Source organism: Trueperella sp. HMSC08H06, assembly GCF_001808465.1.
In the GTDB taxonomy this organism is placed as follows: domain Bacteria; phylum Actinomycetota; class Actinomycetes; order Actinomycetales; family Actinomycetaceae; genus Trueperella; species Trueperella bernardiae.
Window position 1 is genome coordinate 1 of sequence record NZ_KV793367.1, and the last position, 56264, is coordinate 56264.

Genomic DNA, 56264 nt, shown 5'->3' on the forward strand with positions numbered 1-56264 from the left:
AAACCGTCAACAACAAGCGGGCAAGCCCAATCTCGGTCTGCCCGAAGGAGTTGTCGCGCGTGGTGAGCGCGACCGCCTCGTTCCACCAGTCCTTATCAGTGTCGCGCTTGTGCTCCTCCCACCGGTTGAGGATGCCCAATCCGTTCTTCCGCGCGGCCGCCTGGCCGATGTAGACCACGGGCTCGTCCGTGGTCGGGTCCGCACCGAAGAGCAGGTACACGCCAGTTTGCTTCAGTGCATCGATGTTGCGCGCCTCGTCCAGCATCGTGCGGGGAATCTTGTATGCCACGCCAGTCCAATTGGCCAGCGTGCATTTGATCCGGCCGTTCGGATCGCCGTCCATCAGGAACAGATTGATTGACTTGCCAGCCACCCTTGCACCTCTTCTCGCTTGTCTCTGCAATCCTACCTACCCGCGCGCCGGCAACAAGCTCGTCTTCGTTCACTTCACGTTGTCAAGGTATTCGATCGCCTCCGCAGCGTTGTCGAACGTCGCCCCGTCATCGGCTATCTCCCCTGCGAGGATGCGCTCCGTGTGAGCAATAGCTTCGGCGGTCACGCGGTTCGGGACATTCAACGTGGGACGAATCGGCAGGCCCTGCTCACGCACCGCCTGCGTGAGGAACATGTTTAACGCGGTCGACAGATCGAGGCCCAACGAGCGGAACAGCTTCTCCGCTTCATGCTTCGTTCGAGCATCTATACGAGAGTTATCCGCGTCATCTGATACTCACTCTTCCTTGCCATCATCGCCCCCCCTGAGTCGTCCGTACATCCAGTGTGCGCACACCATACACCAATGGCTAGGAGCAAATCTCACAGTCCCTACAGCAGCCGCATGTACGCCCGCGTCTTCTTCGCCGCCCACTCGTACTGGGAGCTGGTCGCTGACACGAAGTAGAACCCCAAACTCGTCGACACCGTCTAGTCAAAGCACTTCTTCGTGAACAGCTCCTCGTCACTAAAGCCAGCGATCATGTCCAACACCCGCAGGTGGGAGGGCGCTAGGAGCTCGCAGGCGTGCTCGTACGTCGTGCCCGAATGCGCGGCCGCGAAGCGCTCGTTGAGCTCGCCGTAGGTGCGCCACGTATACGGCTCGGGGAAGAAGGACGCCGGCGCCCACCCGCGTGGGCGCTGGTGCTACCTGGCGTTGTTCGCGGTTGCCGAGTTCGCCGTCTTCGCCGGCCCCTCCGCCGGCCCGGAGCCGACCGTGCCATGCTCCCCCGGCGCCCGGCCCAGCGCTACTCATCTGGTTAGTCAAGCGCGGGCACGAAAAACCCGGAAACCTCGATTTCTCGCGGTTTCCGGGCCACCTGTGGAGCTAAGGGGATTCGAACCCCTGACCTCTTCCATGCCATGGAAGCGCGCTACCAACTGCGCCATAGCCCCTCAAGACTTGACTTATACTACTCAGTTCTCCCCGTCCGCGCCAATCCAGGACCTCCCCCAGTGGGTGAAACGGCTCACTACCTGGCGGTTAACATGGGCCACCGCTCGGGGCGGGACTCAAGGGCGCCACCGCCGGGCCTCAGCCCTCCACGCCCACATTGTAGGATCGCAACCGCCACACCGGATTCGCCGCCGGCCTCGGCTCGAGCACTGCCCAGTGGCAGTTGTCCATCCCCTGCAGGCCCACCCACTCGGACGGGTTCTGCCCCAGCATGCTCATCACGCCGTTCGCAATCGACCCGCCGTGGGCCACGAACACGATCGTCACGACGTCGTCCCCGCCGGCCACGCCAACAACCCCGCCACCCGCGCCATTGCCCTCGCCAGCTACGCGCGCCTCACCAAGCTCCCGAATCACGTCGGCCAGTGCTCGCTCGATGGCCTCGTGCACGCGCTGCCCGCAGGCCTCCCGGGTCTCGACCCCGACTCCTTCGGGTTCCCGCCCCTCGCGCCAGGCGTGCCATTGTTGAGGGTCGCGGGCACGGATCTCGTCGGAGCTGAGCCCCTCCCATGGGCCGTAGGCCCGCTCACGCAGGCCGGCATCGGGCAGCACCTCCAGCCCAGTCACATCCGCAAGATACTGCGCCGTTTGCAACGCGCGCCCCAAATCCGAGGAGTAAATCCGCGCGGGCTTCATTCGCGCCAGCGCACCGGCAGCAGCGGCCGCCTGCGCGTGCCCGACCTCATTGAGCGGATAGTCCTGCGACCCCTGGATCCGCAGCGAGGCATTCTGAACCGTCTGGCCGTGCCGCCAAAAAACCAGCCTCAGCTTCACGCCTCATCAGCGGCCGCCGGCGCGCCCCCGTCTTCAGCATCGCTGTCGTCTTCGTCGTCGCCCGCATCGTCAGCCGAGCGGGCGGCACGAGCCGCAAGATCGTCGTCGGCCGGCGCGAAGTAGTCCGCCAGCGACGAACGCGGCCCCTCCTCCACCGTCACGTCCTCGGGTAGCTCAATGACCGGGCAGTCGCCCCACAACCGCTCGAGCGCGTAGAACTCGCGGTCCTCGTCCTGCTGGACGTGCACCATGAGATTACCAAAGTCGAGCAGGACCCAGTGAGCCTCCCCCTCCAGCCCCTCGCGGCACAGCCGCTTCACGCCGATTTTGTACATCCCCTCTTCGATCTCATCAACCAGCGCGCGCACCTGCCGCTCCGACGAGCCGGAGACAACCAGGAACACGTCCGTGATCACAAGCCGCTGGGACACGTCGATCGCGGTGATCGACGTCGCCTTCCCAGCTGAGGCGGCGCGCGCCGCCGCGATGGTCTGTTCGATCGTTTCCGGTGTAGCTGTCACGGTGTCCTTTCAGTTACAACAGCAGGGCAGAAAAATCGTTCACGACGCCGGGCATCGGCTCCGACAGGAAGGTCATGTTGATCCACGACCCGCCGAGGTAGCCGACGATTGCGGCTATGAGGACGAGGATGATGAAGTTGAGCCAGGTGCGGCGCGGGGCCTCGACCTCGGTGTCGGGGGCGGGATCGTCGGCGACGTCGACCTCAACCGCGGGCTTCGGTGCGGGCGTCTTCTCGGCCACGGGGGCCGGCACGGGGGCGGTGGCGTGCGCGGGCTCGGCGGCGTCGCCGGCCTCCTCACCGCGGCTGGTCATCGCCAGGAAGCGGTCACGGAGGGAGTCTTCGGGCTCGTCGTCATCCAGGTCCACCTCCGGCTCAGCCTGCTCGGCCTCGGCCGCCGCCTGCACGGGCACGGCCGGCTTAGCCACTTCGGCCGCGGGCTCCTCCTCGGGCTCGGCGGCCTCGAAGCGATCAAACACTGACTTGCGCTCATGCTGGACCGGCTCCGGCGCCTTGACGGCCTCCATCGCCTGAGTAGGCTCCCCAACATCCTCGGAATTTGCCGACTCCCCAGTCTCCACATTCTTCGGCACTTGCTCGCCAGCCTCGCGCTGTGCCAGCTCACGCAGTTCCTTGCGCGACGGGCGGCGAAGGCGCAGCTCCGTGGTGTCGTAAACCGGCGGGGTGTCGGTGGGCGCGTCGAGCAGGCCCTGCTCGCGCATCTGACGCCGACTCAGCCGTGGAGTTTCCTCACTCATTCTTCCTCCTTGCCCTCGGCGGTGGCGTGGATCGACACCGGGTCGAGGGAGGTCGTTGTGGCCTCGTTCGTTATATATAAATGATACTTGTTTATGTACTGCACTACGCCATCGGGCACCAAATACCACACGGGCACGCCCTCGCTGGCGCGATTGCGGATAGAAGTAGATGAGATGGCCATGGCTGGGATGTCCACGAGCGACACCGAGTCCTCCGGCAACCCCGACACGTCCAGCACGTGCCCCGGCCGGTTCACGCCCACGAAGTGCGCCATGGCCCACAGGTCCGCGTTGTCTTTCCAGTCGAGGATCTGGGGCAGGACGTCGGCTCCGGTGATGAAGTAGAGGTCGGCATCGGGGTGGAGAGCCTGCAGGTCGCGCAGGGTATCCACCGTGTAGGTGACACCGCCGCGCTCGATATCCACACGCGAGACGGAAAAGCGCGGGTTGGACGCCGTCGCGATCACGGTCATGAGGTAGCGGTGTTCGGCGAGCGTAACCTTGCGGTCCTTCTTGAAGGGCTGTTCGCCGGTGGGCACGAAGATGACCTCGTCGAGATCATAGAAGTGCTGGACCTCCGAGGCCGCCACGAGGTGCCCGTGGTGGATCGGGTCAAACGTGCCGCCCATGATCCCGATTCGCCGCCGACGCCCCGGCTCCCCCGCCGGCGTCGGAATATCTGGCAGCTCCTCCACGACACGCAGCCTCTGCGATTCGGTCATACCGTCTCCTTCCGTTAGGTCAATTGAACCAGCTCAGCCCGCGGGCGTCGAGGTGGTGCGGACTTTCGCCTTGTTCACGACGGCGTCCGGGCGGGTTCACGACAGCGTCGGGTCGCGTTGGCGCCGACGGCCGGGCGCGGTCACGACTGCGGGGCCGGCGCGCCCTCACTCAGAGCGGAAAACGAGCCCGGGCGCGGGCGGGGTGCCGTATCCTTGGAATAAATTTGCGGCGAACGCGTTGGAGCCGCTGATAGCCGACCCGGTGTGCTCATCGCGCACCCGACGAAAGGAAACCGATGGCAACTGTCGAAGTGACCGCAGAGAACTTTAACGATACCGTCCGCGAGGGCACCGTCCTCCTCGACTTCTGGGCTGAGTGGTGTGGTCCGTGCAAGCAGTTCGGCCCCACATTCGAGGCCGCATCCGAGCAGCACCCCGACATCACCTTCGGCAAGATCGACACCGAGGCCGAGGGCGAGCTGGCGCAGAGCTTCCAGATCATGTCGATCCCCACTCTCATGATTTTCCGCGACGGCATCCGCATCTACGAAAGTGCGGGCGCCCTTCCGCCGGCGGCCCTCGAAGATCTCATCACGCAGGCCAAGGCCCTCGACATGGATGAGGTGCGTCGGAAGATCGCTGAGCAGGAGGCGCAGAACTAAGTATGTGGGGCCAATGATGCACCACGGAACCTGGTGGGGGAGGCGAAGCAGGAGCTTCGCCTCCCCCACCAGGTTCCGTGGCTTTCATATTAACGACGCCGGTCTGACAGGCGCGTGAGCAATGTGCTGGCACCTGGCAGAACGGCGTCGAACGTGAAGCGGGGAATATCTGACTACTGCTGCTCAAGCTTGGCGCGCGCATCAATCAGCGGCAGCACGCCCTTGAGCACCGAGGCCAGGTCAGTGGGCAGGGAGGCAGGAACCAGGATGACGCCATCGGCGGCGCCCAGGCCCACATAGGATTCGATCGCGTCGGCCACGTTGTAGACCGTACCGAGCACCGACGCGATGCCCGGGAACAGGTCGCAGTCGTTCATGTCCTCAATCAGCAGCGCCCGCTCCTCCGCCGCCGCCACCGAGCGTGAAATCACCACGCCAAGCTCCATGAACACCAAGATATCCTTGCCGATCTCCTTGCCCGCGGCCTGGATCGCGAAACGGGCGTTACGCGCAGCGTACGGATCGCGGACACGCAACCGGACGACGTCGGCGATCCCCGCCACGATAGCTGCACGCTCGGCGGACACAGCCGGGTCCGTGATGATGACCGTGACCTTCACGCCAGCGCGGCGCGTCTTGCGGGCCGCCTTCTCAATCCCCGCGAAATCGGAGTCCGTGTGCAGGGGCATCGTGATGCCCGCCCAGCCCTCGCGCTGAGCGGCGAGCGCAGCAGTGGCCACCTCGATATCAGCAGGTGTCGGCTCGATCCCCGCGAAAATCCCAGCGGTCGACACGTCGGCGAGCTTAGCAGCCGCGTGGACGGCGTCGTGAGAACAATCGCGCGAATCGACGTCGGTGCTGGTCAGGAAACGCGAATCGAGAGTAACGAAGTCGATGCCGCCGGTCTGCGCGGCGCGGACGGACGCAGCGAGGCGGGGGAAGTTCAGGTAATCGATGCAGTCGTCGAAGCCGACCGGGACACTCGCGCCGAGCAGCGACAGATCCACGCCAATCCACGTGGTGGCGAGGGCGCCGGGGCCAGTGGCATCGATGTCGACGGGTGCGGGATTTGAGACTTGGCTAGGGACAGAGATTTCGACAGTCATTCTTATGTTCCTTAAATAGACCGCTCCTGCGGTCAACTACAGATTTTTCGTGGATTCTTGTGTATCAGTGCATTCGCCAGGCGAACTTGAACATAAGGTGGTGCGCAATAATTACGTGGGAATGGATGGCAGTAATGTCTCGAGCGATCATCGTCATTCCTTTCATGTACGGGCGCACATAGAGCCGAAGCTAATCTGACAACCATGAATGATTATTCATCCGCTTGTGTTGAATGAGTATTCAAGTGGTTACTTTGAAACTACCCCGTAGGTTAGGCGTGGTCAATTGAGCAGCAAGCAAACAGCGCCAATACCGCCGGCTGAGCTCCCACAGCTCACTATCTGGACAGAAGAAAACCGCGAGATTTCAGCGAAAAACGCTGGTACGCGGCTCGTTTGTGACATTGGGCACCACGCGCCTGTCTCGCGCGAGCACTGAGGGCGCCCTGCCGGGACCTCTTTCCCAAGAAACGCGTCAAAAAATACGCGCACTCCTCGCGTGAGGCTTCACTATTTCTACGCGTTGCGCGATTGGCCGCCGCATAATAATGCAGCCGGCCGGCTAAGCCGCTCCTCCGACAGAAGTCGTGAAAATACCGGTTGACGATTGCTATAGGCACCCGGTCGACCTCACGTTCACGAGTTGTGCCGGCGGACCCCAGGGTACTGGCAGCCGCCGGAGCCCGGCTGGCCCTACTCCTGGCCCGGGTCCGTCCACATCCCGCTCTCGCGGTCCATCCACAGCTCCTGGCGGGCCGCCTCCTTGGCGTCCATCCGCTCGTGGAAGGCCGCCTTGCGCTCGCGCCGCGTGGCGCGCGTGTTCTGCTCGAGCCGGGCGTCCGTACCGCGCGGCGAGAGCAACTCGGCACCCGTGGAAATCGTGGGCTCCCAGTCGAAGATGACTCCGCCGTCCACCGGCCCAATCACCACCGTGTCGCCTTCCTTGGCGCCCATCTTCATGAGCTCCTTCTCCACCCCGAGCAGGTTGAGGCGGTCGGCGAGGTATCCCACGGCCTCGTCGTTGGAGAAGTCGGTCTGGTTGACCCACCGCTCCGGCTTGCGGCCCCGGATCTGGTAGAACGGCCGCCCGCCCTTGGTGTGTGCGGTGATGGTGAACCCGCCCTCGTCCTGCGCCACAGGGCGGATGATCGGCCTGGCCTGCGGCACGATGTCGGCCGCGCGGATCTCCTCCACGATCGAGGCCAGCGCGAAGCCCAGCTCTCGTAGCCCACGCCGCGCCAGCGCCGACACTTCGAAGACGCGCAGCCCGCGCCCCTCCAGGTCGGCCCGCACGAAGTCGGCCATGTCGGCCGCATCGGGCATATCTACCTTGTTCAGCACCACTACGCGCGGGCGCTCCATAAGCGGCACACGGTCTTCCATGGGCGGGATCTGGTCCGCATAGGCGGCGAGCTCAGCCTCGATCACGTCCAGATCGCAGATCGGATCACGGTCGCTCTCCAACGCCGCGCAGTCAATGACGTGCGCGATGACCGCACACCGCTCGATATGCCGCAGAAACTCGTGCCCAAGCCCCTTGCCCTCGGAAGCACCGGGAATCAGCCCAGGCACGTCGGCCATCGTGAACCGCACGTCGCCGGCCTGCACCACGCCCAGGTTCGGCACCAGCGTGGTGAACGGGTAGTCGGCGATCTTCGGTCGCGCGGCCGACATCGCCGCAATGAGCGACGATTTTCCAGCCGACGGAAAACCCACCAGCGCCACATCCGCCACCGACTTCAGCTCAAGGATGAGCGTGCGCTCCTCCCCATCCTCGCCCAGCAGCGCAAACCCGGGCGCCTTCCTCTTCGGGGACGCCAGCGCGGCGTTGCCAAGCCCGCCGTAGCCACCCAACGCGGCCAGGAACTCCTCGCCCTCCCCCACGAGGTCAGCCAGGATGTTGCCATCTTCGTCCTTGACCACCGTGCCGGACGGAACCGCCACCACAAGGTCCTCCCCGCGCTTGCCGTGGCGCATGTCGCCCTCGCCAGGCTTGCCGTTTTCGGCCTTAAGATGCGGGGAATGATGCAGCAACAGCAGGGTGGATTCCTGGGCGGACACGCGCAGGATCACGTCGCCGCCGTGCCCGCCGTTCGCCCCGTCGGGCCCGCCCAGCGGCTTGAACTTCTCCCGGCGCACCGACGTCGCGCCGTTGCCGCCCTTACCCGCCGTAATATGCAGGGTCACTCGGTCCACAAAACTTGCCATGAATCCCGCCTCCAACTGCCAAAAAACTGCAGAAAGGGGTGGAAGGCTAGGCCCTCCACCCCAATTCTAAAAACTTGCGCTTACGCCTGCGCCATCACGCTGACCGTCTTGCGGTTGCGCTTGACACCGAACTCGACAACGCCCGACTCGAGCGCGAACAGGGTGTCGTCCTTACCGCGGCCGACGTTGGCACCCGGGTGGTACTTGGTACCGCGCTGGCGCACGAGGATCTCGCCCGCGTTCACGGCCTGACCGCCGAAGCGCTTGATGCCGAGTCGCTGCGCATTGGAATCGCGACCGTTCTTAGTAGAACTCGCGCCCTTCTTAGTTGCCATCTCTAGACCTTTCTAAAAGCTCGTACCTGGTGCCGAATCTAAGCGATCTCAAGGACCTTGAGGCGGGTCAGCGGCTGGCGGTGACCCTGACGCTTACGGTAACCCGTCTTGTTCTTGTACTTGACGATCGAAATCTTCGGGCCCTTCTCGTCACGAACGATTTCGGCGGTCACCTTGGCGGAAATGCCATCGGCAGCGGTGGTGATCTTGTCACCGTCGACGAGCATGATCGGCTCAAGCTCGACCTTGTCGCCAGCTTCGCCGTCAATCCTGTTCGTAACCACGATGGACCCGACGGACACCTTCTCCTGGCGGCCGCCTGTCTTCACAATCGCGTAAACCACGTTCAGCTCATCTCTGTCGATTGGTGCACGTCTCCGTGCTCTTGAAAAATTGGTGCGCTCAATGCGCCGAGTTACAAGTTTACTGGCAAGCCCAAGCCGGAACAAGTCCGCCGGGCGCGACGATCACCACATTCCCGTGGCGTGTCACGCCCGCCGAACCTACTTCTCCGCCTCACCCTTGGCGGGGAACGTCATGATCGCCGCCGTGTTCGAGCCCGGCGTGATCGTTCCCGACGACGACACCCTGCGGCGCCTCTGCCTCTTCGGCTCGGCCTCGGCTCCGGTTTCTGCCGGCGCATCAGCCTTGGTCTCAGTCTTTGCGGGCGCCTTCCGCGCGGGCCGCGCAGCCTTGGCCGCGGGCTTCTCAGCCGCTGCCTCCGCCTTCTCGCCGCCCGACTTCTCGGCCGCCGCCACTTCGCCGGCCGTCTTCTCAACCGTCTTCCCACGCGAGCCGCCCGACCGGCGTCGGCCGGAGCTGCGACGCGAGCTCTTCGACTTGTCCTCAGACTCTCCCGCCTGTTCGGCTGGGGCCTCCTCCGACTCGTGCTTGGACGACGCAGCGGCCGCGATGTTGGCAAGCGCCGCGCGGACCTCGTCGTGCTTCGGGTCTTCCTCCGCGGCAACCGGCGCGGCCGGCTGCTGCTGGCGGCGCGGGTTCGTCCGGGGGTTCTGAGCCTCGGTCTCGCCGCGCTCGACGGGGTGCTCATGGGTGATGTACCCGCGCCCGTCGCAGCACTCGCACGTGGTGGAAAAGGCCTCCACGAGGCCCTGACCCACGCGCTTGCGGGTCATCTGCACGAGCCCGAGCGAGGTCACCTCGGCCACCTGGTGGCGGGTGCGGTCGCGCCCCAGGCACTCCACCAGGCGGCGTAGCACCAGGTCGCGATTCTCTTCGAGGACCATGTCGATGAAGTCGATGACGATGATGCCGCCGATGTCACGCAGGCGCAGCTGGCGCACGATCTCCTCCGCGGCCTCGAGGTTGTTGCGCGTCACTGTCTCTTCGAGCGAGCCGCCCGCGCCGGTGAACTTTCCGGTGTTGACGTCGATCACCGTCATGGCCTCCGTACGCTCAATGATGAGAGACCCGCCCGACGGCAGGAAAACCTTGCGGTCGAATGCCTTGGACAGCTGCTCGTCCACGCGGGAGGCTGCAAAAATGTCCTTCTCACTCGTCCAGTGCTCGAGGCGGTCCACCAGCTCCGGCGACAGCTCGGCCACGTAGTCGTGGATCGTCTGCCACGCCTCATCACCCGAAACCTTGAGCTCCTTGAAGTCCTCATTAAAGATGTCACGCACCACGCGCACGGCCAGCTCCGGCTCGCTCTTGAGCATGGAGGGGGCGTTCTTCGTGGACTTGGACTTGGCCTGAATGTCCGCCCAGGCCTTGACCAGCCGGTCGACGTCGCTCTGGATCTGCTCCTCGGTAGCGCCCTCGGCGGCCGTGCGGACGATGACGCCGTGCTCGGCGGGCACCACGCGCTTGAGGATGTCCTTCAGGCGCGTGCGCTCCTTCTCCGGCAGCTTGCGTGAGATGCCGGTCATCGACCCGTCCGGCACGAGCACGAGGTGGCGTCCGGCCAGCGTGATCTGGCCGGTCAGGCGCGCGCCCTTGTGGCCGATCGGGTCCTTCGTGACCTGCACGAGCACCGTGTCGCCGCTCTTAAGCGCGTCCTCGATCTTGCGCGGCTTGCCGTTCATACCCACGGCGTCCCAGTTGACCTCGCCCGCATAAAGCACGGCGTTACGGCCCTTGCCGATGTCAACGAACGCGGCCTCCATCGAGGGCAGTACGTTCTGCACGCGGCCAAGGTAGACGTTGCCGACCATCGAGGTCTGCGTGTGGCGTGCCACGTAGTGCTCGACCAGCACCCCGTCCTCCAGCACCGCGATCTGGTTGAGGCCGTCCTGCTCGCGCACGAGCATCGTCCGGTCTACCGCCTCGCGGCGCGCCAGGTACTCCGACTCCGAGATCGACGTCCGACGACGCCCTGCCCGGCGCCCCTCCTTCCGGCGGCGCTTCTTCGCCTCCAGGCGGGTAGAACCCTTCGGGGCGGTCACCCCGTCGTCGGCCTCCTCGGTGCTGCGCCGACGACGGCGCCGGCGCACGGTTGTCGACGACTCCGACTCCTCCTCGGCATCCTCAGCGTCAGATTCGGCGGCGGCCTCCTTGGGCTGCTCGGCCTCGTCCTTGTCCTTATCCTTGGCGCTTCGCTGGTTGGCCTTGGCGTTGCCGTCGGACTTCTGGCGGCGCGAGCGCTTCGGCGGCGCCTCCTCGCCCGTCTCCTGCGACTTCTCGGCCGACTTCTCAGCCGACTCGTTGCCAGCCTGCGCCTCGTCCGCCGACTTGCGCCCGCCGCGGCGGCCACGCCGGCTGCGGCTCTTCGTGGACTCCTCTGAGCTGTCCGAGTTCGCCTCCGCGCCCGAATGCGCGGCCGGTGCTTCGGCGTCGTCGTCGCGGCGGCGGCGAGAACGGACGGCCCGGGTCATGTCGGGCTCCTGGAAAAGGAGGGTGGTCATGGGCGCAACGTTTGCGCGTTCGTTGGCATCGTCTGCCATAGGTATCTCCTAGCAAGGCCGTGTGCATCCACGCCTTATGGAGTCTGGTCGCGGCGAGGGCCGCGGAAGCTTATCTGACGAGCTCGCCCGGCTGCACGCAACTGCGGCGCACGAAGCTCGCTCTTCGGGTGGATACACACCCGATCCGCTCCTATTGTTACACATTTCTTGTGCGCTTGTGCTGAGCTGCGATCTGGTGAGCGTCCAACGACGACGGTTCGGGACGAACGTCCTAAGGCGAAAGGCCCGCCCGCAAGCGGCACAAGCGATTTCGCCAAGCACTTTGGATCCATTCCGAGTTTGCGACGCATTTGTGTGGAGGTGTGCGATAAACTCAGGGAACACGCGTGGGCCTGCAGCGATGTTCGCCCACAGCATCGAACACACAGGGCTAGCACGGCCCGGCAAAGAAAGGCGACTTCGGTGGATGTCTTAGACCTTTCACGGTGGCAGTTCGCGATCACGACCGTGTACCACTTCATCCTGGTACCTCTCACGATCGGGCTCTCGCCACTCGTGGCAATCATGCAGACCAGGTGGCTGCGCAGCGGTGACACGAAGTACCTGCGCATGTCCGAATTCTTCGGCAAGCTCCTCCTTATTAACTTCGCGCTCGGCGTAGCCACGGGCATCGTCCAGGAGTTCCAGTTCGGACTGACCTGGTCGGAGTACTCGCGCTACGTGGGTGACATCTTCGGCGCGCCGCTCGCGTTCGAGGCCCTGCTGGCCTTCTTCCTGGAGTCCGTCTTCCTCGGCGTGTGGATCTTCGGCCGCGGCCGCATCTCCCCCAAGGCACACACGGTGGCCATCTGGATGGTGGCACTTGGCACGAACATCTCCGCGTTCTTCATCCTCGCGGCGAACTCCTTCATGCAGAACCCCACGGGCGCCGTGTTCAACCCGGAAACCGGACGCGCCGAACTTGACGGCATGTCGGGCTTCCTCGAAGTAATCTTCTCCCCCACCACGCTCTACGCGCTCTTGCACACGATCTCCGCTTCCCTCATGGTGGCCGGCGCGATGATCTCGGGCGTGTCGATCTGGTGGATCGTGCGCGCGCTGCGCACCAACAACGAGGTCGAGGCCCGCGAGTTCTGGAAGCCGGCCGCTCAGTTCGGCCTCAAGACCTTGGCGCTTGCCGGCATCCTCGCGATCGGCTCTGGCCACTTCATGGGCCAGCACATCTACGAGGTCCAGCCCACCAAGATGATCGCCGCCATGGGCATCTACGAGACGGGCGAACAGCACGACCTGGCGCTCGCCATGCTCGGCACCGAGGCGAACGAAGACACGATCATCTCCCTGCCGATCCTGCCCGGCCTTGAGTCCTTCATGGTTACCAACCACTTCTCCGGCCCCGAATCCAAGCTGATCGGCACGGATGAGATCCAGCAGACCTTCACCGAAGCCTTTGGAGACATCTACGGCACGGACGTGAACTACATCCCGAACGAGTTCGTCTCCTTCTACTCCTTCCGCGCGATGATGGGCCTCGGATTTGCCTCCTTCGGCTTGTCGCTCCTGGGCCTGTTCCTCCTGCGTAAGGACAAGATGATCACCAGCCCAGCGATCGCGAAGCTGTTCGTGTGGACGATCCCGCTGCCCTACCTCGCCTCCACGTTCGGCTGGCTGCTCACCGAGATGGGCCGTCAGCCGTGGGTGGTCTACCCCAACTTCGAGCGCGAAGGCAACCTCGCCCCGTCGGAGATGATGCACCTGCTCACGCAGGACGGCGTGTCACAGAACGTCCTGTCTGGCGAGGTCCTGGCGTCGCTGATCATCTTCACGCTGCTCTACGCCGTGCTCGGCGTGGTGTGGTACAAGCTCATCGTCCGTTACGTTCGCGAGGGCATCAACCCGGCGGACAAGCTTCTCCTCGAGCAGGCCCACACCACGGGCGTCACCGAGGACACGAAGCTCAGCTTCGCTTACTAAGGAGGAACTGTGGAACTTTCAGCACTGCAGATTATCTGGTTCGCACTCCTCGCGGTTCTCTGGATCGGCTACCTCACGCTCGAAGGCTTCGGCTTCGGCACGGGCATGCTTTTGAAGATCCTGCCCCGCAACGAAAAGGAGCGCCGCCTCGCCCTCAACACCATCGGCCCCCACTGGGACGGCAACGAGGTCTTTCTTCTCACCGCCGGCGGCGCCACCTTCGCCGCGTTCCCCGAGTGGTACGCCACGATGTTCTCCGGCATGTACCTGGCCCTCGTGGCCATCCTCATCTGCCTCATCATCCGCATCTCGGCCATCGAGTGGCGCGGGAAGATCAACTCCGATTCCTGGCGCAACCTGTGGGATAACCTCCACCTGGGCGTGGCCTGGGTGGTCACCCTGATCTGGGGCGTGGCCTTCGCCAACCTCGTGCAGGGCACGAAGATCCAGGTGGGCCACTACACCGAGCTCGGTGGCCAGTTCGTCCCGGCCGATCCGGCCGCGATCGACGCCGCCCTCGCCGCTGGCGACCGCCACTTCCTCACCGGCGGATTCGTCTCCCTGTTCACCCCCTTCACCCTGGTGGGTGGCGTGGTCTTCGTTCTGCTCTTCCTCACGCACGGCGCGCTGTGGCTGGCAATCAAGACCAAGGGTGACTTCTCCGAGCGCGCGATCGCGCTGGCCAAGAAGCTGTCGCTGGCCTCCACGGGCCTGACAGCCATCTGGGCGGTCTGGGGCCAGTTCGCCTACCGCGGGCAGGCATGGGGCTTCATCCCGCTGGCGCTGGCCGCAGTTGCGCTCATCGCCTCCACGCTGGTGATCCAGAAGGGCAAGGACGTCCAGGCGTTCCTCTTCTCCTTCGCCGGCCTGGCCTTCGCGGTGGTGTGGGTGTTCTCCACCTTCGGTGCCAACGCGCTGAAGTCCTCGGTTGACCCGGCCTATGACCTGACCCTGGTCCAGGCCTCGGCCACCTCGCCCACTCAGACGGTCATGCTCATCGCGGCGATTGTGTTCGTCCCGATCGTGCTGGGCTACACCGCCTGGTCGTACAAGTCCTTCGCAGGCCGCCTCGGAGTGGAGCACATCTCCGACGAGCCCGCGGGTCTTGACCCGAAGAAGGAGCGTGCTTTCGCCAACGCCTAAGCTGCCACCGGCGAGGGGGCGTGCGATCATCGCACGCCCCCTCGCCGTATCTGCACCCGCCCGGCCCACCTTCACCGCAACGCCAGGCGCGCACCAGCTTTCGCATTAGCCCGGCACAGAATCTAGACTTGATCTGAAATGGAGGTTCCGTGAAACCACTCGACCCACGCCTGCTCACCTACGCCGGCCAGACCAAGAGGTACATCGCCTTCCTCGTGGCCCTCGGCGTGATCGACGCGGCCCTCATCGCGGCCCAGATCGTGCTCATCGCCTACGCCGTCTCCCCCGTGTTCTACGGGACGGCTACCCCCGCCGGCGTGCTGGGGCGGGTGGCGTGGCTCGGCGTCGTCGTCGTGGCGCGCTTCGCGCTGGCGTACGTGCGTGACGCGTACGGGCACCGCTCGGCCGTGAACGTGATCGCGGACCTGCGTGGGAAGGTGCTACGTAAGGCGGCCTCCCTTGGGGACAGGTGGCTCAGCGGCAACACCACAGACACGGTCACGCTGGTCACGCGCGGCCTGGACGACCTGGAGGCCTACTTCGTCCAGTTCCTCCCCCAGCTCTTTCTGTCAGTCACGGCCATGCCGGCGCTCATTGTCCTCCTGTTCTACTTCGACTGGATCTCGGCCCTCTTCGTGGTCTTTTGCATTCCGCTGGTGCCGGTCTTCATGATCCTCATCGGCAAGATGACCTCGCGCTATTCGAACGAGCGCCTGGCCGCCATGCAGGACCTGTCCTCCCAGCTGCTCGACCTCCTCGCTGGCTTGGCCACAATCAAGGGCCTCGGCCGCGAGCACGGGCCGGAAAAGCGCGTGAAGTCGCTCGGCAACCGCTTCGCTGAAAAGACGATGCAGACCCTGTACGTGGCCTTCCTCTCCGGCGCCGCCCTCGAGTTCCTCACCACGCTCACCACCGCGCTCGTGGCCGTCAACATCGGCCTGCGGATGGTAGACGGCTCGGTGCCGCTCCAGATTGGCCTCATCGCGATCATGCTCACCCCGGAAATCCTCAAGCCCCTACGTGAGGTGGGCACCCAGTTCCACGCCTCGGCCAACGGCGTGACCGCTGCCGAAGGCGCGTTCACGATCCTCGACCTGCCGCTTTCTGAGCACGCCGGCACCGCGCCCGTGCCCGACCTCGAGAGGGCCGAGATCCGCTTCGAGGGCGTCTCCGTCTTCGCCCCCGGCCGCGCCACCGTGGCGCCGGCAGAGCTCAGCTGCACGATCCAGCCCGGCGAGATCACGGTGCTGCGCGGTCCCTCAGGTTCGGGTAAGACGACGGCCGTGAACGTCCTTCTCGGCCTGCTTTCTCCCGACGCCGGCCGTGTCACCGTGGGTGGCACGCCGCTTTCCGACATCGACCGCGAAGCCTGGTGGGCCCACATCTCCTGGGTGCCCCAGCGTCCCGTCATCGTGCCCGGCACCGTGGCTGAGAACGTGGGCGGGATCGCCACCGAGGCCGCAACGCTTACCGGTTTCGACGACGTCGTCGCCACACTCTCGGGCGGCTGGCAGACAGTCCTGGGACACGGCGGCACCGGCCTGTCGGTGGGCCAGCGCCAGCGCCTGGCCCTCACCCGGGCGCTGACCTCCTCGCGCAAGATCATCATTCTCGACGAGCCCTCCGCCCACCTCGACGCGATGAGCGAGGAATACGTCTCAAACGTCGTCACCTCCCTCAAGGCCGCCGGGCACACCGTTATTGTCATCGCCCACCGCCAGGCCATCACCGAGCTGGCCGACCACGTGATCGACGTCGTCGCCTCCACGCGCGACATCAGCGCCGAAGTCCGCGAGTCCGCCGCCCTGCGCGAGTCGGCCGAGTACGCCGCGTACGTCCGAGCTCAACGAGCCGACTACGCCATCCCGCGCCATTGGCGCGACGCCGATCCCTCCGGCCACCGCACGAGTACCGGCGCGCCCGGCGCGGGCTCCACCGCCGCGGGGTCGGACAGCACCCCGCGAACGCCGCAGAAGGAGGCCAGCGATGATCGATAGGGATGAGCGCAAGGCGCTTCGCCGCGCGATCGGCATGCTCGACTACAACAAGAAGACCTTCGCATGGTCCGTTGCCGCGGGTTCAGGCGCGATCGGCTCGGGCGTGTCGCTTGGCGCCACGTCGGCGTGGCTCATCGCCCGCGCGGCCGAACTGCCCCCGGTGCTCGACCTGTCGGTGGCGTCTACGGCCGTGCGCCTATTCGGCGTGGGCAAGGCGATCTTCCGCTACCTCGAGCGCATCGCCTCCCACTGGGTGGCCCTCTACGGCATGGCGAACCTGCGCTCGCGCGTGTATTCGACGATGGCAGGCTCGACCACCGACGTGGTCACCTCCGTCAAGCGCGGCGACCTGCTGGCCCGCACGGGTGCGGACGTGGACGAGATCGGCAACGTGGTCATCAAGTCGATGCTGCCGGCGGCGGTGGCGATCGTCGTCTCCGTGCTGTCATTGGCGATTGTCGGCTTCCTCTCCCCGCTCATCGCGCTCGTCCTGCTCGCCTGCCTGCTGCTCTCCGGCGTTGTGGCCCCCTCGATTGCGGCCCGCGGCGCCCGCGCGGACCAGGAGGCGCAGATCCGCCACCGCGCCGAGCTCAACGCCCAGGCTCTCACCATGCTCGAATCGGCCTCCGACCTGCGCATTTCCGGGCGCATGGCCCAGATGGAGGAACAGCTGGCCCAAACTGAGGCTCGCATCGCCTCCCACCGCGACTCCTCTGCCCGCCCAGCAGCCCTCTCCCATGCGCTCGACACGCTCGCCATGGGCCTCGCAGTCGTCGCCGCCCTCCTCGTCGGCACGTTCCAGATGGCGGCCGGCGACCTGACCGGAATCGAGCTGGTGGTCTGCACGCTCGTGCCGCTGTCCGCCTTCGAGGCGACCGCCCGGCTTGGGGATGCCGCCACACAACTGGTGCGATCGGCGTCGGCGGCGAAACGGATCGTCGACCTGCTGGACGCCGCCGAATCCCACGCCAAGCCCGAACCCGACGAGCGGCCAGGCGACGGCTCGGGGCTCATCGCCCGCGGCCTGCGCATCGGCTGGCCAGGCGGGCCCACCATCGCCGGGCCGATCGATCTCGAGCTCACCCCGGGCAAGACCATCGCGATCGTCGGCCCCTCCGGGATCGGCAAGTCCACGCTCCTCTACACGCTAGCCGGCATGCTCGCCCCGCAGGGCGGCGCGGTCACACTTTCCGGGCGCGACGCCTGGCGCATCGACCGCACCGAGATCTCCACCCAGCTGTCGCTAACCGCCGAGGACGCCCACATCTTCGAAACCTCCGTGCTCGAAAACCTGCGCGTGGCCCGCGCGAGCGTCACTCCCGACGAAGCCGAGAGTCTGCTGGCCCAGGCAGGCCTGGCCGAGTGGCTCGCCCAGTTGCCGGACGGCGTCGACACCTTGCTCGGCTCCAACGCCACGTCCATCTCCGGCGGCGAGCGCCGCCGCCTCCTCCTCGCCCGCGCACTCGCCGGCTCGGCCACCTTCATGCTCCTCGACGAACCCGGCGAACACCTCGACCCCGCCACCGCCGACGAGCTCATCCGCGACCTGCTCGCCGTACGCAACGCGCGCCGCGGCGTCGTGCTCGTCACCCACCGCCTCACCCCACTCGACGCCGCGGACGAGGTCATCATGCTCGGACGCGTCGGGGGCGATGGTAGCGAGAGCGGCCAGGTCGGCGTCGTCGCGCGCGGAACCCACGCCGAGCTCGCTGCCCAGATGCCCGACTACGAGTGGTCACTCGCCCAGGAATAGGTAGAGTATTTCCAAAGCCCCAAGCCGGGAAGGAAGCCAATGCAGGCCTCAGAGCAGATTTCTGAGTTTTCGCGCCACATCCTCACGATCGCTCGCTCGCTGGACCGCACCGAGGTCTCGCGCGCCCTCGTCCAGACCGCGTGCGAGCTCACGGGCGCCGAATTCGGGGCCGTCAGCGTGCTCGACTCCCACGGCGACACCATCCAGTTCATCCAGCAAGGTATGCCACGCGGGCCCGAAGTGGTGATCGAAGACCCGCCCATCGACCACGGCGTGTTCAACGACATCCCACTCGACTCCTACCTCATCATCAACGACATCTCCGCCTACGCCGCCGGCACCCTCCCGCCGAACCACCCGGCGATGAAGAACTTCCTGGGCGTGGCTATCACGGTCAACGAGCAGGTGTGGGGCCGCCTCTACCTCTCGGACAAGGCCAGCCCCTTTACCGACGACGACGGCGAACTCGTCCACCTACTGGTCAAGGCCACCGAGATCTCCGTGGTCAACTCGTTGCTGTATGCCGAGTCGCAGAACCGCGCCCGGTGGCTCACCGCCTCCCAGCACATCGTGTCCTCCCTGCTCGAAGGCACGGACGAGGACGAGGCACTCGAGGTCATCGCCCACGAAATGCGCATCGCCGCCCGCGCCGACGTCGCCATGATCATCCTGCCCTCCATCCAAGATTCCTGGATCTCCGAGATCGTCGACGCCGACGACCCGGCCCGCGTCCACGAACTCGTCGGACTGCCCTTCCCCAAGGAGGGCCGGGCGCGCACGGTCATCCGCGAGCAGTCGGGCGTGGTGGTGGATTCCATGCAGCGCGTGCGCACGATCCGCGTGCCCGAGCTGCGCCAGTTCGGCTCCGCGCTCTATAGTCCGCTCATCTCCCAGGGCATGGGCCTGGGCGTCATCCTGCTACTGCGCTACCCCAACACCGGCGAGTTCAACCTGCACGACCTCACGATGGCCGAGTCGGTCGCCAAGCAGGCCACGATCGCGATCAGGCTAGCCGAAGCCCGCCAGGCCCAGGCGATGGCCGCCGAGCTCGACGAGCGCGCTCGCATCTCACGCGACCTGCACGACCTCGCCATCCAGCAACTCTTCGCCTCCGGCATGCACATCACCGCGATCCGCGAGGAGATGAGCTCGCGCGGGCTGGGCGAACGCGTGACCGGAGCGCTCGATGCCGCGATCTCCGCCATCGACGACTCAGTCAAGCAAATCCGCCAGATCGTCCACTCGCTACGCGACGAGGGATCGTCCGCCGCGATCGTCTCCCGCCTCCAGCACGAAGCCTCCGTGGCCCGCCAGTCGCTCGGCTTCGCACCCTCGCTCCTCCTCACCTGGAACGGCGCCGACGTCGCCGAAACCGACTACCACCTCATCGACGACGCGGTGGGCTCCGACATCTCCGACGATGTTGTGGCTGTGGTCCGCGAAGGCCTGTCCAACGCCGCCCGGCATGCCAAGGCCTCCTCCGTGTCGGTCACCGTGGATGCCACGCCAGACGAGATCGTGATACGCGTGCTCGACGATGGCGCCGGCATCGAACAAAGCCTGGCCCGCCGCTCCGGCCTGTCCAACCTGGCCGCCCGGGCGCGCCGCCACCAAGGCTCGTTCTCCATCGAACCGCGTGGGGACGGGCACAGCGGCACCCTTCTCGTGTGGAGGGCCCAGTTGCGCTAATTAGCCGTTCTGGTTGCGCCAGCCCATGGCACGCTGGCCGGCCACCCACGCCGCCACCTGCGTGCGGCGCTGCATGCCCATCTTCGACAGGAGAGAGGTGATGTGGTTCTTCACCGTTTTCTCGGCCACCCCCAGCTTGTCGCCGATTTCGCGGTTTGACAGGCCGTCGCCGATGAGGTCGAGCACCTTGCGCTCGGAGGGTGTCAGGTGTGCAGTGGGGTCGGCATGGTCGGCGCGGCGCCGGGTCACCGTCCGCTCGTCGAGCAGCACGCGGCCGGCCGCCACCGCCTTGATAACCTCCGTGATCTCCGCCCCACGCACCGACTTCAGCAGGTAGGCCTTCGCGCCGGCGTCAAGCGCCTCGGCGAGCGCGTCGTCATCATCAAACGAGGTCAGGACGATCGACTTCGTGTTCGGGACGACCTCACGAAATTCGCGGATGATATCGATGCCGGTGCCGTCGGGCAGGCGCAGGTCCACCAGCGCCACCTGGGGCGTCATCAGCGTGGCGCGGCGCACGGCCTCCGCCACCGAGCCGGCCTCGGCCACGACGGCGAGCCCGTCGGCGCGATCGACCACCTCAGCGATGCCGCGGCGGACCACCTCGTGGTCGTCGATAATCATCACGGAAATATCTGTAGTGCTCACCCCGCCATCTTAGCCAGATATCGCCCTACTTTTCGACGAGACGCTTCCTCTTCAGGGGCCGCACGTGCCGGGCGCGCTGGCAGGCGGGGCAAAAGTGCGAGGAACGGCCCATGAACGGCTCGCGCCTCAGCGCAGTTCCGCACGCCGGGCACGGCATCCCGCCGCGCCCGTAAACGTTAAGCGCCCGGTCGAAATAGCCGGCCGCGCCGTCCACGTTGACGTAGAGGGTATCGAACGACGTGCCGCCCACCTCCACCGCCCGGGCCATGACGTCGGCCGCCGCCAGGTAAACCTCGCGGATCTTCGCCAGCGACATGCGGCTGGCCAGTCGGCGCGGGTGAACACGGGCGGCAAACAGCGCCTCGTCGGCGTAGATGTTACCCACCCCGGAGGCAACCGACTGGTCGAGCAGGATGCGCTTGATCTCGGAGTCTTTGGCGTGGGCGCGGCGGATGACGGCCTCGAGGTCGAAGGCCGGGTCGAGTGGGTCGCGGCCGATGTGGGCCACGGATCGCGGGATGAGCGTATCGGCGCTCCCCCGGCCGGCAGGCGCGCTGTCACCGGTGGGGACGTACACATCGGGCATGAGGTGGCCAAACGTGCGCTGGTCTACGAAGTCGAGCCGGACGCCGCCGTCAAAAAAGAGCGAGGCGCGCCGGTGCGGGTTGTCCGCCCCGCCCACGCGGAACTGGCCCGACATGCCCAGGTGTGCGACGAGGGCCAGGCCGGAGGCGTCGAGCCACAGGTACTTGCCGCGTCGGGCCACCGCCTCGATTCGCCGCCCGACCAGCGGTTCCAGGCCCTCCGGCGCACGGCGCACTGCCCGCGGGCTCAGCACCTCCACGCCCACGACCGTCGCACCCACCGCGATGGGCTCAAGGCCCAGGCGGATGGTTTCAACTTCGGGAAGCTCGGGCATCGTGCTAGGCGCGGGCTAGCCGAGCGCGTAGTAGGCGGCCTTGCAGGCCTCCAGCTTGGCCTGCTTTTGCGAGGTGGCCGTACCCTCCCCGCGCTTGACCCCGTCGACGATCACCGCGGCTGTATACACGCGCGCGTGGTCCGGGCCCTCGCCCTCCACCTCGTAGCTGAGGTTGCCGGTGATCCCCTGCTCGCGGGCCTTCTCCTCGAACGCCGTGCGCCAATCGAGGGCCGGACCCATCTTCTGCGCGGCCTCCACCTGCGGAACCAGGTGGCGCAGCACAACCTCGTTCGTCACCTCCACGCCGTGCGTAAGGAACGTGCCGCCGATGAGGGCCTCCACCGTGTCGGCCAGGATCGATTCCTTATCCCGCCCGCCCGACTTCTCCTCGCCGTGCCCGAGCCGAATAAACGCGCCCAGGCCCAGCCGCCGGGCGATCTCCGCCAGCGAGCGCTCCGAGACCGCGGCCGCCTTAATCTTCGACATCCCGCCCTCGTTCATGTCCGGGTACGTGGCAAAAATGTAGCTGGTCACCACCGCGCCCAGGATCGAATCGCCCAGAAACTCCAGGCGCTCCGAGTGCTCGCCGCCGTTCTCGTACGCCCAAGACCGGTGCGTCAGCGCCGGCTCCACGTAGCGCGGATCAATCGTGGCGCCCCACGCCTCCACCTCCCGCTGCGTGATTGGCTTATGCACGGGGGTCCTCAACGACGCCGTCGAGGCCGGTCGCGTCCGCAGGCCCGGCACCGGCGCCGGCCGGGCGGGCGTCGTCGGACACGTCGGTGTCGTCGGCCTCCTGAGAAAGTTGGGCCGCGAGCGCGTCGAGGGCGGAGAAGCGCGGGTCGAGGAACTCGTGGGCGTGGCCGTCGGGCAGGTCCTCCCAGCGCTCGCCGCACTCGGGGCACAGGCCTTCGCAGTCGGGGCGGCACAGCGGGATGAGAGGCATGGCGAGCACGAGCGCGTCGCGGACGATGGGTTCCATGTCGATCGTGTCGTCGGCGACGATCGGCATGTCCTTAGCCTCTTCGTCCCCCTCGTCGAGGAGGGCCTTTTGGCTTTCGGGATAGAAGACGAGTTCGGCCACTGGTTCATGCAGGTCGAGTGTGATGTCGGTCAGGCACCGGGCGCATTGGCCGTGCGCGGTGGCGCTGACCATGCCCTGCACGAGCACGCCCTCGGAGACGGACTGCAGCGTGATATCGAGGTCAATCGGGTCGCCCTCCACCACGCGGACCATCGGGATGCCGCACTCGGCCGGCGCCGGCAGCTCGGTGCTGAGCTCGCGCTGGGCGCCCTCCGCCCGCGGCAGGTCAATGATCGAGACGACGTACGGGCTGGTCATCACTCATCCTCCAGGCGGTTGGCCAGGTGGGCGCGGCCGGCCGCGATCTGCTCGAGCAGACCGCCGAGCTCCTCCGACAGCTGGTCAAGCGTGGTGGCCGCATAATCGTCCGCGCCGCGCTTCATGTGCTCGGCCTTCGTCTGCGCCTCGTCCAGAATGCGGGTGGCCTGCGACTTCGCCGCGATCGTGATCTGATCCTGGGCCACCAGGCGCGAGGCCTGCTCGCGGGCCTCCGCCACGATCGTGGCCGCGTCCTGTTCGGCGCGCTCGCGGATCGCATCCGCATCCTGACGCGCCGACTCCGACACCGCCGACGCCTCCTGCAACACCTCGTCCGCCGCGACGATCTGATCGGGCACGATCTCCCGCGCCGTCTCCAGCAGGTCCAGCAACTCTGAGCGGTTGACCATCACCGACGCCGACATCGGCAAAGACTTCGCGTGGGACACAATCTCCACCAGCTCGTCCAGGATCTCGAGCAGCGATTCGCCTTGTTCGTTCATGAATTGACCTTCCTCAGTGCACGCGCAACATTCGGCGTCACCAGATCGTCGATTGTACCCCCGTAAGAGGCTATTTCCTTAACGAAGGAAGATGCTATGTGGCTCAGCGCCGGATCGCCCATAACAAACACGGTCTCAATGTGGGACAGGTGCCGGTTGAGCAGCGCCATGGCCTGTTCGGCGTCGTAATCCGCCGCCCCGCGCAGGCCCTTGACGATCGCCGCCGCCCTGCGCTCGCGCGCAAAGTCCGCAATCAGCCCGGTGGCCGCCTCCACCCGCACCCCGCCGACGCCGGCGAGCGCCTCACGCGCCAGCTCCACGCGCTCGTCGAGGCTGAACAGGTAGGTCTTCTTCGCGTTATGACTCACGGCCACCACGACCTCGTCAAACATCCCCCGCGCCCTCTCAATCACGTCAATGTGGCCAAGAGTGAGCGGATCGAAGGATCCCGGGCAAACCGCTAGTGTCATGGCTCCAGTCTACCCTCCCCCGCCATCACTGCGGACCAGACGCGGGTGTCGCCCCACGTGCGGTCGTCGTCGAGCTCGAGGCCCTCGGGCCAGGCCGGCTCCGGGGAGTGCTTCGAGCGCTCGACCACCACCATCGCGTCCGCGGCCAGGTGCGGCACGAGGAGCTCAAGCACGAGCGCGAGGGCCCCCTCCCCGATGTCATAAGGCGGGTCGAGGAACGCCAGGTCGAAGCGTTCGGAGGGCTCGGTGGCGAGGTACGTTTCGGCCTTCATGGGCACGACGTCGATCTCCAGCCCCGTCGCCTTCGCGTTGGCGCGCGCCACGCCGGCCGCCTGCCGGCTGGCCTCCACGCTCACCACGCTGCGCGCCCCGCGGGACTTCGCCTCGAGCCCGAGTGCCGCCGAGCCCGCGTACAGATCGAGCACGGCGCAGCCCTCGATGTAGCCGTAGTGCTCGAGGCGGGAAAACATCGCCTCCCGCACGCGCTCCGACGTGGGGCGCGTTCCGGACTTGGGCACCTGCAGGTTGCGCCCGCCGGCGGTGCCTGCCACGATTCTGGTCATATCTTCTCCAGGTAGTCGGTGGAATCGGAGCTAGCCGCCTCGATCGCGGCACGCAGGGCGGGGTGGTCGGCGAGCGTGGCGTCGGCCGTCACGAGCGCGCGGGCCGCGGCTCGTGCTACCCCGATGAGCTCTTCGTCCGTGCGCACGCGCACGTATTTCAGCGACGACGACCGCCCGCTTTGCGCCGCCCCCAACACGTTCCCCTCGCTGCGCAGTTCGAGGTCCTTCTCCGCCAGGGCGAAGCCGTCGGTGGTGGAGGCGAAGGCAGCCAGGCGCTCGAAGGCCACCGTGCCGTCCAGTGCGTGGTGGACCGCCAGGCAGATCGACTCCCTCTGGCCGCGCCCCACGCGCCCGCGCAACTGGTGGAGCTGGGACAGGCCGAAGCGTTCGGCGTCGAGAATCACCATCATCGTGGCCTGCGGCACGTCCACGCCCACCTCAATCACCGTGGTGGACACGAGCAGGGGCGCGCGGCCGGAGGCGAAGTCGTCCATCGCTCGGGCCTTGTCCTCGGCATCCATGCGGCCGTGAACCGCACCAATCTCAACCCCCGCGAGCACCGGCTTGGCGCGCACCTGGGCGAGGACCGATTCGACCGAGGCGGGCTCGAAGTCGTCGATGGCGAGCTGCTCGCCCAAGTTGGCGAGGGCATCGGGGCCGGCGTCGCCCGGCGCCTCCTCCTCGGCCGTGGCGGAGATTCGCGGGCAGACGACGTAGACCCGGCCGCCGGCGTCGATCTCCTCACGGGCCCGCTCCCAGACCCGTTCCACCCAGCGTTCGTTCATGGCCGGGACCAGGTTCGTGGCGATCGCTCGGCGCCCCTCGGGCTGCTCGCGCAGGGTCGAGACCTGCAGCTCCCCGAAGGAAGTCATCGCGATCGTTCGCGGTATCGGCGTGGCCGTCATGACGAGGAGGTGGGCACCGGCGGCGAGGCGGTCGCGCTGATCCACCCCGAAGCGGTGCTGCTCATCGATCACCACGAGGCCGAGGAACGGGATCTGGACCATGTCCTCAAACAGGGCGTGGGTGCCAACCACGATCCCAGCCGCGCCCGAGGCGATCGCGGCGAGCGTTGCGCGTTTCTTCGCCGCGGGCAACGAGCCCGTCAGTAGCTCAATCGACGTGGCCTGCGCGGCCGCTCCGAGCTGGCCGGCCATCCCCAGCTCCCCCAGCATCGACTGAAAGGAGGCGTAGTGCTGGGCGGCGAGCACCTCGGTGGGTGCCACGAGGACGGCCTGACGCCCGGCGTCGACCGCCTGGATCATGGCACGCAAGGCGACGACAGTCTTGCCCGATCCGACGTCGCCCTGCAAAAGGCGGCGCATCGGGCTGGCGGTGGCGAGCTCGGCGGCCAGCTCCTGACCTACCGCGCGCTGGCCGGCGGTCAGATCGAAGGGAAGGCGGGCGTCGAATGCCGCGAGGATGCCACCCTCGCGGGGCGCCATCGCGGGCGCCGGGTGTGCGGCGGCGTCGACCGCCCGCTGGGCGAGCAACGCCTGGAGCACGAAGGCCTCCTCGTGCTTGAACCGCGGGATGGCGCTGTGCCACTCCTCCTCGCTGGTCGGCTGGTGAGCCGCGCGCAGCGCCTCGAAGCGGCCAGGCAGCGAGTGATCGGCAAGGTAGTCTTCAGGGAGGGGATCGGGCACGTCGCTCGGGGTCAGCGAGGCAAGCGTGACATCCACGGCCTTGGCGATCTTCCACGAGGGCAGCTTTGCGGCAGCGTGGTAGATCGGGATCGGCTGAGCAATCTTTGCCGGATCGACCTCCGCCTCGTCCTCCACCACCTCATACTCCGGGTGGGAAAGCTGGAGCTGGCCGCGGTAGGAGGTGATCGTGCCGGAAAAGGTGGCGAGCGTGCCGGGGCGCAGCTTGGCGGCGTGAAAGTGCAGCGGACGGGAGGACTTGGCAAAGAAGGTGAGGTTAAGAGTGTGGCGCCCGTCGGAAATCACCACGGATAAGATGTAGCCGCGCCGGGAGTGCATGGGCCGGACCTGGGAATCGACGATCCGGGCCACCACCGTCACCGCTTCTCCCTCTTGCACCGCCTCAATCGGCAGGAGCTCGCCGCGCCGGGCCAGGCGGAAGGGAATGTGATCTAGGAGGTCGCCCACCGTGTGCAGGCCCATTTTGGAAAACGCTGCGCCGGTGCGCGCACCTAAGACCCGCTCGAGCGGGCGCGTGAGAGCCGTCCACGACTCCGCCGTGGTAGCAGCCATTCGATCCGACATCTTTCCTCCAGCTACTAGGTTACCGTGCAGCTGCGAACGAATGGCGGCTCGGCCGTTCCGGCCGAGCCGCGGTAGACGTGCGCAATCCCACTGGCCCGGTACGTTGGAATTTGCATGCGTCGTCGGCTATCATCTTTAAGTTGCTTCAAGGAGCGCGAGAGCGCGCTCTCAACCCAAACGAAGGAGATAACCGTGGCCTCTGTATGTGAAGTCTGCGGCAAGGGCCCTGGTTTCGGTAAGTCTGTGTCGCACTCCCACGTGCGCACCAACCGTCGTTGGAACCCGAACATCCAGCGCATTCGGGCTCTCGTCAATGGGACGCCGAAGCGTCTGAACGTGTGCACCAGCTGCCTCAAGGCCGGCAAGGTGACGCGCAACATCTAGCTCTTAGATGCAAATGAGGCGGGAGATCCCGCCTCATTTTTTATGCCCGCGCTTGCGAGCCTTATGCCGGTGCATGAGCCCCACATGAGTGCTCCGGCCTCATAGCTGTTACGTTAAGCCACCAGATGTCGCATCATTCTGTCGGTTCTTGGCGAGAATCTACGGGATTACCGTTGCGTCTATCGGGTTGTCCTCTACTCCCAAGCAGCACACCGTGGCCCCGCTCCTTATTTTGCGGCGGAGAGGAACTCCTCGATCGAGTCTTCCGACAGCACGCCCACACGATAGTTCGCCACGTTGCCCTCGGCGTCGATCAGGAAGTGAGCCGGCATGCCAAGAACCCCGTATGCGCGCGAAAGATCGTTTGACTCGTCGGCCACTGCGGCGAAGTCATATCCCGCACGCGAAAGATAGCCGCTCACGGTGTTGTCTTGCTCGCCCACGAACGCGACCACAACTTCGACGTCGTCGCGCGCGTCAGCAACGGCCTGCACATCGGGCATCTCCGCGCGGCAACCCTGACACCAGGTCGCCGCGAATAGCAGCCACACCGGCTTGCCATGCAGCGCCTCGAGGGAAACCTCGTTGCCTGCGACGTCGACTGCGGTAAAAGCTGGGGCGGGCTCGCCAACCGTTGGCGCGGGTTGTGCACTGTCGACATCGACCTGGCTGACCTTGCCACTACCCGCAGGGGTGTCATCCTTGCCGAGCAAGCTCTCGCCAAAGCTCGAACCGGAGACGATCCATGCGCCCGCCAAAACAAGTAGCGTCGTCACTATCAGCACCATCATCGTGCCGTATTTCGACTCGCGAATACCGGTGCGCCAATCAGTCGTACTCACATTTCTCCCTTGTAGCAGATCTAAGCGTAGGAGTGCAGGCTATCAAACCACAGGTTACCGAAGAATGTGAACAGGACGGCACTAAAGCCCAGAACTAGGAGCCATGCGGACTTCCGTCCGCGCCAGCCGCGAACCACACGGGCATGGACGTAGGCGCCATAGATCAACCACGTTACTAGCGCCGAGGTTTCCTTCGGATCCCATCCCCAGTAACGGCCCCACGCGATGTTGCCCCATATGGCTCCCAGTACGATCATGATGGTCAACAGCGGGAAGGCGAAGACCACCGATTTGTAGCCGAGCTCCTCGAGGATCTCCGGCCTCGGCCAACCGCGCCAGGTGACCTTCGGTGCGAGCAGATACATGATCGCGGCGCCGAATCCGATGACTGCCGCGCCGTAGGACAGCGCAGCGGTGAACACGTGCAGGGTCAGTAGCGGACTATTCTGGAGTGCCGGCATGAGAGGCTCCTTGGCGAAGTCCAACGAGGTCACGTAAATGAGCATGCCAAGAATGACCGGTAACGTGAACAACGCTAGCGTGCGGATACGGTAGCGGTGCTCGAAGTAGATCTGGAAGGCAAGCATTCCCCATACGAAGGCTGTGGCGAACTCGTATTGGTTGGCCAGCGGAGGTTCACCGGTGGCGATGTAGCGCACAATGACCGAGGCAGTGAGGGTGAGGAAGGCTAGCTTTTCGAGCAGGTTGCCCATGCGCGGAAGCCCCCTGGCCTGCATGGGTTGGACCTGGGTCTCGGTGCTGGTGACGTTCGATTCCACGACGACGGCCGAAGCGGATGTCGGCGCAGCCACAGTCGCAGACTGCTTGGCCGAACTCATATTGCGCGCAACGAAAGTAGCCATGACGTAGATTCCGAAGGCAAGCGCAACAATTAGCGTGCTTGCGAAAAGGAGAATCTGGGAAAACTCAAGCATTAGAGTTCCTTTCCTTGTGTGATGCGTTCGGTGATCTCGGTACCGAATCCATGGAAATAGCGCGAGAACCCGAGGTCACGCTTGTCGTGCGAGGCCAGTCGGAGGACGGAGCCATCGTCGGTGGCGGTCACCCACGCCCACATGCGCTGGTGACGTAGTGCCATGGTCATGATTGATCCAATAATAAGCAACGCGCTACCAAGCCAGACCACCCACGCGCCCGGGTCACTTCGGACGATGAGGCCGGCGTACTGAGCCTCGCGTTCGAATGTGATGTCAAGGCCGGCGACTGTGGCGGGCTGGCCTTGGTCCACCACCTTCATATCCATCGTCTCCTGCGAGCCAGACTCGTAGACCTCAATGCGCGCCTGGCCAGGCGCGAGATCCGGGTTTGTGCGTCCGGACGCTGAGGTGATGACGAAGACCTCGAGGGCCGGGTCCTCCAACTCAACGACGCCGTAGCTGTAGGCCCCGTCACTGGTCGTGTAGCGCAATGGCACGCCCCCGGAGCGGAGTTCGCCCGCATTCCCCGAAATCGAAACCACAGCGGACATACCGAAGGAGGCTTGATGGAACATGACGCCGTCATAGGACAGCGGCGAGTTCACGCGGACGTTCTGATCGGCCACGGTCTGCCCGTCCTTGTAGAGGATGACGTGGGAGACGTAGTCGAGCGGACGGCCGTCTTCGTTGTAGGCATCCTGGAACGAGACGACCTTGGCGCTCAGGCCCGTGTTGTAGCCGACTTCCTGGGTCTCCCCCACAGTGACGAGGAAGAAGTCGTTACGAAAGCCCATGCTCTGGGTGACGAGGAAGCCGATGATGATAAGTATGAACGCTAGGTGGGAAAGCGCGGTTCCAAAGGGCGCCCAGTGGAAGCGATCGAGATAGAAGAACTCGCGCTGGGCGTCGTCGGCGATCACGCGCATGTGGCGCCTCTTGGCCGTAGCCAGCAGCGCATCCGTGGTTGTCTCCGCGTCCGCGCTCAGCCTTGCGCTGTAGCGGAAGCGGGCCGTGTTGAAGAAGTTCTCACTCGCCCGCTTACGCGGCTTGTATGCCGTGCGGTACAGAAGCGGAATGCGGTGAGTGGTGCAACCGATGATACTCAGGCACAGCAGGATCATCATGATCCTGAACAGCCATGAGGAGAACATGTTGAAGAAACCGATCGCCGCCAGAATTCTCGTCCACCCGCCGTATACCGGTGTCAGGTTCGTGAGGAAATCCTCCCACGCCGCCTCATCGGCCACGACGTACGAGTTGGCCTGCGGGAAGACTACACCGATCAGGCTGAGGATCGTCACGATCAGGATGAGAAGTAGACCGATCTTCTTGTTGTAGAAGAGGGCATAAATAGTACGCCACACCTCGGCGCCAGAGATGCGGGCGCCGTCGAGAGCATCCACCTGCTCAGGTTCGTGGGTGGCCGTGTTTTGATCAGACACTTCTTCTCCTCCTACAGCAAGGCCGGAACCAGCGTGGCCAGGCGTGCGAACAGGTTGGTGATCATGAGGAAGCCCATAACAATGAGCAGAGTGCCGGCGAGAAGCTCCACCAGCCTATGGTTACGACGAAAGAATCCGAAGCGTTTGTGAAGGTCAACCGCGCCGATGGCCACGGCCACGATCGGAAGCCCCAAGCCAAGGCAAAAAACTGCCATCATGAGGGCACCTTGCCATGCCGTCTCACTTTGAACAGCAAGGGCAAGGATGCCGCCAAGGATCGGGCCGATGCACGGGGTCCAGCCCGCACCAAAAACCACGCCCATGAGAGCTGAGCGGGCCGTGCCGTTGCGAATCCCCGCCGGTCCCTTGAGATCCCCGCGGATCAGTTGGTCGAGTACGGGAATTGAGATAAGGCGAGCCATGTGCAGGCCCATAACGATCAGGATCGCGCCGCCGCCGATCCGAAGGACGTTCGAGTACTGTCCGAGGACGTTCCCTACCGCCGCGATGGACAGCCAGATCGTCATAAAAATGACCGAGAACCCCACCATAAACGCCACGGCGTGCCATCCGGCGCGGCTACGTGAGACCTCTCCCGGATCTCCCCCAACGATCTGGCCGACGAAGACCGGCACGACCGGGAGGAAACAGGGTGAGGCGAAGGCGATGATCCCAGCCGCGAAGGAAAGGAGGACACTAATCTCCATTTGTCTCGGCGCTCTCGCGGTACTTCATGATGTCGGCGGCCATGTCAGAGTCGGGCGCCAGTTCGAGGACCTTGTCCCACACGCGCGTCAGCTCAGCCTCGTCGACGGGCTCCTCCATGAGATAAACAAATCCAAGGTTGAACCACGGCTCGGCCTTCGTCGGATCGAGTTCAGTGGCCTTCATCCAGCTCTCCTTCGCGCCTTCGAAGTTGTTGAGCGAGTACTTGCACACGCCAGCCATGAGGTGGCTTTCCATATCATCGGGGGCTACTTCGATCGCTTTGTTGAGGGCATCGAGCGCGTTCTGGTACTGACGGGCGTCCACGTAGATCTTGCCCAACTCCTTGAGGGTATCCACATCCTGCGGATTATCCTCGATCTTCTGGTTAAGCTCGGCGACCTTTTCTTCATCAAGGGTCGCCATCTGGCCCATGTCCATCTGAGAAATATCCGGGTGGTTCGCGGGAAGGGTCGGGTTGTCATTCGCCGACGGGCCCAGCCCGGCCTGCCGAACAATGATCACGACGGCGATCGCCAGCAGAACCGTCAACACGAACGTGAGCTTGTTGATTGTTTTCTTCTCTCCCGCAGCCGGCGAGGTCCCTGGGCGGGAGGTAGGCGCCGCCTTGGCCCGAACCGGCTTGGGCGGGGAATCACTTCCGTCGTCCTCCTCGTACGTGTCAATATCGACCACGTCGGCATCGACGACGTCGGGATCGCCCGTCTCTTCGTGGGGGAGATCGTCCTTGGGACCTGATGGCGGCATGCTCACTCTTCTCAATGGTGTGGTGCGGCGCCCTGGGACGCCGCACCACTATCGGGACCTTCGGCTACTGGTTCTTTACTTGGGGCCGGGCCGGTCGACCGGCTTGATGTCATAGCTATCCGGGGTGCGCTGGATGTCAACGTCGACACCCCTGAGTGCTAGCTGGCCGGCGCGGGCGTAGTCGGTAGCGGCGTTGAGCACCGCCAGTGAATACCCTGGCGCATGGAACCCTCGAGAGTTCTCGGAGACGGAGTAGTCAACCATGAACTGCGCCTTGCGCTGGAAGTCATAGGCCTTTTCCAAGGTGGCCTGATCAACGGATCCCTTCATCTGCTCCAGGTCATCAAGCAGGCCCTGCACGGCAGTGAAGGCAACATCCTTAGCATCGCCCCATCGGTTCTGGATTGTCTCAACACGGCCACGCATCTCGTCTTCGGAAGAGTGGTGGCAGGTCAGGCACGCCGCGTTGATGGAGGCGTTGTCTAGCATCGGCGAGCGCACCTGGTGATCGCTGATCTTCGCGGCGCCGTCACGCTTGTAGGGCATATGGCAGTCCGCGCAGGTCACGCCGTTGTCGGCGTGGATGCCCTGTGACCAGGTTTCGAAGTCCGGGTGCTGAGCCTTGATGACTTTGGCTCCCGTCGTGGCATGTTCGAAGTCGGAGAAGCCGATCTCGTCGTAGTACGCGATGGCGTCATCGACGGTCAGACCCTTCGTCCAGGGGAAGGTGAGGGTCTTCCCCTCGCCCTTGAAGTAGTACTCCACATGGCACTGTCCACACACGAAGCTCCGCATTTCCTGGTTGGTGGCATCTCGGTTGACGTCGTAATCCTCGATGCCCTCCAACGCCTTGACTGCGCGGATGCCTTCAATGAACGCGGGGCGGGTGACACGCAGCTTCATGGTCGCCGGATCGTGACAGTCGATACAGCCAATCGGGCCACCCGCGTGTTGCACGACCTCCGAGTAGGGAAGCTTGTTCATCTGTGCCCAGCCATCTGCCGGATCGTCAGGATTAAGGGCGTTAACGACCTCCGGGACCGAGGAATGGCAGTTAAGGCAGGCGCCGGGCTGGTTGAAGTCAGTCATGCGCTTGACGTACTTCTGGTCGTCGAGCATGTAGGCGTGTCCGCGCGGCTCGTTGTACTCGACCGAGAAGGCATAGCCCTTCCAGATGGACACAAGACGCGGTTCGATGGCGAGCTTGGAACGCGTCTTAAATTCGCGTGTGTCTTCGGGGACGGACGGATCGGTGTTGGCCACCTTATTGTTCGGATCCATCTCCGACGTCGCCATATAGCCTTCGTATTGCTTGGGCCAGTTTTCTCCCCACACTGCGGGATCAAACGTGGTGTCGGTAATCTCCGCCACGGGCGACCACGGATGGGCAGCCTCTTGCTTCTTGTCCATAATGTCCATGAACAGCCACGTGATGAACGCGGCGGCAAGGGCTACCACGACGAGGACGACGACGGCGGGCCACGTCTTCTTCGTCGCGGTCGATGCACCAGCACCATCGGGGGGGGGAACTACTTCGAATTCCTCGTTCTCACTATTCTCACCTCGCGTGTCCAACGCCGTCGTGGCACTTGACGCACGACATTTCTTCATTTCTTTCGAGGAAGCCGTGGTTAACCTGGTCCACAAGATCCGCATGGCAATAGCGGCAGGCGTGTTCCACGACTTCTTGATTGTGTGGGCGAATCTTGATGTTCTCAGGGTAGTTACCCACGGTGAACTTCAAGGAGTGCATGAAGCCGTTTTCGGCCTTGTTGATGTACTTGGCAACGAGATTCTCATGCGGAGCATGACAGTCGTTGCACGTGGCAACGTTGGCGTGACTTCCTCGCACATACGCGTTGTACTGTTCGTTCATCGCGTGGCACGAATTGCATGTCTGGGGGTCGTTGCCAAAATAGTTGGTGAAGCCGGCAGCCTGGAGCGTCATCGCCCCCACGCCAATGACCGCACCGACGAGGGCGGCGAGGACGATGCCCTTCCAGCCCGAAAATGTGGAGACGAAAGCTCGCCAGGTGCGCCTCAGCCACCCGGGTTGCTGTTTTTGCCGTGTGCCCATGCCTCGCCTCCATTTCCTTAACACCATCATATGATGTTTGATGTCAGGAGAATTAGAATTATTCACAACAACTACGGGACACTTTGTCTTGAAAAACGAGTTGTGGAGCTTTTTGGGACACTAGTCCCACGATTGTTCGCTAACACGATTGAATCTGGAAGTACCAATGAGAACCCCGGTCCTCGACTTTGACAACCTGCCCTGGCCCCGCGGCGCACTCAAACACGCGGTTTTCGACATCGACGGCACGCTCACGGACGAGCACTCCATCACTTCCGACGTCACGATCGCCGCGTTGCGTGCGCTTGACGACGCCGGCGTGCCGATCGCGTTGGCCACCGGGCGCCTGCTCAACGGGGGCGCGAACCTGGTGCGCCGGGCGGGGATTCACGCGTGGGTGATCGCAGCCGGCGGCGGCGTGGTGTGGAACGGGAAGGATATCGTCTCGGCGCATTACATGGATGTCGAGGAGGTTGAGCAGGTCACGGCGATGGCCCACGGCAACGGCCTGGTCCCCTTCTACTTTGACGAGGAGCGCATCTACGCTGACCGCGCCGCACTGGATGCGATGGGCATGCTCGAGATCAACGAGAACGCGAGCGAGGGCCAGCCCGTGCTCGACCTCGACCAGTTCACCCCCGCCCACGCCACCAAGGTCTCGCTTGCCGCGGCCACGCCCGACCACATGGACGACGTGATCGGCGCGTTCACCAAGCGCTTCCCCACCACCACGCGCTCGCATGCCAACTTCCTCGACATCGTGGCCCCCGGGGTCACGAAGTGGGAGGGGATCGAAAGGGCGCTCGCCGTGCGGGGCCTGCGGGCCGAGGACGGGCTCGGCGTCGGTGATTCGGAGAACGACGTCGCCTGGCTCAGCCGCATCGGCTACCCCGTGGCGGCCGCGCTCGCCAGCCCTGAGGTGCTTGAGACGTGCCGGTGGCGTTTGCCGAAGGTTGACGACGCCGTGGCGCGGCTTCTCCAGGCCGAGGTTGCTCGCCGGGCCAAGGACGACTAGCCTACTCCTCCGTTCCGGCCCCGAAGTGGTCCCAGCCGCCAAACCCTGCCACTTCGCGGTTGCCCACAGTCACGCGCCCGCCGTTGGAGGCGCCCATGACCTCGCCGATGTCGATGAAGCCCTCCGGCAGGGCGACGCCGGGGCGGATCGTGGCGATGAACCCGTGGTCCTCCCCGCCGGTGAGGAGCCATTCGCGCCGGTCGGCGTGGAGCCGACCGGCTGCCCGGCCCAGCGGCCCCAGCTTCCTTTCAAGTGAGCGTGGGTCGAAGTCGATCCACACCCCGGAGGCCTTCGCTAGGCGCCGCGCATCGCGGACGAGGCCATCGGAGAGGTCCATCATTGCCGTCACGCCCCCGGCCATCGCCGCGGCGAGCGCGGCATCGAGCGGCGGCTTGGGCCGCTTGAAGTCGTCCACGAGCCCGGCCACCGCCGCGTCGATGTCCACCCCGGCCTCGAGCAGGGCTAACCCGGCCGCACCGTGCCCGAGGTTCCCGGCGTGAATCACCCGGTCCCCGATCTGGGCGTCGGAGCGGCGCAGGGGCGCGCGCCCCTCCATGTCGCCCAGCACGGTCACGCCAATGACGATCGCCTCCGAGCCCACCAGGTCTCCTCCGTCCACGCCAACCCCCAGTGGCGCACACGCCTCCGCCAACCCGCGCGCAAAGTCCTCCACCCACTCCACCTCGAGCGAGCCGGGCAGGCCGAGCGAGATGACAAGCGTGCGGGGCCGGGCTCCCATGGCCACGGCGTCGGCGAGGTTTTGCATGGCGGCCCGGAAGCCGATGTCGGCCCCGCCTGACCAGTCGCGCCGGAAGTGGTGGCCTTCCACGAGCATGTCGGTGGAGATCGCGGCCGCCCCGGCCATGGCGAGCACGGCACAGTCGTCCCCCGAAGGCACGTCTACCCCTTCGCCGCGCGGCAGAAGGGGTAGGAAGCGTGAGATGAGGTCGTCTTCGGTGGTGTGCGAGATGAGCATGTGCTCACCCTAGCAAACGGCCACGGCCCTACTTGTTATCCTCGATGAACTGGGCAAACGCGGCGATGAAGTTCGCGATGATCTCGCGCGAGGTTTCGTTCGTGATCACGCCATCCTCGAGCTGGCCGGTCCGGGTGGCGTCGATGTAGGCCTCGGGCTGGGTCATGAGCTTCGGGCCGAAGAACAGCAGGGTGCTGCGCAGGTGCGACTGGGCCAGCGCCGTGCCAACCCCAGAGGGCGCCGCACCAGTCACCGCCACGGGCTTACCCGCTAGCGACCACTGCCCCCACGGGCGCGACGACCACTCGATCGCGTTGTGGAGCAGTGCCGAGAACATGCGGTTGTGCTCGGGGGTGATGAACAGGACGCCGTCGGCGGAAGCCAGCAGCTCCTTAAACTTGACGGCCACCTCGGGGTAGGCCGCGTCGTAGTCACGGTTGTAGTGCGGCAGGTCCTTGATCTCGGCCTCGACCATCTCGACGCCCTCCGGCGCGAGTTCCACGAGCGTGTTGGCAAGCTGACGGTTGATGGAGCTCGCCGAAGCGGAGCCGACCAGGTAAACGATCTTCATGTTGGACCTTCCCGTAGGTGTTATTCGCGAACTTCGCGTTACACGTTCAGGTTAAGATCGACTAGTCGAACTTTCAACTATTCTGGTGGTGTGCTCTCTCACAGCGCACGACGCCGCCCAGTCGCCCCGCGCCCGCCGTCCAGCCACCCGCAACGCATGCCCGACGACGCCGTCGTCCGGCCCGTTCCAGCGCCCGGCTAGCGCAGCCCGCGCGGCCGCTCGAGGGCCAGCCCGACGAGCTCGTCGACGAGCTCGCCATAGGACAGCCCGGCCTGGCCCCACAGGGCCGGATACATGGAGAACGGCGTAAAGCCAGGCATCGTGTTGATCTCGTTGACGATCGGCTCGCCGCCGGCAACGAAAAAGTCCACGCGCGTGAGCCCCTCGCACTCGAAGGCATCGAAAGTCCGCACGGCGATCTCTCCCACGCGCCGCGTGGTCTCCTCATCCAGCTCGGCGGGGATCGACATGGTGAGACCGTCGGTGGAAACGTATTTGGAGTCGAAGTCGTAGAAGCCGCCGGCCGGGGCCTCAAGCAGCACCTCGCCCAACACCGAGGCTCGGGCCGGTTCATCCCCACGCCCACCGAGCACAGCGCACTCGACCTCACGCCCGGCAATCCCCTGCTCGATCACCACCTTCGGGTCATGCGCCTGGGCCACCTCCACCGCGGCGGCCACGCCCTCCAGGCGCTCCACCTTGGAGATCCCCAGCGAGGACCCTGCACGCGCCGGCTTGACATACACCGGGAACTCAAGCTCCGCGACCTCCGCGAGCACGGCGTCGCGCTCGGCACGCCAACGGTGAGCGGTGACGGCCACGTACGGCCCCACCGGCAACCCCGCCCCGATCAGCACCTGCTTCATGAAATCCTTGTCCATCCCAGCAGCCGACGCCAATACGCCGCAGCCCACATACGGGATGCCGGCCATCTCGAGCAGGCCCTGGATGGTGCCGTCCTCCCCGAAGGGTCCGTGCAGAACGGGGAAGACGACGTCGACCGCGCCCAGCTCACGCACCTGCCCGCCCCCGACCTCGAGTAGCGACTGGCTACCGTCCCCCGGCGGGATCACGATGCGCCGATCGGAAGGACCCACCTCGGTCAACCCGCGGGACATGTCGAGCGCCTCGGGGTCCGTCTCCCCCGGCACCCAAGTGCCGTCGCGGCGGATGCCGATGCTGACGACGTCGTAACGATCCGGATCGAGCGCCCTCATAACCGCGCCCGCGGTGGCGCACGAAATCGAGTGTTCCCCGGAAATCCCGCCGTAAATGACGGCAATACGAATTCTCTTCACCACTTAAGACTACCCGAGGAGGTTCACAGTGTCGGTGAGCCGCGTTAGTCTGTTAAGCAACATGAAGGAGGAAACGTGAAGACACACCTTTTTGCCGCGGCCGCCGTGTTGGCGCTTGCCGCATGTACGCAGGATCCAGGCGCGTCCGACACCACTCCCGCGCCAACGACGCCGACCCCGTCGGCCACCAAGACCGCAACTCCCGAGTCGACCGAGGAGCCAACGCAAACCGAGACCGAGCCCGAGCAGCCCGCGCTCCCCAGCGCCGAACCGTCGGTGCCCTACTCCCCGGAAAACAAGGCCTCCCAGTCCGAGAACTGGCCGGACATTTCGGCCCAGGCCCTGCCCTACGCCGTCAACTATGGCTACAACTACGTGGACATCATCTACACGTGGGACGGCACGGGCGAACTGAGCTGGTACACGGACGGCTGGGCGGACCAGGCCGTCGAGGAGGGCTCGGGCCTGCCGATCGACGTCCACTCCGACAACGTGCTGCAGATCCACGTGGCTGGCCTACGCCTGCCCGAACCGGACGAGTATGACACGTCCGCCTTCACCCTCAGCCAGACCGAGACCACGGGCATGACCCGGCTCGCAGTTGCCGGCCCGTTCGAAGGACAACACACCGTGACCATTGGCGCCGAGGCACGCCTGCCCTACTCCATCGAGGTCACCAGCCAGCCCAATGCCGACGGCGGCACCGACGCCGTGCTGCGCGTCTACTTCGACGAGTAGGCGGCAGTGAACCGCCGAGCCGACGAGTAAGCGGCAACGAGCGGCGACTCTAAAAATAGGTAGCAACGACCCGCGGACGGCATAGAGCCGCGCGGGCGTCGTCGGGCTAGTACAGCTAGGCGACCCGCTCAACGACGGCGCCCACGGCCGCCAGTTTGCGCATGAAGTGCTCGTACCCGCGGTTGATGATGTCGATGCCCACCACGTGCGATTCGCCCTCGGCCGCGAGGGCGGCGATGAGATGGGAGAAGCCTCCGCGCAGGTCCGGCACCTCAATGTCCGCGGCGTGGAGCTTGGTGGGGCCCTGAATGACGGCGGAGTGGTAGTAGTTCTCCTGGCCGAACCGGCACCCCTTGGAGCCCAGGCACTCGCGGTAGACCTGGATCTTCGCGCCCATCTGGTTGAGCGCCTTGGTGAATCCGAAGCGGTTTTCGTACACGGTTTCGTGGACGATCGACACGCCTTCGGCTTGGGTGAGGGCCACGACCATGGGCTGCTGCCAGTCGGTCATAAAACCGGGGTGCACGTCGGTCTCAAGCGGAATGGATTTGAGTGGCGTGCCGGGGTGCCAGAAGCGGATCCCGTCGTCGAGCACGTCGAACTTGCCGCCCACCTTGCGGAAGACATTGAGGAAGTTCATCATCGATTCCTGCTCGGCCCCGCGCACGGTGATGTCGCCGCCGGTGGCCAGCGCCGCACACGCCCACGAACCCGCCTCGATCCGGTCTGGTAGCGCGGTGTGGGTGTAACCGTGGAGCTCCTCCACGCCCTCGATGTGGATGGTGCGATCGGTGTCCACTGTGATGAGCGCGCCCATCTTTTGCAAGATCGCGATGAGGTCCATGATCTCGGGTTCCACGGCCGCGCCGCGCAGCTCGGTGATGCCGCGCGCCCGCACGGCCGCCAGCAGGGTCTGCTCGGTGGCACCCACGGACGGGTAGGGCAGGTGGACCTTGCGCGCCTTGAGGCCGGAGGGGGCCACGAGGTGGAGGCCGAGCTCCTGGGCGTCACGCGTGGCGCCGAAGTCCTCGAGCACCTTGAGGTGGAAGTCCACCGGCCGATCACCGATATGGCAACCGCCCAGGTCCGGGATGAAGGCCTCCCCCAGCCGGTGCAAGAGCGGGCCGCAGAAGAGGATCGGGATGCGGGAGGAGCCGGCCAGCTCGTCCACCTTCGCCGGGTCCGGCAAGTGCAGCCGGCCCGGGGTGATGGTGAGGACGCCCTCCGCCTGGTCATAATCGACCTTCGCGCCGTGCAGGCGCAATAGCTCCGAGACCACGTCGACGTCGCGAATCAGCGGCACGTTACGCAACACGGACGTCTCCTCCGTGAGTAGCGCCGCCACCATCGCCTTCGACACGAGGTTCTTCGCTCCACGCACGCGGATCTCACCGCGCAGCGGATGCCCGCCTTGGACGCTCAACACTCCAGCCATCACTGTCCTTCCATAACTGGTGCCATCTTAGCCACTGCCACCGACAATTCCTGTGATCTAACGTCCACGGGGAGTCCGCCGGCCGAGGAAAGCTGTGCGTGGCCCGTGTTGGTGTGATGATAGGTGCATGGAGATCAACACCCTGACATTCGGCGACCTACTCGGCATCACCTGGCTCCAAGCGCTCGCGGTGGTGGTGGGCACGGTGGCGATGTATGCGCTGCTGTTGCTCATCTTGCGCGTGATCGGCCAGCGGATGAGCGCGCGCCTGGCCACGCACGACATGGTGGCGATCATTATCCTCGGCGCGATCGCCGGCCGCTCCACGCTCGGCCACACCCCCACCCTGGCAGGCGGCGCGATCGCGCTGGTCACGCTGTTCATCATGCGCTCGATCCTGGGCCGCATACGGCACAACCCGCACGGAGACCTCCTGATCAACACCCCGCCCATCGTGGTCATGGCACGCACCAACATCTTCCCCGACGCCCTGCGCCACGCGCGCGTCACCGAGGCCGAGCTGTGGATGGCGCTGCGCCAGGCCGGCGTGCGTAACGATGACGAAATCGCCGCCGTCGTCCTTGAACCCAACGGGCATTTTTCGGTACTGCGCCGGGGCGTGCCGATCGACCCGCGGATTCTCCAGCACGTCGACGGCGCCGACCGCATCCCGCGCGAGTTCATCGGAGACAAACACTTCGGCGACCTCGACACCGACTAGCCCGGCTGGCCGACCCTAGTCCGACTCGGCGGGCGCCCTCCCACTGAGCGGCAGCCGGCAACGCGCCCCATCTACGCGATCGGCGCGTCCCCGCCCACGGGCCGAGCAGCCTTGACCTCAAACTTGGCCTCGGTCTTGGCAGGAAGCGTCCGCGGCTTCCAGCTGGGGCGATTCGCCTCGTAGGCCGTGATGAGCTCTTCATCGCGCAGGGTGAGCCCGATGTCGTCCAGTCCCTCCATGAGCGTCCAGCGCGTGTAGTCGTCGATGTCGAAGCGGCAGGTGAAGCCTCCGGCGATGACCTGACGGTTCTCCAGGTCAACCGTCACCTCCGTGCCCGGCTCGGTTTCGAGGATCTTCCACAGCTGCTCGATGTCTTCCTGGCCCACGACACCGGCCACTAACCCCTGCTTGCCCGCGTTCCCGCGGAAGATGTCCGCAAAGCGCGGGGCGAGGACGGCCCTGAATCCGTAGTCCTTCAGCGCCCATACCGCGTGCTCGCGCGAGGAACCCGTGCCAAAGTCCGGGCCGGCCACGAGCACCGAGCCGCGCTTGTAGGAATCCTGGTTGAGCACGAACTTCGGGTCCTTGCGCCAGGCATAGAACAGGGCGTCGTCGAAGCCCGTGCGTGCCACGCGCTTGAGGAAGACCGCCGGGATGATCTGATCGGTGTCCACGTTCGAGCGGCGCAGTGGCACCCCCACGCCCGTGTGCGTGATGAACTTGTCCATTTACTTCCCCGCTTCCATGAGGTCTGCCGGCGTGGCGAAGTGCCCCGCGATAGCCGTGGCGGCCGCCACCAGCGGTGAGACCAGGTGGGTGCGCCCACCCTTGCCCTGGCGGCCTTCAAAGTTTCGGTTCGACGTCGACGCCGCTCGCTCGCCTGGCGCCAGCTGGTCGGGGTTCATGCCCAGGCACATCGAGCACCCGGCATTACGCCACTCGGCACCAAAGTCGAGGAAGACCTTATCCAAGCCCTCCTGCTCCGCCTGGAGCCGGACGCGCGCCGAGCCGGGAACCACAAGCACGCGGACGTCGTCGTGCTTCTTCTTGCCCTCGATCACGCCGGCCACGGCCCGCAGATCCTCGATGCGGCCGTTGGTGCACGAGCCGATGAAGACCGTGTCCACGGCGATGTCGCGGATTGGCTTGCCCGGCTCGAGGTCCATGTACTCGAGGGCGCGTTCGGCGGCGGTGCGCTGGGTTTCGTCGGCCATGTCGGCCGGGTCGGGCACGGTGGCCGAGATCGGCACGCCCTGACCGGGGTTGGTGCCCCAGGTGACGTAGGGTTCGAGGTCGTCGGCGTCCAGATCCACCTCGGCGTCGAAGACGGCGTCGTCGTCGGACTTGAGCGTGCGCCAGTAGGCGAGCGCGGCCTCCCATTCCCCGCCCTCGGGGGCGTGCGGACGGCCCTTAATGTAGGCGAACGTCGTGTCGTCGGGGGCGATCATGCCCGCGCGGGCGCCGGCCTCGATCGACATGTTGCAGATCGTCATGCGTGCCTCCATCGACAGCGCGCGGATCGCCTCGCCACGATACTCGAGCACGTAGCCGGCACCCCCGTTGGTGCCGATCTTGGCAATGATGGCAAGGATGATGTCCTTGGCGGTAGTGCCGGGCTTGAGAGCGCCACGCACGTTGATCGCCATCGTCTTAAACGGCGCCACGGGCAGGGTCTGGGTGGCGAGCACATGCTCCACCTGCGAGGTGCCGATGCCGAACGCGAGCGCGCCGAACGCGCCGTGCGTGGAGGTGTGCGAATCGCCGCAGACGATCGTCATGCCCGGCTGCGTGATGCCCAGCTGCGGGCCGACCACGTGAACGATGCCCTGGTCGGCGTCGCCCAGCGAATGGAGGCGGATGCCGAACTCTTCGGCGTTCTTGCGCAACGTGTCGATCTGCGTGCGCGAGGTGGGGTCGGCGATTGGCAGGTCGATGTCGAGGGTGGGGGTGTTGTGGTCCTCGGTTGCGATCGTCAGATCGGGCCGGCGCACCTTCCTCCCCGCCAGGCGTAGGCCCTCGAAGGCCTGGGGGCTCGTAACCTCGTGGCACAGCTGGAGGTCGATGTACAACAGGTCCGGGGCGCCGTTCTCCCCGCGCTTGACGATGTGGTCGTGCCACACCTTTTCAGCCAAAGTTCCGCTCATGCCTTCACTTTAGGGGCATAGGACCATCGATCACTTGCATCTCATCTTGTGAGATGGGAGGATCATTGCATGGACAAGGAAAACGGAAGCGGCGTCGGCGTTCTTGACAAGGCCACGCTCGTACTGAACGCTCTCGAATCGGGCCCACTGACCTTGGCTCAGCTGGTGCAAGCAACGCACCTCGCACGCCCCACAGCCCATCGGCTCGCCGTGGCTCTAGAATATCATCGCTTCGTCGCGCGCGACATGCAGGGGCGCTTCACCCTCGGCCTGCGCCTGTCCGAGCTCGCCTCGGCCGCTGGCGAGGACCGCCTGCTCGCCGCCGCAAACCCCGTGCTCACCGCGCTGCGCGACCACACGGGCGAATCCGCCCAGCTCTACCGCCGCCAGAACGACGTGCGCGTGTGCGTGGCAGCCGCCGACCGCTCGATGGGCCTGCGCGATTCCATCCCCGTGGGCGCCACCCTGTCCATGCTCGCCGGCTCCGGCGCACAGGTACTGCTTGCCTGGGAGGAACCCGACAAGCTCCACCGCGGCCTTCACGGCGCCGAGTTCACCGCCACCATCCTTTCCGCCGTCCGACGCCGCGGCTGGGCCCAGTCCATCGGCGAGCGCGAGCCGGGGGTCGCCTCGATATCGGCGCCCGTGCGCGGGCCGTCGGGGCGCGTGATCGCCGCCGTGTCCATCTCCGGGCCCGTGGAGCGCATGGGCCGCCAGCCCGGGCGCCACCACGCGGCCGCCGTCGTCACCGCCGCGAACCGCCTCACCGAGGTGCTCAAGCGCTCCGAGTTCTAACCATGCGCAAGACACTCCTCGTCACCAATGATTTCCCGCCGCGCGCCGGCGGCATCCAGACCTTCCTCGAGGGCTTCGTCGGCCAACTCGACCCCGACCAGCTCATCGTCTACGCCTCCACTCCCCCGGACGTGGACGGGGTGTCGGGCGTGACGCTCGCCGCGGACTACGACGCAGGCCAGCCGTTCGACGTCGTGCGCTACCCCGGCACGATGATGTTGCCCACGCCCACCGTGCGCCGGAAGATGCAGCAGCTCATCCGCGATCACGACGTGAAAAACGTGTGGTTCGGGGCCGCCGCACCGCTCGGGGTCATGGCAAAGGCCGCTCACGCCGCCGGCGCCGACCGCGTCATTTCCACCACGCACGGCCACGAGATCGGCTGGTCGATGCTGCCGGGTGCCCGCCAGATCCTGCGCAAGGTGTTTCACGACGCCGACCTAGTCACCTACCTGACCGAGGCCACGCTCGCCCGGCTCAAGCCCTTCATGGGCGACACGGACATCATGCAGCTCCACGGCGCGATCGACCCCGAGCTGTTCGCCTTCAACGCCGGCGCCCGCCGCGAGCTGCGCGAGCGCTACGGGCTGGGCGAGGCGCCCGTCGTCGTGTGCATCTCGCGTCTTGTGGAGCGCAAGGGGCAAGACCGCCTCATCGCCGCCTGGCCGGAGGTGATGGCGCGCCACCCGGAGGCGAAGCTGGTGATCGTGGGCAAGGGACCGTACGGGGAGAAACTGCGGCAGATGGCGGCGGACTCCCCCGTGTCAGCCTCGATCGTGTTCACGGGCGAGGTGCAGTATTCGGAGCTCGTGGCGCACTATTCGCTGGGCGACGTGTTCGCCATGCCGTGCCGCACGCGCGGGGCAGGGCTCGACATCGAGGGGCTCGGCATCGTGTATCTGGAGGCCTACGCGGCCGGGCTGCCTGTGGTGGCCGGGGATTCGGGCGGGGCGCCCGAGGCGGTCCAAGACGGGAAAACAGGCCTGGTGGTCAACGGCCGGTCAGTGCACGCGATCGTGGCCGCCCTCGACTACCTGCTCGAAGACCGCGAGCGCTCCGCCGCCATGGGCGCGGCCGGCAAGCGCTGGGTGGATGAGAAATGGCGGTGGTCCGACGTGGCCAAGCCACTGATCGAGGCCCTGTCCTGATGGCGACCATCGGCCTTGCCGCCTGCTCGAACCCCGTTGCGGGGCGGGAGGAGAAGCTGGCCGAACTCGTCGGAGTCTTTGAGGGCGCGGGGTATCGCGTGGATACGCGGTTCGTGGAGCGTTTCGCCGGGCACGAGCAGCGGGTTAGTGGCGGTTCTGGGGGCTCGGGCGGGGGCTCGCGCGTGTGGCGCATCAACCCGCGCGTGCGTGCCGAGTTGCTCACCGAGCTTTTCGCCGACAGTGCTGTCCACGCCATCTTCGACATAACCGGCGGGGACCTGGCCAACGAGGTGCTCGAATGGGTGGACTGGGACGTGGTGAGCGCCAACCCCAAGCCGTTTGCCGGCTACTCGGACGTGAGCGTGGTGGTCAACGCGCTGGTCGTTGCCGGCTCTGGCGCGGGCAGGTTGGGACCGGGTCGGACGGCCACGCTGTGGAACCCGTGGACAGCGCTGAAGCGCGGGGCTGACGACGTGCCTGCGATCCTCGCGCGCAAGCACATTCGCCCGGCATGCGATCGCGAGCTGCCCGACCTGCCGATCATCGGCGGCAACGTACGCTGCCTGGCCAAGCTGGGCGGCACGCGCTGGTGGCCTCGGGCCACCGGGCATCTTGCCCTGCTCGAGGGCATGGCGACCACCCTCGAGGCCGTTACCACCTACACCGAACAGCTACGCCAGCTCGGACTGTTCCGCGGGGCCGAGGGCCTGATCCTGGGCCAGTTCACGGACATCGACGCGGTCGGCCAGCGCGGTATCCTCGCCGACACCCTGCGCGAGATCACAGGCCTGGACGTCTGGCACGCGCCTGAGATCGGACACTCGCGCGACTCCGCGCCGGTCACCATCGGCTAGCCGCGCACCTGTCTGGCCGGCGTCGTGAAGCCGCGATCAGTTGGGGATGAGCTCGACTACGCGCTCGAAGTCGGCCTTCGGCAGGCGCTTTTGGCCGCGGATGGGCTTGCACATGGAATCGGAGGCCTTGTAGACCACGGAGGGCAGGGCGTAGAGTCGGCCCACCTTGGTGGCGGCGAGGGAGGCGAGTTCGAAGGCGCCAGGCCCGGGGTGGTCGGTGAGTGCAACCAGTGAGACGGCGTGCGGGTCGAGGACAAGCGCCTTCGTCTTGCCGTGACCCTTGAGCCGTGCCTCGACGATCTGGCCGGTGATGAGGGAGCCCGCGCCATCATCGTAGGCGCCGATCTTCTTGGGGCCCTTGGCGGGCTTGGCTCGGCGGAAGCGCTGGAACAGGCCTTCGACGACATCGTCGGTGAAGAAAACGTCGAGCAAGAAATCGAGAATCGCACCCATAGACCTATTATGGCAAGCCGGGAACGGCGGTGGTCCGCCCGAAGGTGGACTAGCGGGCTACGGCGTCGTCGAACCCGCCAAGCGGACCGCCGCGCCGCGCTCGCGAAGCTGCGCCACGACGTCGTCGGGCGTGTCAGAGGTGACCACGACGCTGTCGAACTCGGCGGTGTCGGCCACCCGGTAGAGCGCCTTGCGTTCGAACTTGGAGGCCGTGACCGCCAGGTGGGACTGGGCAGCGGAGGTGAGCATGAGGGCCTTGTAAGCGGCGACCTCCGGGTAGGGGTGGTAGACCACGCCGTCCGTGATGGCCGCGGCGGAGATAAAGGCGTGGTCGGCGTGCATCTGTTGGAGGGCCTTCATGCCCTCGGGGCCGTAGTTGGCGTCCAGGTGGCGGTCGTAGCGCCCGCCGAGGGTGACGAGCTCCCAGTCGGGCACGGAGCCCGCGAGCTGGATGATCGACCAGTTGTTCGTAATGACGGTAAGCCCGCCCACGTCGGTGAACTGCTTGAGGATGGAAAACACGGTGGAGGAATCGTCGCAGATGATCGAGGCGCCGCGGGTGATGTACTCCTTGAACTCGCACGCCAGCATGTCCTTCGCCTCTTCCTCCTGGGTGAGGCGGTACTTCATCGAGGTTTCGCTGAGCGACGTGGCGACCGCGGTCACTTCACCGCGCGAGCGGACAATCACGCGGTCATTCTCCAGCTCGGATAGGTCGCGATAGATCGTCATCGAGGAGGCGTCCACCAGCTTCAGCAGGTCCTCAATGCGAACCGTGCCGACGTTGAGCACGTGCTCGGCGAGCAGCTGCTGGCGTTCGTTCTTACTGAGCTGAGCCACGACCATATCCTTCGTATCGGCCGACCAAGACGTGTCACTATAGTATCCCCGCCGGGGCACGACGACGAAAGGTGTGCCGGGAGAGGCCTCCCAGCACACCTTGTCGCCAACCGGCAAGGCGTTCAGCCTGCCGGCGCTGGCGCCGAAGGGTCCCAACCGCAGGATTTAGGGGCGAAGAATGTACTTCGATCCCTTGCCCTGGGCCATGTCCTCCAGCGATTCCACGAGCGCCTCGAGCGGGCGCACCTCGCTACACAGCGACATGCCGTCGAACTTGCCGGTGGACAGCAGCTCGACCGCGATCTTCACGTAGCGCGGTTGGTGGTGGTAGACGCCCTTGAGCGTGTACTCCTTGTAGTGCATGTCCGAGGAATTCACCGAGAACGGCGCACCCTTCGGCGTGCCACCGAACAGTACGGCGGTGCCGCCTGGGCGCAGGCAGTGCACAGTCTGCTCCCACACCTGGGGCAGGCCCACGGCCTCGACAGCGACGTCTGCACCCCGCCCACTGGGGGTGAGCTTCGTGATCTTCGCGGCGCACTCCTCCGGGGTTTCCAGGCCGGTGAGGTTGACGGTGCGAGCACCGGCGGCCTCGGCTTGCGCGAGTCGACCCTCGGAGCGGTCGGCGGCGATCACGCTGGCGCCGCGCAGTTGGGCGAGCTTGATGAACATCTGACCGATCGGGCCGGCGCCGTTGACCACCACCGTGTCGCCCAGCTTGATGCCGGACTCGGAGATGCCGTGCACCACGGTCGAGAGCGGCTCGAGCGGGGCGGCAGCCTCGAAGGAGAGCGTGTCTGGAATCTTGTAGGTGTTGCGCTCTACGATCGCCTTCGGGATGACGATCTGCTCAGCGAACGCGCCGTTGAGGTACTCAAGGTTCTCGCACAGCGATTCGCGCCCGATCGAGCAGGCCCAGCAGTGCCCGCACGGTGCGGTGTTGGCGGCGACCACGCGGTCGCCTGGGGCGAAGTCGGTCACGCCCTCCCCCACCTCAGTCACGACGCCGGCGAACTCGTGGCCGAACCTCGCCGGTAGCGTCGGGAAAAGAGTGGGGTGGCCGCGTCGGTAGGACTTGAGATCGGTGCCGCAGGTCGCGGCGGCCTTAACCTCGACGGCGACTTCGCCGGGCCCAGGTGTGCCCGGTTCGATGTCTTCGAGTCGAAGATCGCCGGGTCCGTAAAACATGTATGCGCGCATATTTTCTCCTTGTTACGGGCGTGCGGGGAGCACGGCCCGAGCTAAAATGTTGGCGTAGTCCGGATCGTCGCCGTAGACGATCTGCTCGGCCGCGTACAGGAGCGGCAGGCGGTCTTTGACGCCGCCGGTCTGCTCCACGAGCCTGATAGCGAGCGGGATAGCGGGAACGCCCTCGACTGTCTGCTCGAGCTCCTCCATAGTCTTGAGCGCTACCTTCGCGCCTTCGCCGCGGCCGATGCGCACGCCGTAGACCTTGTTGCGCCCGGACAGGCCGGTCACCTCGAGGTCGCCCACGCCGGGCAGGCCGTAGGCGGTGGCCTCCTTCGCGCCGAGCGCCACGGACAGGATCGACATCTCGCGCACCGCCTGGGCGAAGGTCGCTGCCTTGAGGTTGTGGTGCGGGTGACCGCTCTTTTCCTCCAGGCCATCGGCGATGCCGAGCATGATGGCGTAGACGTTCTTCATCGGGGCACACAGCTCCACGCCGACCTCGTCGTCCGAGGCCTCGATCGCGTAGTGGTCGGAGCGTGCCTCGCGGGCGTACTTGACGGCGACGTCGTAGTCCCGGCACCCGAAGATCGTGGCCGTGGGCTCGTTCGCCGCGCACTCGTTGGCCTTGACCGGGCCGGCGATCGCCACGATCGGCGGCAGCGTGACCCCGGCGTTCTGTGCCATGCGACGGAGCCCGACGGGCAGGAGCTCAATCGTGCCGTCCTCGGCAGGCAGGAAGCCCTTCGTGGTCAGCCACAGCGCCTTGGCCTTCGAGATGCCCTCGAAGGCAAGCTCGGCCACCTTCGGCACGCCAACGGACGCGACCGACATGACGACGACGTCGACCCCGGCCATCGCCATGTTCAGGTCGCCTGAGCGGAAGGTGCTGACCTTGTCGGAGATCACGACGTCGATGCGCGGGTGCGGCTTGCCGGCCTCGATCGCGTCGATGAGGTGGTCATCAAGCCAGGTCCCCCACAGGTTCACCTCCCAGCCCGCGCGCACGAGCGCGTTGGCGAGTCCGGAGCCCATGGCTCCAGCACCGAGGATTGCAATGGATGGCATGACAGTTTCCTTCCTACTCTTCTTCGTTGGACACTTCGGCGTCCGGGTAGCGGCGCGCGAACTCGTGGAGCTGATCGTTGGTCTCCTTCAGGTCCGCGTACAGGCGGCCCTGGATGTCAGCGAGTTCGGCGTAGATCTTGTGGTTTTCCTCATTCGGCTCGGTGGAGTCGGTGAACTGGGCCATGTGCTTGGCGGCCGTGGCGATCGAGTTGTCGCCAAAGACGCCGGTGGCGGACATGGCCACGATGCCGGCGCCGAGCGCGGAGATTTCGTCTTCCTTGCAGGCTGTCATCGGCAGGCCGATCGCATCGGTCATGATCTGGCGCCACAGCTGGGAGCGGATGCCGCCTCCCATCGCGCGCACGGTGGTGAGCTTGGTGCCGGTGGCCTCCTGCAGAGCGTTGAGCGAGCGCGCCATCTCCATGGCGATCGCCTCGAGCAACGAGCGGTACATCGAGCCACGCCCGTGCGTGCCGCGCCAGCCGACCACAGCGCCGCGGGCGATCGGCTCCCAGTAGGGGCTTTGCACGGCGTTCCAGTAGGGCAGGGTGACGAGGCCGCCAGAACCCACGGGGCGGGCCGCTGCCGCCGCCTCCAGCTCCGGGTCCGGGCCGCCGTTGAGGGCGGGGTTGCCGAACTGCTTGCGGAACCAGGTGGCGAGGAACGCGCCGGAGGACTGGAGAACCTCAAGCACGTAGGTGTCCGGGATGCCGCCGGCGAGCGTGCGGAAAACCTGGCCGTACTGGTAGTCGGTGGCGGTCACGCCCGCGTTTACCGCGGTGCCCATGTTGAGGTAGGCCACGTCCGGGTCCACTGCCGCCGCGCCGACGCCGGCCGCCTGGCCATCGCCCAGGCCCGAGATGACGGGCACTTCCTGGAACAGGCCCCAGAACTCGCGGATGTCCTTCTTGACGTAGCCGATGACCTCGCCGGGCTTGTGGAGGGTGGCCATCTGATCTCGGGTGACGCCGGCGATGTCCATGAGCTTGTCGGAGAAGTCGAGCTTTTCAATGTCGAACAGGCCGAGGGAGTCGGCCGAGGTGACCGAGGACTTCCACTCGCCGGTCAGGCAGTAGACGAGGTAGCCGTGGACGTCCACGATCTTGTCAGCACTCGCCCACAGTTCCGGCTCGTGCTCCTTGACCCAGGCCATCTTGTAGATCGCGGGCGTGACGTCGGCCGGCTTGCCCGACAGCTGGTGAATCTCGGGCGTGCCGTACTTCTGGATCTGGTCGGCCGCGCGGATGTCGAGCCACAGGATACCGTTACGCAGGGGCGTGCCGTCAGCGGTGAAGGGCGCGAAAGATTCGCGCTGGTGGGTGATGCCGATGGCGGCGATCCGACCGCGGTCGGCCATCGATAGCGAGGCCACGGCCTCGGCGATAGCAGCGTTCGTGGAGCTCCACCAGTGCTCGGGATCGTGCTCACCGAATCCCTGGTGCGGGGTGCGAAGGGGGATTTCGCGCTTACCGAGCGCGATGACGTTTCCTTCAACATCGACAACGATGGCCTTCGACGAGGTCGTGGACGAGTCAACTGCGATAACGAGCGGACCATCGGCCGCGTTCAACTTGGTCATTGTGTTCTCCTGATTCTTCTTTGAATCCGACCGGCCGGGACAACCGGCGCTAATTAACAGTATCAACAATGTTGAATGATAAATCCACCATTTGATCTTGTTGAATATATGTGCAGAGCACATGAACGACTGAGAAAAGCGCAACCCCGGCTGCTGGAATCAACAGCCGGGGCTGGCAGGCTCGCTCTTGGATTGACTACTTTCGTTCGGGTTGCTTGCCGTAGCTGGCCATGCCCACCACTGCTTCGGCCATCTGCTCCTCATCAAGCAGTGCGATCGGCGCGCCCGTGGACATCGCCCGCAACTGGATCTCGCAGATGTATTCGAGGATCGGAAGGAGGTTCACGGCCTTGGTCAGGCTCGGGCCGATCGTGATCGCTCCGTGGTTCTTCATCAGGGCGCCCGTGCGGCCGTCCAGTGCGGCGGCCACGTTGTCGGCAAGCTCGTCCGTGCCGAACGCCGCATAGGGCGCCACCCGCACCACTCCCCCGAACATCGCCGAGTAGTAGTGCGACGGCGGAATCTCGTCCACCAATAGGCCAAGCGCGGTGGAGGCGTAGGCGTGGTTGTGAGTGATCGCCTGGGCGTCGGTGGCCTCATACACAGCAATGTGCAGCGGGAGCTCAGAGGACGGCTTGAGATCGCCATCCACGCGATTGCCCGCCATGTCGTAGACCACCACGTCCTTCGCCGTCATGGTCGCATAATCGACGCCCGAGGGCGAGATAACCACATGGTCCCCAATCCGGATCGAGACGTTGCCGGCGGTTCCCACCACCAGGTTTTCCTCCACCATGAACAGGCAGGTATCAACGACTTCTTGGCGTTCCTTTTCGTACAGCATGACAAGCTCCTTGACCTGACCCCGCGCCGATGCGGCGGCCCACACTTCCGTACCCTAACGAAACCAGCACACGCCCGCATATGGGCTTGGAGCGATTGCGGCAAAAGAGCACGTATGAGCGGTGGGGCCGCGGCGGCGTCGTCGTTCGCGCAGACCCCGGGCCCGCCCGTAGAATCGAGCCATGACGAATCCATTGCTTACCCGATCCCCCCTCCCCTACTGCGTTCCCGACTGGGCCGCCATCACGCCCGAGCACATCGTGCCGGCGCTAACCGAGCTCATGACCACCGAGCGCGAGGCGTGGGAGCGCATCGCCACGAACCCCGAGCCGGCCACTGCCGCCAACACCGTAGACGCACTCGAGGAGGCCGGTCTTCCGCTCGCGCTCGCCCTCAACGCCGCCTACACGCTCATGAGCTCGATCGGTGGTGACGAACTCGACGCCGTCCAGACCGAAGTGCTCCCCCTGCTGTCCGAGCACGCGAACGCCTTCCGCCTCGACAAGCGCATCTACAACCGCTTCGCCGCCATCGACCTCACCGGCCTCGACCCCGAAACCGCGCGCTACATCACCGAGGAGCTCGAGGCGTTCACGCGCTCGGGCATCACGCTCGACGACGCCGGCAAGACCCGCCTCCGCGACCTCGACTCGCGCCTATCCGCCCTCGAGGTCGAATTCTCCCAGCGCGTCATCAAGGCGATGGACGACAACGCCGCGGTGCTGAGCGAGGCTGACGTGGACGGCGTCGACGACACGCGGCTGGCCGGCGCCCGCCAGGAGGACGGCACGTACCGCTTCGCGCTCGACAACTTCACCAACCAGACCCTGCAGGTGGCGCTCACCAAGCCAGAGGCACGCGTGGCGGTGCTCGAGGCCTCGCTCAGTCGTGGCCTGGGCGGGCACGCCTCGTCCGACACGCGCCAGCTCGTACTGGACATCACCAGGCTCCGTGCCGAGCGCGCCGAACTGCTCGGCTACCCGCACCATGCGCAGGCCGTGGCCGACGCCGGGATGGCGAAGGATTCGCAGGCGATCGTGGACCTGCTCGGGTCCGTGGCGCCGAAGGCTCTAGCGGCCGTGGAACGCGACCGAGCCAAGCTGGAGGAGCTGGCCGCGGCGGACGGCGTCGGGCTTGGCGCAGCCGACTACACGTACTACCAGGAGAAGCTGCGCGGACAGCTCGGACTCGACGACGAGGCGCTCAAGCCCTACCTCGAGCTGAACAACGTGGTGGAAAACGGCATCTTCTTCGCCGCCGGCAAGCTGTACGGGCTGACCTTCAAGCCGCGCCCAGACATCGCCGGCTGGGTGGACACGTGCAAGACGTGGGAGGTGCTGGACGAGGACGGCGAGGGCATCGCCCTGTTCCAGGCGGACTTCTACCGGCGCAAGGGCAAGTCCGGCGGAGCGTGGATGAACTCGGCTGTGGACGGCTCGAGCCGCGATGGGCTCAAGCCCGTCATCCTCAACAACTGCAACTTCCCCGAGCCCGCCGCCGGCGAGCCGTGCCTGCTGAGCTGGGACAACGTCATCACCGTGTTCCACGAGTTCGGCCACGCCCTGCACGGGATGCTGTCCCTAACGCGCTACCGCTCGCTCGCCGGCACCGAAGTTCCGCGCGACTTCGTGGAGCTGCCCTCGCAGCTGAACGAGATGTGGGCCTACCACCCGCAGGTCATGACCTCCTACGCGCGTCACTTCGAGACGGGCGAGCCGATGCCCGAGCGAATGGCGGCCACGCTGACCAAGGCCGCCACCTTCGGGCAGGCGTTCGACACCACCGAGTTCCTCGCCGCCGCCCTCCTCGACCAGGCCTGGCACCGCCTGCGTGCCGACGAGGTTCCGGATGACGCGGCTGAGTTCGAGGCCTTCGAGGAGCGCGCGCTGCGACAGATGAACATCTTCCACGAGCTCGTGCCCCCGCGCTACCGCTCCGCATATTTCGCGCACACCTTCGGCGGCGGCTACGACGCCGGCTACTACTCGTACATGTGGGCCGAAGTGTTGGTTGCCGATCTGGAGAACTGGTTCAAGGAGCAGGAGGCCGGCGGCCTCACCCGCGACGCCGGGCGCACGCTCGCCGCCGAACTGCTCTCACGCGGCAACTCCCGTGACCCCATGGAGTCCTTCGTGGCCGTCCGCGGGCGGGCCCCGCGCGCCGAGGCGCTGCTCGAGAGGCGCGGGCTGGCGTAGGCCGGGTTGCCGGGGTCGCCGCGTCCACAAACGCTGCACTAAACCGCAAGATGCGATACTTATTTCCCGTTATTTTGTATCGCATCTTGCGGTTTAGTACAGCAGATGCCCTGGCGCGCGGCCGGGAACCGCGCGGCCGCACCCGGCTGCCTAACGCCGATAACGCGCACCGACGACCCCAATTCCTGCCCGGCACCGGCTGCGCTCGACACAACTCGTGAACCTGAGGCCCACTAGGCCCCCAGGGCCACCGGCAGCCAATATATTCACGACTTCTGTCGGGCAGACCGGCGGGACCTTGGTGCGCGACGCCGATAACGCGGCTTATAGGCCAAAACATGTTGGTTTCGGTTTAGTAGGTTTCGTGCCAGGTTCCGCTGTGGTAGAAGTCGGTCCAGTTAGCTACGGTTCCCCACCTGTCGATCTCGGCTTGTGCTTGGGCGCGGTGGCTGGCCTTGTCGAATTGGTCAATGATTTGTTGGTCGGTGATCGTGGTTTTAAGGATGTGTGCTGGGGTGGCAGGGAACTCGGTGTGCAGGTAGCACCACCACAAAACGGTCTTGACCTGGTGATCAAGACTCATGCCACGGTGAGCTCGTAGCACGCAGCGTAGTTGGGTATTAATCCCGCCCTCGATCAGGTTCGACGTCCTGGCAACGGGGTCACCTTCAAGGTCAAGGGCGGGATCGAGGTAGGTAAACAGCGTGCCTTGTTTGACCAGCGTATTGAGGGAGTTCTTGGCCTGGATCAGCCGAGCATGGGTGGCAACCCAACGTCCGTCTGGTAGCCGGGTGCGCTGGGCTAGGAATTCCTTGTAGGTGGTGTTCCAGGTGGCGAGTTTGCTCATCCATGCCACTGCCTGGTCAAAGGTAGTGACCTCGAGCAAGGCCTGAGCAAGACCGTAGAGATCAACACCTGCCTGAGTGCGTGGCCGGGTGGTGGTCTTACGCTTGACCGCGCTATAGGCGTGAAAGACACAGCGTTGGATCCGGGTGGTAGGCCAGGTGGTCTTCACCGCACTGGCGATGCCTTGCCCACCATCACACACGACAACATCTGGGGGCGCGTTCCTAGACATCAGTGCTTGCCAGGCACGCGTGGTCTCGCCCTTGGCCACGTACCAGCCAAGAACATGGGTCTTGGTGCAGGCAATAAGAACCACCAGCTTGTGGAACAGGTAGATCCCGTCAACAAAGACCACATGGTTAACCTCGTCAACCAATGGAGAAACTGGCCATAGATGCCAAAATGGTTCGTTATGCCGTCGTATGGTGCGTCCCTTGGGCCCGTAATCGGCCAGGGTGTATTTGCCGGTGACGAAGTCTAAGAACGCACTGAAATGCCGGGCACGGATATCATTACGCCGAGACTGGCTTGCCCTACACGCAACACAGCGGAACCTTGGCCTACCTTCTCGAGTTGAGCCTCATTTTTGCGTCGTGCCACCACAGATTTTGCATCGAGGATTTCCCATTCCCTAATCCAAGCCGATTCAAACCCCGACCTTACCGCAGAACATCAATCAAAAACCGGGATAAAACCAACACGACCTGGCCAACCAAGAACTCAAGTCACAACGAGTCCAACCCCCACCTTTCGGCTTTGTAGCAACGAAAGACAGCCCAAAAACCAACACAACCTGACCTATAAGTCTCGTATCCTGCGGAACACCCACCTCGAAGGCTTTCCGCAAGGCATGTGGCCCCGATTCTTCGGAATCGGGGCCACATCTTCAGAGAGCGGGTAGCGACCCGCTCAGATGAAACTTAGGCGCGCTTGCGAGCGACCATGACGCCACCCGCGAGAGCGATGGCAGCAGCCGCGCCCATAAGAGAGGCGACGCTCGCACCGGTGTTAGCAAGGGTGCCCTTAGCCTCCTTAGCCTTGGGGGCCTTCGCCTCAGCAACAGGCTTCGTGGCATCAGCAGCAGGCTTCTTGGCTTCGGACTGCGAATTGTCGGGAGCAGTACTCGGGGCATCGGGGGTGACCTCCGGGGCATCGGGGGTGACCTCCGGGGCATCAGGGGTGACGCCAGAGCCAGCGCCGAGACGCGCCTTCGCGTCTGCGCACTTCACCATGTCGTAGTACTCAGTGCCCTCAGCGCAGAACCAAGTGGCATCGAGTTCGGCGTCCTTCTTCTCAAGATCCTTGATCTGTGCAGTGAGGTCAGCGCACTTCACCATGTCGTAGTACTCAGTACCCTCAGCGCAGAAGTACTGGGCATCGAGCTGCGCATCTTCGAGGTCAGCCTTCGTCTGGTCCGGGACCGGAGAGGCGACATCAGCAGCCCCGGCTTCCTTAGCAGCCTCAAGTTTTGCCTTCGCGTCAGCGAGAGCATCCTCGGCATCCGCACACTTCGCCATGTCGTAGTACTCAGACTCTGCAGCGCAGAAGTAATCGACATCAAGCTGCGCGCTCTTCACCGCAGCCTCAGCATCCGTGACCGCATCCGCAGCGAACGCCGCAGGCGTCGACCATGCCATGGCGGCCAGGCCAGCCGCAACGGCTACGCCAAACTTCTTGACAAACATTCTTCCTCCAGTGGTTTCGAATCGCGTTGTATTCGATGAGATTTCGTAGGAAAACTGCGGTTGCGTCCCTTAGTGTGGTGTAACGCTT

Annotated in this window: 53 protein-coding genes, 1 tRNA gene and 2 pseudogenes; 14 read left to right on the top strand and 42 right to left on the bottom strand. The window is 65.3% G+C overall.

Features of this window, described 5'->3' with window-relative positions; all coding sequences use genetic code 11:
• The 8 genes and pseudogenes from HMPREF3174_RS07550 to nadD all read right to left on the bottom strand — a co-directional run.
• Positions 1 to 373 (bottom strand): GIY-YIG nuclease family protein (locus tag HMPREF3174_RS07550; RefSeq protein ID WP_148132200.1); only part of this gene is annotated, 373 nt, incomplete at its 3' end.
• Positions 374 to 442: 69 nt separating this feature from the next.
• On the bottom strand, positions 443 to 703 hold the full coding sequence (locus HMPREF3174_RS07555; protein ID WP_062613754.1) for a type II toxin-antitoxin system RelB/DinJ family antitoxin: 261 nt from the start codon (positions 701 to 703) through the stop codon (positions 443 to 445).
• A 221-nt stretch (positions 704 to 924) separates the two neighbouring features.
• A pseudogene (locus HMPREF3174_RS09475) lies at positions 925 to 1098 on the bottom strand (ClbS/DfsB family four-helix bundle protein); the annotation flags it as partial.
• A 218-nt stretch (positions 1099 to 1316) separates the two neighbouring features.
• Positions 1317 to 1389 (bottom strand) — tRNA-Ala (locus HMPREF3174_RS07560).
• Positions 1390 to 1528: 139 nt separating this feature from the next.
• On the bottom strand, positions 1529 to 2224 hold the full coding sequence (locus HMPREF3174_RS07565) for a histidine phosphatase family protein (protein WP_062613753.1): 696 nt from the start codon (positions 2222 to 2224) through the stop codon (positions 1529 to 1531).
• Positions 2221 to 2745, bottom strand: a complete 525-nt coding sequence (gene rsfS / locus HMPREF3174_RS07570) for a ribosome silencing factor (RefSeq protein WP_070448318.1) — start codon at positions 2743 to 2745, stop codon at positions 2221 to 2223. The genes HMPREF3174_RS07565 and rsfS overlap by 4 nt, the downstream gene beginning before the upstream one ends.
• Before the next feature lie 13 nt (positions 2746 to 2758).
• Positions 2759 to 3502, bottom strand: coding sequence for a hypothetical protein (locus HMPREF3174_RS07575; RefSeq protein ID WP_143602122.1), 744 nt, complete (start codon positions 3500 to 3502; stop codon positions 2759 to 2761).
• Positions 3499 to 4224 (bottom strand): nicotinate-nucleotide adenylyltransferase, encoded by a 726-nt coding sequence (gene nadD / locus HMPREF3174_RS07580; RefSeq protein ID WP_083297716.1) that lies wholly within the window; start codon positions 4222 to 4224, stop codon positions 3499 to 3501. Before nadD ends, HMPREF3174_RS07575 begins: the two co-directional genes overlap by 4 nt.
• A gap of 296 nt (positions 4225 to 4520) precedes the next feature.
• Between nadD and trxA the strand changes: the two genes are divergently transcribed.
• Positions 4521 to 4886, top strand: coding sequence for a thioredoxin (trxA, locus tag HMPREF3174_RS07585; protein WP_062613751.1), 366 nt, complete (start codon positions 4521 to 4523; stop codon positions 4884 to 4886).
• Positions 4887 to 5059: 173 nt separating this feature from the next.
• Here trxA and HMPREF3174_RS07590 read toward each other — a convergent pair whose 3' ends face one another.
• The 5 genes from HMPREF3174_RS07590 to HMPREF3174_RS07610 form a co-directional block, all read right to left on the bottom strand.
• Positions 5060 to 5992: a hypothetical protein gene (locus HMPREF3174_RS07590; RefSeq protein WP_062613750.1), complete on the bottom strand. Its 933-nt coding sequence runs from the start codon at positions 5990 to 5992 to the stop codon at positions 5060 to 5062.
• A gap of 693 nt (positions 5993 to 6685) precedes the next feature.
• Positions 6686 to 8200: a GTPase ObgE gene (gene obgE, locus HMPREF3174_RS07595; RefSeq protein WP_070446498.1), complete on the bottom strand. Its 1515-nt coding sequence runs from the start codon at positions 8198 to 8200 to the stop codon at positions 6686 to 6688.
• A gap of 80 nt (positions 8201 to 8280) precedes the next feature.
• Positions 8281 to 8535, bottom strand: a complete 255-nt coding sequence (rpmA, locus tag HMPREF3174_RS07600) for a 50S ribosomal protein L27 (RefSeq protein ID WP_062613748.1) — start codon at positions 8533 to 8535, stop codon at positions 8281 to 8283.
• 38 nt (positions 8536 to 8573) lie between these two features.
• The gene (rplU, locus tag HMPREF3174_RS07605; protein ID WP_062613747.1) at positions 8574 to 8879 is read right to left on the bottom strand and encodes a 50S ribosomal protein L21; all 306 of its coding nucleotides are present in this window, start codon (positions 8877 to 8879) and stop codon (positions 8574 to 8576) included.
• A 159-nt stretch (positions 8880 to 9038) separates the two neighbouring features.
• Positions 9039 to 11438: an Rne/Rng family ribonuclease gene (locus HMPREF3174_RS07610; RefSeq protein ID WP_070448319.1), complete on the bottom strand. Its 2400-nt coding sequence runs from the start codon at positions 11436 to 11438 to the stop codon at positions 9039 to 9041.
• 423 nt (positions 11439 to 11861) lie between these two features.
• On the opposite strand from HMPREF3174_RS07610, the gene HMPREF3174_RS07615 reads away from it, so the two are divergent.
• The 5 genes from HMPREF3174_RS07615 to HMPREF3174_RS07635 all read left to right on the top strand — a co-directional run bounded on the left by HMPREF3174_RS07615 (position 11862) and on the right by HMPREF3174_RS07635 (position 19955).
• Positions 11862 to 13373, top strand: a complete 1512-nt coding sequence (locus HMPREF3174_RS07615; RefSeq protein ID WP_070446502.1) for a cytochrome ubiquinol oxidase subunit I — start codon at positions 11862 to 11864, stop codon at positions 13371 to 13373.
• A 9-nt stretch (positions 13374 to 13382) separates the two neighbouring features.
• Positions 13383 to 14516, top strand: coding sequence for a cytochrome d ubiquinol oxidase subunit II (gene cydB, locus HMPREF3174_RS07620; RefSeq protein WP_070448320.1), 1134 nt, complete (start codon positions 13383 to 13385; stop codon positions 14514 to 14516).
• 149 nt (positions 14517 to 14665) lie between these two features.
• Positions 14666 to 16513, top strand: a complete 1848-nt coding sequence (cydD, locus tag HMPREF3174_RS07625; protein ID WP_070448321.1) for a thiol reductant ABC exporter subunit CydD — start codon at positions 14666 to 14668, stop codon at positions 16511 to 16513.
• Positions 16503 to 18266 carry a thiol reductant ABC exporter subunit CydC gene (cydC, locus tag HMPREF3174_RS07630; protein ID WP_070448322.1) on the top strand — a complete coding sequence of 588 codons (1764 nt, stop codon included), beginning with the start codon at positions 16503 to 16505 and terminating at the stop codon, positions 18264 to 18266. The genes cydD and cydC overlap by 11 nt, the downstream gene beginning before the upstream one ends.
• A 39-nt stretch (positions 18267 to 18305) precedes the next feature.
• Positions 18306 to 19955, top strand: a complete 1650-nt coding sequence (locus HMPREF3174_RS07635) for a GAF domain-containing sensor histidine kinase (protein WP_070448323.1) — start codon at positions 18306 to 18308, stop codon at positions 19953 to 19955.
• Here the strand turns inward: HMPREF3174_RS07635 and HMPREF3174_RS07640 are convergent, their stop codons facing one another.
• Genes HMPREF3174_RS07640 through HMPREF3174_RS07675 form a run of 8 tightly spaced genes read right to left on the bottom strand, consistent with a single transcriptional unit; the run spans position 19956 to position 26628 of the window.
• Complete coding sequence (locus HMPREF3174_RS07640; protein ID WP_062613741.1) at positions 19956 to 20579, bottom strand: response regulator; 624 nt, start codon at positions 20577 to 20579, stop codon at positions 19956 to 19958.
• 49 nt (positions 20580 to 20628) lie between these two features.
• Complete coding sequence (gene mutM, locus HMPREF3174_RS07645) at positions 20629 to 21522, bottom strand: bifunctional DNA-formamidopyrimidine glycosylase/DNA-(apurinic or apyrimidinic site) lyase (protein ID WP_062613740.1); 894 nt, start codon at positions 21520 to 21522, stop codon at positions 20629 to 20631.
• 15 nt (positions 21523 to 21537) lie between these two features.
• Positions 21538 to 22218 carry a ribonuclease III gene (gene rnc / locus HMPREF3174_RS07650; RefSeq protein ID WP_148132201.1) on the bottom strand — a complete coding sequence of 227 codons (681 nt, stop codon included), beginning with the start codon at positions 22216 to 22218 and terminating at the stop codon, positions 21538 to 21540.
• On the bottom strand, positions 22211 to 22864 hold the full coding sequence (locus tag HMPREF3174_RS07655) for a YceD family protein (protein WP_062613739.1): 654 nt from the start codon (positions 22862 to 22864) through the stop codon (positions 22211 to 22213). The genes rnc and HMPREF3174_RS07655 overlap by 8 nt, the downstream gene beginning before the upstream one ends.
• Positions 22864 to 23367, bottom strand: coding sequence for a hypothetical protein (locus tag HMPREF3174_RS07660; protein ID WP_062613738.1), 504 nt, complete (start codon positions 23365 to 23367; stop codon positions 22864 to 22866). The genes HMPREF3174_RS07655 and HMPREF3174_RS07660 overlap by 1 nt, the downstream gene beginning before the upstream one ends.
• Entirely contained in the window at positions 23364 to 23837 is a 474-nt protein-coding gene (coaD, locus tag HMPREF3174_RS07665; protein ID WP_062613737.1) for a pantetheine-phosphate adenylyltransferase, read from the bottom strand. The genes HMPREF3174_RS07660 and coaD overlap by 4 nt, the downstream gene beginning before the upstream one ends.
• Positions 23834 to 24400: an RsmD family RNA methyltransferase gene (locus HMPREF3174_RS07670; RefSeq protein ID WP_062613736.1), complete on the bottom strand. Its 567-nt coding sequence runs from the start codon at positions 24398 to 24400 to the stop codon at positions 23834 to 23836. The genes coaD and HMPREF3174_RS07670 overlap by 4 nt, the downstream gene beginning before the upstream one ends.
• The gene (locus tag HMPREF3174_RS07675; RefSeq protein ID WP_148132202.1) at positions 24397 to 26628 is read right to left on the bottom strand and encodes an ATP-dependent DNA helicase RecG; all 2232 of its coding nucleotides are present in this window, start codon (positions 26626 to 26628) and stop codon (positions 24397 to 24399) included. Before HMPREF3174_RS07675 ends, HMPREF3174_RS07670 begins: the two co-directional genes overlap by 4 nt.
• Positions 26629 to 26820: 192 nt before the next feature.
• Here HMPREF3174_RS07675 and rpmB point away from each other — a divergent pair, with 192 nt between their 5' ends.
• On the top strand, positions 26821 to 27012 hold the full coding sequence (gene rpmB / locus HMPREF3174_RS07680) for a 50S ribosomal protein L28 (RefSeq protein WP_062613734.1): 192 nt from the start codon (positions 26821 to 26823) through the stop codon (positions 27010 to 27012).
• A gap of 227 nt (positions 27013 to 27239) precedes the next feature.
• Here rpmB and HMPREF3174_RS07685 read toward each other — a convergent pair whose 3' ends face one another.
• The 7 genes from HMPREF3174_RS07685 to nrfH form a co-directional block, all read right to left on the bottom strand.
• Positions 27240 to 27854, bottom strand: coding sequence for a TlpA family protein disulfide reductase (locus HMPREF3174_RS07685; protein ID WP_148132203.1), 615 nt, complete (start codon positions 27852 to 27854; stop codon positions 27240 to 27242).
• A 20-nt stretch (positions 27855 to 27874) separates the two neighbouring features.
• On the bottom strand, positions 27875 to 28789 hold the full coding sequence (gene ccsA / locus HMPREF3174_RS07690) for a cytochrome c biogenesis protein CcsA (protein ID WP_062613732.1): 915 nt from the start codon (positions 28787 to 28789) through the stop codon (positions 27875 to 27877).
• On the bottom strand, positions 28789 to 30234 hold the full coding sequence (locus HMPREF3174_RS07695; protein WP_062613731.1) for a cytochrome c biogenesis ResB family protein: 1446 nt from the start codon (positions 30232 to 30234) through the stop codon (positions 28789 to 28791). Before HMPREF3174_RS07695 ends, ccsA begins: the two co-directional genes overlap by 1 nt.
• A gap of 11 nt (positions 30235 to 30245) precedes the next feature.
• The gene (locus HMPREF3174_RS07700; RefSeq protein WP_062613730.1) at positions 30246 to 30941 is read right to left on the bottom strand and encodes a cytochrome c biogenesis CcdA family protein; all 696 of its coding nucleotides are present in this window, start codon (positions 30939 to 30941) and stop codon (positions 30246 to 30248) included.
• Complete coding sequence (locus tag HMPREF3174_RS07705; RefSeq protein ID WP_070448326.1) at positions 30931 to 31707, bottom strand: tetratricopeptide repeat protein; 777 nt, start codon at positions 31705 to 31707, stop codon at positions 30931 to 30933. Before HMPREF3174_RS07705 ends, HMPREF3174_RS07700 begins: the two co-directional genes overlap by 11 nt.
• A 75-nt stretch (positions 31708 to 31782) precedes the next feature.
• Positions 31783 to 33117, bottom strand: coding sequence for an ammonia-forming cytochrome c nitrite reductase subunit c552 (locus HMPREF3174_RS07710; RefSeq protein ID WP_246783081.1), 1335 nt, complete (start codon positions 33115 to 33117; stop codon positions 31783 to 31785).
• Between the two features lie 148 nt (positions 33118 to 33265).
• Entirely contained in the window at positions 33266 to 33784 is a 519-nt protein-coding gene (gene nrfH, locus HMPREF3174_RS07715) for a cytochrome c nitrite reductase small subunit (protein ID WP_070446517.1), read from the bottom strand.
• A 166-nt stretch (positions 33785 to 33950) separates the two neighbouring features.
• Here nrfH and HMPREF3174_RS07720 point away from each other — a divergent pair, with 166 nt between their 5' ends.
• Positions 33951 to 34799: an HAD-IIB family hydrolase gene (locus HMPREF3174_RS07720; protein WP_068539165.1), complete on the top strand. Its 849-nt coding sequence runs from the start codon at positions 33951 to 33953 to the stop codon at positions 34797 to 34799.
• Between the two features lies 1 nt (position 34800).
• On the opposite strand, the gene thiL is transcribed toward HMPREF3174_RS07720, so the two are convergent.
• The 3 genes from thiL to HMPREF3174_RS07735 all read right to left on the bottom strand — a co-directional run bounded on the left by thiL (position 34801) and on the right by HMPREF3174_RS07735 (position 37644).
• On the bottom strand, positions 34801 to 35775 hold the full coding sequence (thiL, locus tag HMPREF3174_RS07725) for a thiamine-phosphate kinase (protein ID WP_068539167.1): 975 nt from the start codon (positions 35773 to 35775) through the stop codon (positions 34801 to 34803).
• 28 nt (positions 35776 to 35803) lie between these two features.
• Complete coding sequence (locus HMPREF3174_RS07730) at positions 35804 to 36346, bottom strand: NADPH-dependent FMN reductase (RefSeq protein ID WP_068539169.1); 543 nt, start codon at positions 36344 to 36346, stop codon at positions 35804 to 35806.
• A 197-nt stretch (positions 36347 to 36543) separates the two neighbouring features.
• Positions 36544 to 37644: a D-alanine--D-alanine ligase family protein gene (locus HMPREF3174_RS07735; RefSeq protein WP_062613724.1), complete on the bottom strand. Its 1101-nt coding sequence runs from the start codon at positions 37642 to 37644 to the stop codon at positions 36544 to 36546.
• A gap of 75 nt (positions 37645 to 37719) precedes the next feature.
• Here HMPREF3174_RS07735 and HMPREF3174_RS07740 point away from each other — a divergent pair, with 75 nt between their 5' ends.
• On the top strand, positions 37720 to 38382 hold the full coding sequence (locus HMPREF3174_RS07740) for an AMIN-like domain-containing (lipo)protein (protein WP_070448327.1): 663 nt from the start codon (positions 37720 to 37722) through the stop codon (positions 38380 to 38382).
• A 115-nt stretch (positions 38383 to 38497) separates the two neighbouring features.
• On the opposite strand, the gene murA is transcribed toward HMPREF3174_RS07740, so the two are convergent.
• Positions 38498 to 39817 carry a UDP-N-acetylglucosamine 1-carboxyvinyltransferase gene (murA, locus tag HMPREF3174_RS07745; protein WP_179853725.1) on the bottom strand — a complete coding sequence of 440 codons (1320 nt, stop codon included), beginning with the start codon at positions 39815 to 39817 and terminating at the stop codon, positions 38498 to 38500.
• 127 nt (positions 39818 to 39944) lie between these two features.
• Here murA and HMPREF3174_RS07750 point away from each other — a divergent pair, with 127 nt between their 5' ends.
• Positions 39945 to 40538 carry a DUF421 domain-containing protein gene (locus HMPREF3174_RS07750; protein ID WP_062613721.1) on the top strand — a complete coding sequence of 198 codons (594 nt, stop codon included), beginning with the start codon at positions 39945 to 39947 and terminating at the stop codon, positions 40536 to 40538.
• Positions 40539 to 40609: 71 nt separating this feature from the next.
• On the opposite strand, the gene leuD is transcribed toward HMPREF3174_RS07750, so the two are convergent.
• Positions 40610 to 41266, bottom strand: coding sequence for a 3-isopropylmalate dehydratase small subunit (leuD, locus tag HMPREF3174_RS07755; RefSeq protein ID WP_062613720.1), 657 nt, complete (start codon positions 41264 to 41266; stop codon positions 40610 to 40612).
• Complete coding sequence (gene leuC / locus HMPREF3174_RS07760; protein ID WP_062613719.1) at positions 41267 to 42682, bottom strand: 3-isopropylmalate dehydratase large subunit; 1416 nt, start codon at positions 42680 to 42682, stop codon at positions 41267 to 41269.
• 69 nt (positions 42683 to 42751) lie between these two features.
• Between leuC and HMPREF3174_RS07765 the strand changes: the two genes are divergently transcribed.
• Genes HMPREF3174_RS07765 through HMPREF3174_RS07775 form a run of 3 tightly spaced genes read left to right on the top strand, consistent with a single transcriptional unit; the run spans position 42752 to position 45479 of the window.
• Positions 42752 to 43477, top strand: coding sequence for an IclR family transcriptional regulator (locus HMPREF3174_RS07765; protein WP_062613718.1), 726 nt, complete (start codon positions 42752 to 42754; stop codon positions 43475 to 43477).
• 2 nt (positions 43478 to 43479) lie between these two features.
• Positions 43480 to 44625: a glycosyltransferase family 4 protein gene (locus tag HMPREF3174_RS07770; protein ID WP_062613717.1), complete on the top strand. Its 1146-nt coding sequence runs from the start codon at positions 43480 to 43482 to the stop codon at positions 44623 to 44625.
• Positions 44625 to 45479 carry an LD-carboxypeptidase gene (locus tag HMPREF3174_RS07775; protein ID WP_062613716.1) on the top strand — a complete coding sequence of 285 codons (855 nt, stop codon included), beginning with the start codon at positions 44625 to 44627 and terminating at the stop codon, positions 45477 to 45479. Before HMPREF3174_RS07770 ends, HMPREF3174_RS07775 begins: the two co-directional genes overlap by 1 nt.
• 36 nt (positions 45480 to 45515) lie before the next feature.
• Here HMPREF3174_RS07775 and HMPREF3174_RS07780 read toward each other — a convergent pair whose 3' ends face one another.
• The 6 genes from HMPREF3174_RS07780 to HMPREF3174_RS07805 all read right to left on the bottom strand — a co-directional run bounded on the left by HMPREF3174_RS07780 (position 45516) and on the right by HMPREF3174_RS07805 (position 51451).
• Complete coding sequence (locus tag HMPREF3174_RS07780; protein WP_062613715.1) at positions 45516 to 45932, bottom strand: hypothetical protein; 417 nt, start codon at positions 45930 to 45932, stop codon at positions 45516 to 45518.
• 57 nt (positions 45933 to 45989) lie between these two features.
• Positions 45990 to 46772 carry a DeoR/GlpR family DNA-binding transcription regulator gene (locus tag HMPREF3174_RS07785; protein WP_160326875.1) on the bottom strand — a complete coding sequence of 261 codons (783 nt, stop codon included), beginning with the start codon at positions 46770 to 46772 and terminating at the stop codon, positions 45990 to 45992.
• Between the two features lie 165 nt (positions 46773 to 46937).
• Complete coding sequence (locus HMPREF3174_RS07790) at positions 46938 to 47972, bottom strand: zinc-dependent alcohol dehydrogenase (RefSeq protein ID WP_062613713.1); 1035 nt, start codon at positions 47970 to 47972, stop codon at positions 46938 to 46940.
• Positions 47973 to 47984: 12 nt separating this feature from the next.
• Entirely contained in the window at positions 47985 to 49028 is a 1044-nt protein-coding gene (locus HMPREF3174_RS07795; protein WP_062613712.1) for an NAD(P)H-dependent glycerol-3-phosphate dehydrogenase, read from the bottom strand.
• 13 nt (positions 49029 to 49041) lie between these two features.
• Positions 49042 to 50607, bottom strand: coding sequence for a xylulokinase (locus HMPREF3174_RS07800; RefSeq protein WP_062613711.1), 1566 nt, complete (start codon positions 50605 to 50607; stop codon positions 49042 to 49044).
• A 196-nt stretch (positions 50608 to 50803) separates the two neighbouring features.
• Positions 50804 to 51451, bottom strand: a complete 648-nt coding sequence (locus HMPREF3174_RS07805; RefSeq protein WP_062613710.1) for a class II aldolase/adducin family protein — start codon at positions 51449 to 51451, stop codon at positions 50804 to 50806.
• A gap of 181 nt (positions 51452 to 51632) precedes the next feature.
• Here HMPREF3174_RS07805 and HMPREF3174_RS07810 point away from each other — a divergent pair, with 181 nt between their 5' ends.
• Complete coding sequence (locus HMPREF3174_RS07810; protein ID WP_062613709.1) at positions 51633 to 53645, top strand: M3 family metallopeptidase; 2013 nt, start codon at positions 51633 to 51635, stop codon at positions 53643 to 53645.
• A gap of 352 nt (positions 53646 to 53997) precedes the next feature.
• Here the strand turns inward: HMPREF3174_RS07810 and HMPREF3174_RS07815 are convergent.
• Positions 53998 to 55119: pseudogene (locus HMPREF3174_RS07815) on the bottom strand (IS1249 family transposase).
• A gap of 292 nt (positions 55120 to 55411) precedes the next feature.
• Positions 55412 to 56176, bottom strand: a complete 765-nt coding sequence (locus HMPREF3174_RS07820) for a hypothetical protein (protein ID WP_070448329.1) — start codon at positions 56174 to 56176, stop codon at positions 55412 to 55414.
• Positions 56177 to 56264: the final 88 nt, after the last annotated feature.

Bases quoted from the DNA above. Each gene is read 5' to 3' on its own strand.
- HMPREF3174_RS07575 (WP_143602122.1), bottom strand. From the start codon at position 3,502: ATGAGTGAGGAAACTCCACGGCTGAGTCGGCGTCAGATGCGCGAGCAG.
- nadD (WP_083297716.1), bottom strand. From the start codon at position 4,224: ATGACCGAATCGCAGAGGCTGCGTGTCGTGGAGGAGCTGCCAGATATT.
- trxA (WP_062613751.1), top strand. From the start codon at position 4,521: ATGGCAACTGTCGAAGTGACCGCAGAGAACTTTAACGATACCGTCCGC.
- HMPREF3174_RS07590 (WP_062613750.1), bottom strand. From the start codon at position 5,992: ATGACTGTCGAAATCTCTGTCCCTAGCCAAGTCTCAAATCCCGCACCC.
- obgE (WP_070446498.1), bottom strand. From the start codon at position 8,200: ATGGCAAGTTTTGTGGACCGAGTGACCCTGCATATTACGGCGGGTAAG.
- rpmA (WP_062613748.1), bottom strand. From the start codon at position 8,535: ATGGCAACTAAGAAGGGCGCGAGTTCTACTAAGAACGGTCGCGATTCC.
- HMPREF3174_RS07610 (WP_070448319.1), bottom strand. From the start codon at position 11,438: ATGGCAGACGATGCCAACGAACGCGCAAACGTTGCGCCCATGACCACC.
- cydC (WP_070448322.1), top strand. From the start codon at position 16,503: ATGATCGATAGGGATGAGCGCAAGGCGCTTCGCCGCGCGATCGGCATG.
- HMPREF3174_RS07635 (WP_070448323.1), top strand. From the start codon at position 18,306: ATGCAGGCCTCAGAGCAGATTTCTGAGTTTTCGCGCCACATCCTCACG.
- HMPREF3174_RS07640 (WP_062613741.1), bottom strand. From the start codon at position 20,579: ATGATTATCGACGACCACGAGGTGGTCCGCCGCGGCATCGCTGAGGTG.
- mutM (WP_062613740.1), bottom strand. From the start codon at position 21,522: ATGCCCGAGCTTCCCGAAGTTGAAACCATCCGCCTGGGCCTTGAGCCC.
- HMPREF3174_RS07655 (WP_062613739.1), bottom strand. From the start codon at position 22,864: ATGACCAGCCCGTACGTCGTCTCGATCATTGACCTGCCGCGGGCGGAG.
- HMPREF3174_RS07660 (WP_062613738.1), bottom strand. From the start codon at position 23,367: ATGAACGAACAAGGCGAATCGCTGCTCGAGATCCTGGACGAGCTGGTG.
- coaD (WP_062613737.1), bottom strand. From the start codon at position 23,837: ATGACACTAGCGGTTTGCCCGGGATCCTTCGATCCGCTCACTCTTGGC.
- HMPREF3174_RS07670 (WP_062613736.1), bottom strand. From the start codon at position 24,400: ATGACCAGAATCGTGGCAGGCACCGCCGGCGGGCGCAACCTGCAGGTG.
- HMPREF3174_RS07675 (WP_148132202.1), bottom strand. From the start codon at position 26,628: ATGTCGGATCGAATGGCTGCTACCACGGCGGAGTCGTGGACGGCTCTC.
- ccsA (WP_062613732.1), bottom strand. From the start codon at position 28,789: ATGCTTGAGTTTTCCCAGATTCTCCTTTTCGCAAGCACGCTAATTGTT.
- HMPREF3174_RS07700 (WP_062613730.1), bottom strand. From the start codon at position 30,941: ATGGAGATTAGTGTCCTCCTTTCCTTCGCGGCTGGGATCATCGCCTTC.
- HMPREF3174_RS07705 (WP_070448326.1), bottom strand. From the start codon at position 31,707: ATGCCGCCATCAGGTCCCAAGGACGATCTCCCCCACGAAGAGACGGGC.
- HMPREF3174_RS07710 (WP_246783081.1), bottom strand. From the start codon at position 33,117: ATGGACAAGAAGCAAGAGGCTGCCCATCCGTGGTCGCCCGTGGCGGAG.
- nrfH (WP_070446517.1), bottom strand. From the start codon at position 33,784: ATGGGCACACGGCAAAAACAGCAACCCGGGTGGCTGAGGCGCACCTGG.
- HMPREF3174_RS07720 (WP_068539165.1), top strand. From the start codon at position 33,951: ATGAGAACCCCGGTCCTCGACTTTGACAACCTGCCCTGGCCCCGCGGC.
- thiL (WP_068539167.1), bottom strand. From the start codon at position 35,775: ATGCTCATCTCGCACACCACCGAAGACGACCTCATCTCACGCTTCCTA.
- HMPREF3174_RS07730 (WP_068539169.1), bottom strand. From the start codon at position 36,346: ATGAAGATCGTTTACCTGGTCGGCTCCGCTTCGGCGAGCTCCATCAAC.
- murA (WP_179853725.1), bottom strand. From the start codon at position 39,817: ATGGCTGGAGTGTTGAGCGTCCAAGGCGGGCATCCGCTGCGCGGTGAG.
- HMPREF3174_RS07750 (WP_062613721.1), top strand. From the start codon at position 39,945: ATGGAGATCAACACCCTGACATTCGGCGACCTACTCGGCATCACCTGG.
- leuD (WP_062613720.1), bottom strand. From the start codon at position 41,266: ATGGACAAGTTCATCACGCACACGGGCGTGGGGGTGCCACTGCGCCGC.
- leuC (WP_062613719.1), bottom strand. From the start codon at position 42,682: ATGAGCGGAACTTTGGCTGAAAAGGTGTGGCACGACCACATCGTCAAG.
- HMPREF3174_RS07765 (WP_062613718.1), top strand. From the start codon at position 42,752: ATGGACAAGGAAAACGGAAGCGGCGTCGGCGTTCTTGACAAGGCCACG.
- HMPREF3174_RS07770 (WP_062613717.1), top strand. From the start codon at position 43,480: ATGCGCAAGACACTCCTCGTCACCAATGATTTCCCGCCGCGCGCCGGC.
- HMPREF3174_RS07775 (WP_062613716.1), top strand. From the start codon at position 44,625: ATGGCGACCATCGGCCTTGCCGCCTGCTCGAACCCCGTTGCGGGGCGG.
- HMPREF3174_RS07780 (WP_062613715.1), bottom strand. From the start codon at position 45,932: ATGGGTGCGATTCTCGATTTCTTGCTCGACGTTTTCTTCACCGACGAT.
- HMPREF3174_RS07790 (WP_062613713.1), bottom strand. From the start codon at position 47,972: ATGCGCGCATACATGTTTTACGGACCCGGCGATCTTCGACTCGAAGAC.
- HMPREF3174_RS07795 (WP_062613712.1), bottom strand. From the start codon at position 49,028: ATGCCATCCATTGCAATCCTCGGTGCTGGAGCCATGGGCTCCGGACTC.
- HMPREF3174_RS07800 (WP_062613711.1), bottom strand. From the start codon at position 50,607: ATGACCAAGTTGAACGCGGCCGATGGTCCGCTCGTTATCGCAGTTGAC.
- HMPREF3174_RS07805 (WP_062613710.1), bottom strand. From the start codon at position 51,451: ATGCTGTACGAAAAGGAACGCCAAGAAGTCGTTGATACCTGCCTGTTC.
- HMPREF3174_RS07810 (WP_062613709.1), top strand. From the start codon at position 51,633: ATGACGAATCCATTGCTTACCCGATCCCCCCTCCCCTACTGCGTTCCC.
- HMPREF3174_RS07820 (WP_070448329.1), bottom strand. From the start codon at position 56,176: ATGTTTGTCAAGAAGTTTGGCGTAGCCGTTGCGGCTGGCCTGGCCGCC.